The following is a 57671-nucleotide window of genomic DNA, read 5'->3' as shown; positions in this document are numbered from 1 at the left end:
GTGGGAAGTTGTTTTTCCTTCTCTTCTCCCTTTTTTCATTACCGCTGAATTTTTAATTGGCTTCGGGGTGGTGCACGGACTTGGCGCTCTCAGTGAACGCTTTATGCGTCCGCTGTTCAATGTGCCAGGTTCCGGTGGTTTCGTATGGGTTATGGGTATGGCGAGCGGATACCCTTCTGGAGCGAAATGGACGGCTGACCTTAGAAAAAAAGGACAAGTTTCCCGTGTAGAAGCAGAACGGCTCGTCGCTTTTACCAATGCTTCCAGTCCATTATTTATTTTCGGTGCCGTGGCGGTCGGTTTCTTCCACGATGCCAGTCTTGGTATTCTTATCGCTATCGCCCATTATGGTGGAAACTTTTTAGTTGGAATCGGGATGCGCTTTTATAAAAAGAAAGAAGACCATCATCGGATGGACCGGCAATCTTCAACCTGGAAGGCAGCCTTTTCAAAAATGCACCAATCCCGCCTGGAGGATGGTCGTACTTTAGGAAAATTAATGGGCGATGCAGTGACAAGATCCGTCGACACTCTTCTCATGGTCGGGGGATTCATCATGTTATTTTCTGTACTTACAGAGCTCTTGAAGCAGACGGGAGCAATTCATATATTTTCTCATTTGCTCGCCTATACAGGCCTGCCTGAAAGCTTTCATGTCCCTTTTACAGCAGGGATGCTGGAATTGACAACAGGAATTGGCGCCATTACGGAAACACATGAATCCTTACTTTATCAATTGTTAATCGTCAGTTTCATTCTTGGTTTTCACGGGTTTTCCATCCAGGCTCAAATTGCAAGCATTCTCGCAGAAACAGATATCCGTTTTAAACCTTACGCCTTAGCCCGTATCGCTCACGGCATCATCGCTTCCTTATTAACCTATGTACTTTACTACGCTTATCTTCCATTCCAACAACAAACGATGCCTATTTGGAACCCCAATGAGAGCTTTACAGCACCGATCATTGAGTTTTTCCAGCATTACGGCCCTCCCATCACCCTTATGATGATATCCTTGATGATCGCCGTCAAATGGAACAGTCATCGCCGGATAAAAAATGACCCCTACAAATACGATATGTAGGGGTCATTCATTCTTATCGACTAAAATTTTTCAGAGAGCGCTTTTTCCACGGATGGAGGAACGAGATCAGAAATGTTCGCCCGATATTTCGCTACTTCTTTGACGATACTTGAACTCAGGAAAGAATATTGATTGTTTGTCATCACAAAAAAGGTTTCAATATCCTCATTCAGTTTGCGGTTCATTGACGTGATCTGCATTTCATATTCGAAGTCACTGACCGCACGCAATCCCCGGATGATCGCCTGTGCACCTTTGTCCTCTGCATAATCCATCAGAAGCCCGCTGCAAGCATCTACTGTCACATTGTCAAGGTCTTTCGTCACTTCTTCCAAGAGGGCTTTCCGCTCCTCAACATTAAATAAAGGGGCTTTACTCTGATTATTGAAAACCGCCACAATTACATGGTCGAATACTTTCGCTCCCCTGCGGATGATATCTAAATGTCCATATGTAACCGGATCGAAACTCCCCGGGCAAATCGCTAACTTTGTCATAATCTTCCACCTCACTCAAAGATCGATACACCGATATTACTGCCATAATGATCGGTTTTTATACGCTTTAACTGGCCGACTTCTTCGGGAATCTCTTCTGAAGAGTCATGCTCACATACAATTGTCGCACCTTCTGCAACCAGTTCCTGTTCTAAAAGCGCTTCCATTAACTCCTTATAGGAAAACTTCTTATAGGGAGGATCAAGGAAGATATAATCGAACGTCAAACCGCGTTTCCCTGCAGCCTTGATTGCTCTAGTCGCATCAGTTTTAAAGACTTCTACACGGTCCTCTATATTCAAAAGCTTGATATTTTCATAAATGGTCTGAATAGCTTTATGTTGTTGATCAACAAAAACACAAGACTCCGCACCGCGGCTTAATGCTTCAATTCCTAATCCACCGCTACCTGCGAATAAATCCAAAGCTTTCCCACCCTGAAAATACGGGCCGATCCCGTGAAAAACCGCTTCCTTCACCTTATCTGTCGTCGGCCTTGTTTTATGAGTAGGGACAGATTTCAACTGCCTTCCCTTAAAATCACCAGAAATCACTCGCATTCCACACACCTCACTTGTCAGCATTCTCCATAATCCTACCACAAAACAAACACAAGAGGGAAGTTTCAAATATGGAAGTGCCTTGTTCAGCCCCGACAAGCTTAAGAACAAGTGGGAATGGAAGCGATTTTCTTCCACTCCCACTTGGACTTAAGACCTCGAGGGGCTAGGCACTGGAATTAGACGGATATGGTGTGGAAAGAGGCTGGGAGTCCTGACACGCATAAGCAGAGCACCGGAGTGAAGGGACAATTCCACCTTCCACCCTTCTCCTTCACACATGGGTGAGGTCGATTTTGTTTAATTCCTGCCATTCATAAAACTTTTTTCATTGTTGGTGAATAAACTTGAATCACACGGTACATAATAACACTTGAAGCGGATGATACTGCTTCTGAAAACGGAGAAGGCTTACATCCCCATAAGCTCTTCCTCCGGTTTCTCCTCTCCCTTTACTTTTTTGTTTCATCTCGTATGGACAAAAAAGCGGGGCTGCCCAAATGGGCGGCCCTATTTTTTTTTTTGCAGACGGAACAAGTTTTCATCCGAAATGATTCTTAAGTGGAAAAGTTCTTCTACATAATCCGCTTTTATATAAGGTATTCCATCCATTATTTTCAATAAATTGTTACCTATCCCAAAACTTTCTTCATTCATGATAAAAGTAGTTTCGTCTACAAAGAAACGATACGTCGTGTCGGGCAGTTTCACACGATAGATTTTCCCAGGTTCAATTTCGGTAATATCATATCTGGCAGAAACAGCCAGTTCATTCAACGGAAAGTACGTGGATCCTTGATAATGGAGGACTTTTTCTGTGAGTTCCGTCCCCTCTATTATTGCTTTCTTTTGATGGTGAAAATATAGCAGGAGACTTTCCCCACGATTTTGTTCTTTAAAAAAAGTGGTCTCTAATCCGTAAACTTCTGATAGTGTCTCGTCGAGAAACTTAGAGATATCCGTTACCTCTTCTTCAGCCAAAAGCAGCCGTTTCCAATCGGAGAGTTGTTCGTCACTGAGACTAGTAAGGATTTCTTTTGCTACCGATGTCCCTTTTTGATGAAATACATCTTTCATTACCTCCGCTTCCCATGAAGTTTCCACATCAGCGATTGATTTTATGTGAGAAGATATGTATTCCGCTTCTAACGCCTTTATATCATGTCCTTTTGTCGTCAGGTACGCATTTTCAATACGTACCTCGGGACGATCGAGCTCTACAATTGCTGGGCCTGTGAGCGATAGAAAATTTTTCAATTCACTTCTAGTTGAAGCAGAAAGGCTTTCTCCTTCTGCAACTGTCACCACACTGTTTCCATAGTGCCACACTTTCTCCTCCATCGGTTGAAGGAGTGGCATCGGGCCATTGCTCTGCTCGAACTCCAAATATCGAAGGTTGTCCATAACGATGTCACTACTTTTAGAAGCTGGTGCCACCCATGTGGATTCTATATTATTGTAATCTTCTAATGTTAGCGTATAGGGAGGATCCACCTTTTCTCCATTTCCTTCAAGTTCAAGCATCCAATCCATAAGCACATTGGTACTTGCCAACGGGATGGCATACTTAATAGTGACTGTTTCTATCCTTTCAAGGTTCATTTGAGCTTTATTTATGATTCTACAAGTACCATTTCCATTAAATGTGCACTGAAGATCCCTTGCCTCATCTGGAAGCTGCATCGAGTATTTCCCTGGCCGTAATGAATCATATGTAAAACCAATGTGGACCTGATCCTCTTTGATTGCCATCCCTATATCCAAACGGAGGGGTGGCTCTGAATTATCCACAGCGTTGCCCTTGGCATCACTCCATTGATAAAAAAGAAGGAGAGTCGACAAACTGACAAGTAAACTCAGCGGTATCCATAGTCTCTTCATCGAATCATCTCCTTTATATCGGAATTTACAGGGACAGGATTTCGTGCTACGTTTATTTGGAGTAATGGATAGTATAAAAGGAGCGTACATCATCTATGATACAAAAATTCATTGAACTTGGCGAAGGTTATGCGGATATTTATGAGTTAGTCGACCTGGGCAGCCGGATGCCGGAGAGGATCCAGCATGCGATTGCCTTCTATAGTGAGAAAAACGGCAAACCTGTCGCATCTCTGTCACTCGTGATGAAGCCCGCACACACGGACAAGTTCCAACCTATTTATATTTGCCGTGAAGGGATTCCCAACCCCCATGAACAACCTAATCAACGGTTCGATCTTTATAAAAAAATGGTGGAAGAGGCCGGTAAAGAGGTTAGTGAATTCACCATCAAACCATCCAATCTGTTCCCTGAAACAGAATTGTTTTATCAACACTTGATCGGCATCCTCCGTATGAATAAGTTCATCGCACCACTAAGTTGAGACATGAATAAAGGTTCAAGGAACAAGAGCGCTTGACCCTTGTACCGCTTTTTCTGATAAATAACAGTAACTTCTAATATCATGAATTTCCTTCAACTACAAAAAAAGCGCCAGTCCAAACGACGGCGCTTTTCCTATTATTATAAAAGAATAGAATAGGCACACTTACTACAAAAGCAATGAAACGTCCCACTTTTTTAATAAACGAGCAAAATAAAACATCATTCAAAATATCAAGTATCTTAGAATGGATTGGTGATCCGTATTCAACCAATGCTTTGCAAATAAATATGGAGTGAGTAATATTTAATTTAAAAAAACTATATGGCAAGAGGCGATTGGGAGCGGGAGACTCTGCGGGAATAGAGTGCATGGTGAGACCCCCACGACGCACTCACCGCCCCCGCGGAAAGCGACTCGCTCCCCATCGCCCCTTTTACTACATAAAATTAAAGAGCGCGTCTTCCACTATCATCTGCTTAGATTCCCATTTTGTAGTCGTATTGTTTAGCTTTGTCGGGTTTAGCATTTTCATAATCCGTCCGTATATCTGGTTTATAAGATGGAACGACATGGGAAACGAATGGTAAACGCTCAAGCTTTTCCATTTTATAATCAATATCTTCCTGGTTAACGTACAATAAAGCATATTTCATTCTTTTGGATGCATGGATCAAGTGCCCATGCTTCTTAATTTGTCTAATGTTTTTCATATGTTGAAAGTAAACGATAAGTCCTTGTCGCTTCGTCCTATTCATAATATCTCTCTACTCCCCATGGAACTAGTATGTTATGGACAGTTTACCAAATGTCAACGCTCGCGGCAATGAAGAAAGGTGGAGTTGACCGTGTTAACCGATCACGAACGTGCTTCCCTTGTATTTGAAGAACTATTAGGAAAGTCGGAAGTATTTGCTGAAGTAGAATGTAAAAAGATAGCTGGTATTCCGTTTGTTTACTTATGGCCAGAAAAGGACAGTAGCAGGGAACAAATAGAACAGTCTCTGAAATGGTGTGCATCAAAGGCGATGAAAGGAAAACGCCTGACCCTTGCGATGAGCTTTGTACGCAAGAATCAGACGCTCTATGTTTACCGTGTTCGTTTTCTGGTGCCACAGCGGAAAATGTTCTGCTGCGGCAATCTATGTGAGGACTGCATCCGGTTTACAGATCCGTAAGATTAAGAAGCACACCCACAACTTCCACCACTTCCGCAACCTCCGCTGCATCCTGTATCCGTAAGCGCCATTCCGTTCTTAGGCACTTTGATTTGTTCACTTACACTGAAAGCGACACTTTCGCTGATTTCATCCAAAAGTTTCTGGATGTTCCGTTCCGCTTTTTTGAAGTGGGCCACGGTCTCATGCATGTCCATCTCCCTTTTGACGGCACGGACTTTCTTCATGATGGTATTATAATCCGGGTGATACCTGCCAAACCGTTGGACGTCTTCATAGTGTTCTTTCATGTTGGCAAAGTCTTTTATAAGTCTCTGCGCCTCTTTATCATTTTCAAGAGCTTGTTTAGCCTCTTGGTATTGCTCCATAGTCTCTGAATGCATGACCATTTGGCCGATGGATTCAGAACAGTCTAGTAAATCAACAATCTCCATGGTTGCTAACATATAACATGTCCACCTCCATCTCTTATTTTACCAAATAGAAAGGCAGATGGAAATGAGAGATGTTTTCCACCTGCACAGGATTCAGTAATACGGATATTCCATTTCTTTCTTGCCTGATTCCTTTTTGACATTTGTGATCAATTGTTGGAATTGCCCTATTGCCCCGTTCAGTTCATCGATCTGGCGGGAAACCTCTTCCCAATTAATATCTTCCATCAAGGCAGCCAAATGTTTAATCCAGTCCTTCTTGGCTTTTGAAGATTCTTTTTTCACAGAAGGCAGCGAATCCCAAAAAGGGTCATCCTCCCCAAGAATCATGTATTTTTCATAATAGCTTTGGATCAGCTTATGATTTTTCCTCAACTGCCCTTTCACTTTCGGGTTCCGATCAACAAAATCTTTGAACTTTTGGACACTAGGGTGTAATTCATTTGTACTCATCCCTCTACACCTCGCAGTTAGAACTACAATATAGCCTATGCAAGGTACGTCTGGGCGTTCATGGTACTGTTAAGAAATTCTGAGTATAGTACCTCTGATGGACACCGACGCCAAGGTGTGTATAGTCTGGATCCAACAAAGCCTTTCTGTGCCCTGGGCTGTTGAGCCAACCATGGACAGCAGCTGTTGCATCGACATACTGGGAAGCGATATTTTCCCCTGCCCTTATATAGCTGAGTTCCCCTAAGCGTTCCTTTAACCCGTCGCCATTTTGGGAATAATGGGAGAAATAGTTGTGTTCATCCATGTCCCTGCTGTGTGAGAAAGCGACTTCCCTCGCCCCTTCATGAGATGTAAGGGCATCCAACCCGTTCTGAACGCGTAGGTTATTGGTGATGGAGAAAATTTGGGCTTCCATACCAGATTGCACCTCCTCCCATTGTGTGGAGGTCAAAGATTCTTGCTGCGGAAGAGAGCCACGATATATGATTTTATACGGCTGATGCTTAAGAAGGATGTCATTCCGGACCATGCGGATTGCGAATACTTTCTCTGTAACGTTATCGATGTATAATTGTGCAGACCAACGATCACTAAGGGATATTACCGGGCGCTCTTTCAAGTCTTTTTCTGTAAGTTCAAGGGTGTATGCTCCTTCACTTTCCAACCGGTAAGACTCTTGCAAAGAAAATCGCTCTTTAACATCCTTGTACTTATCGCCGATTTTCACTTTCCCCTCTTCCGGATGAAAAAGCACACCCGTGACTACTTCATCGTTCTGAATCCCCAGCTGCATTACCACTTGATTTTCCTCTTCATATACCCACCACTCGTAACCATACTCGCTAGGTTCTGTTCTTGTGGGCTTTCCGATCTCTTCTAAAATTTCCATGGATGGACGACCTCTGATGGAAAAGAAAGGCAATCGACTTTCCTCCTGCTCCAGTTTTCCGACCGTTTCCACGGAGGGTTCATCTGTTTGAACAACAATTGGTTGATCAACCGCAGGTCTTCCTAAAAGGAACCATGCCCCGCTGCATGTCATAAGAAATAAGAAAAAGAAGAAAATTTTTTTAGTCATATCTAACTCCTCATTGGACTTTGGTTATATGGTATGTATAAGCTTTTTATAGGAAGGCTATGATTAGAAATAGTGAAAAAGATGCATGGATTCTGAAAATATCACTATAAACCGGTTGTTCTTCTTCTATGAGAAAACAGCTGAATCACGACTGGATTGACCGGATTACCTATAGGAGCCGGGATTGTTTACTTTTAACTCGGATTCTTTTTATAAAAAATAGAGCCTGCAACAAAGCAGACTCTATTAACATTTAGTGAAGCTCAGGACGCTCGGAAATATCCTGTAGAGCGACACCAGCTGCATGATCGGACATCTTTTCTGTAGACAAATCGCCCAATGAAATGATTCCGGAAAGCTTACCATTTTCAACTACCGGAAGACGGCGGACTTGATGCTCAGCCATGATTTTACTTGCTTCTTCCAAGGAACTATCAGGTGTACAGCTGTACATACGGTCACTCATTACCTGTTGAATTGGGGTAGAGTCGGGTTTTTTCGCTGCATACCCGCGGATCACGAGGTCACGGTCTGTTACCATTCCCATCAAATTACCTTGATCGTCACAGATCGGAATCGCGCCAACATTTTTTTCCTTCATCATAGACGCTGCGTCACTCAATTGATCATTCGTATGGCAGACAGAAACATCACTAGTCATAATATCTTTTACCGTTTTCATGAAAGATCCTCCTTTTTAAGTCATGATCATTGTTTATTGTCCCCTTTTTGGTGAATTTATTACATGCATCCCCAAACCTTTTATAGTATAATGGAAAGGGAATCACAGATATTAAGCATATGAAAAGACAATGGTCAAACAAATTGCAACCAGCATCTTTTCATACTAAAATAAGGAAAGATACATATCATTTTGCGAGGTGGACAGTAATGAAATTAGAAGGCACTGGTATAGAAGGTCTTGTCGTTGACATTAAACCTTTGACAGAACTTATGGAAAGAAATGGCTTCATCCTCGGTGGTTCATGGGACTATGAACGCGTAACTTATGATTATAAATTGAACGCACCGGAAAAAAACATCACTTATTACATCCGAATCCAAGGATTTGCTTTGGAAGGTGACGTAGATAGTGGAGATGCGGTTGTCCGTTTGATGAAACCGCTATTAGGACGTCACTACTATCCACACGGTGTAGAATATGGCCACCAGGAAGGCTTTTCTGAAAATATCATCCATAAAGCAAAATCACTTGTTAGTAAAGTAAGTGAACCTGCAAAACAATATCATAGTCAAGTTCCTGAACATGTGGTATTAGACAAGCTCAAAAAATGGGCCGAAGAAAACGAAAATCAGGAAGTCCTGCAAAAAGTCGAGGAGCTTTCCAACAATCCTGAACGCCGTTAATAATTTGCCCGGCCTTACTTTTTAAAGGCTGCATGCACAAGTCGCACATCATTGTATGGTGAGCGACTTTTTTAAAATTGAACATAGATCATATTTATTTTCAATAGGTTTATGGGGAAAGGAGACCTATACATACATTGTTCCGTTATCTTTCAAAAAAGCAATGGATTTTAATCCTGTTAGCCATTTTATTGATCGTAGCAGGTTATTTCATCTTACCGGTATCGATTCCACTAATCTTAGCTTTTGTAACGGCACTGTTTTTAAATCCGACTGTCCGGTTAATACAGTTCAGATTTCGAATCAACCGTAAGATGTCTGTAACGATCGTCTTCCTTCTGTTTCTCGTTTTTCTCGGGTTACTAGGAACGTTCGCTGTGACGAGGGCGGTTACGCAAATCGTACAATTAGCAGACAATGCACCACAATATATCAACCAGATCAATAATGTATTGCTTGACTGGGAAAAACACATGGCAAGTTTTTCACAGACGATGCCAAAAGAATTCGTTGATAAAGTCACAAATGAAATGATGAATGCCGTAGATCGCACAACAACTGCCATTTCCGAAAAACTGCAGCTCTCGAATATTGCGGCTATCGCAGCTAAAATCCCTGAACTGCTCGTAAGTTTTCTCGTTTATTTAATTGCTTTGTTCCTATTCATGCTGGAACTTCCCCGTCTGAGAGATAAAATGCATGATCAACTTACAGAGGCATCATCAGAAAAAGTGAAATTCATGAACGCACGTCTTTCTTACGTGGTGTTCGGTTTCCTGAAAGCACAATTTCTTGTCAGTATCATCATATTCGTCGTCTCTCTGATAGGCTTGTTATGGATTGCTCCTGATGTTGCTTTGATCATGTCTCTCATCATTTGGGCGATTGATTTCATCCCAATCATTGGATCGATTGTCATTCTAGGTCCATGGTCTATTTACATGTTCATCATCGGCGACATCGCTATAGGTACTAAGCTTGGTCTGTTAGCAATCATCCTGTTGGCCATCAGGCGTACTGTCGAGCCTAAAGTCATGGGACGCCATATCGGCCTCTCTCCGTTAGCAACGTTGATCGCCATGTATCTAGGTTTACAGTTGATCGGTCTTCTCGGCTTCATCCTTGGCCCCCTTGTGGTGATAGCTTTCAATTCAGCGAAAGAAGCCGGCATTATCAAATGGAACTATAAACTCTAAGTCCAATATTTATTCAACTATATGGCAGTATTCCGGAAGACTCGATTTCGAGATGTTTGTGGGAGTTTAAGGGTCGTGGGGGAAGGACTCGCTTTCCTGCGGGGGAACTGGCAAGCCTCCTCAGGCTAAAGCCTTGCGGGGTCTCGCCTCGCTCCTTCTCCCACGGGAGTCTCCCCCTTCCCCCACGCCCCTTGCCATATAAGTTACTCGAAATCGCTTGCGTGAGAACCTGCCCTATTTGGGAGGATAATCAGGGCTTAACGCCTTAGCTATAGCATTTTCAGCCGCCAAAGCTCCTACTTTTAAAAGGTAGTTTCGAGAGCTTCTTACCGTATGGTGGCTGGAAAACAGGGAGACTCCCGCGGAATGGATTGGCTGGCGAGACCCCGCAGAGCTTTTAGCTCGAGGAGGCTTGCCGCCATCCCCGCAGGAAAGCGAGCTGTTTTCCAGCCACCATAATCACTTACTAAAGTCTCGAAACTGAGTGTTCAAGATAAGAGAGCTTATGTGGAAGGGTTACGAAAATAAAAAGCGTCTGAAGCTGTTGCTTCAGACGCTTTTTATTTACCTTCTTTAAATGAATCTTCCTTTTTATGGACAGCTTTCTCTTTTTTAAATACAAGAATATCCTGACTGCGGCCCGTATGATTAAAACCGTTGTTAATTAAAACTTTTTGTGAAGGAATATTATTCTTATCACACTGGGCTTCAATCCCTTCCACCTTTTTCTCTTTAAACGCCCACTGACAGAGTGCCGATACTGCTTCCGATGCAAAACCGAAATTGCGTTCTGATGCAACAACATGGTAACCAATTTCTACATTTCCATTGTCATCGGGCCTTCCTTTAAACCCGATATCACCAATTACGTGTTCCCCTGCTTTATCAAGCATAACCCAGGGTCCAAAGCCGATTTCATCAGGATTGTTTTCCAGACGCTCTGCATACATTGGGAGAAGCGCTTTCAATCCGTCATGCGGCCAATTTTTGTTCCATGGCAGCTGGTACTTGTAATAAAAAGCGAGTGAGTTCTTCATCAACGTTTGCGAAAGATCGAGAGTTATCGGGAACAACTGTAGTCTCTCTGTTTTCAATTCCATTCGTGGTCATCCCTTTCCTTTATGTATATGGAAGTCCCATACACTTCTTTATACCTTTTTCAAAAACTTGTTAAACAAAAAACAACGAATCCATTATGATTCGTTGTTCTCGTTCATGTCCCGAATATAGCTTTAATCATACTTGTTGTTGTGCCACCGTCATAAATGATATAAAGCAGTAAATAAACAGCAACACCCGTGATGGCAGTGCAAAACCATATGATACTTGTAATAGGACCGATTTTACGATGCTTTTTTATATTACGTTTAAAAGCTAATGTTAGGGTTACTAACCCAAAAACGGCACCTACTGTTGCTAAAAAGATATGGAAAATTAAAAAGATCGTATAATATATTTTAATATCATCCGGTCCACCAAAACTCGTATTTCCTACAAAAACGGTACGGCTCAGGTAGATGATGAAAAATGTTAATGCACTGATTGCGGCTGCTATCATTACTTTTCTGTGAGATTCGCGTTTGTTTTTGACAATCAATATCCACCCGAAGGCAACAAACACAGCACTCACGACGATGAACAACGTGCTTAATGTCGGCAATAATGGCATACCTACACCTCTTCTCCCTTTAACACTCTCTATGAATCTGTCTGTACTTGAGATGGAAGCGGATCGATTGTGTCACGCTCCCGATTAAACCAACTGAAGAATATATAAGCGATGATCGCTCCGAAGATGACCTCTTGTGTCACTTTCATTATAATACCACCCAATTGCTGATCTTCGATTAATGGCATTGGAGTGAAATAGTTCGGACCACTTAAACTTGCAGAAATTCCATTCAACACATCTGCCGGTACACAAAGGCTCATCGCTTGCATCCAGGCCCCTGCCTCCGAATACGTTTCATAAAGCGGTGACCCCGCAAAAATGATCAAACCACAAGCAGGAGTAATAAGTACACCATTAGCAAATATAAAACCGATTTTCAATATCGGACTTAACCTGTCGATGCGTTCTAAAGGTGGGAAAACGGAAATCCACATACAAAACGCAGTGAAAAGTATAACCGTTGTAATCACCGCATGGGCTATTTCACTTGATTTTGTAAAATCAAAAATGACTGGCATATGATACATGGAAAAAAGAGCATTAAACAATAATAATGCTATAAGCGGTCGTGTTAGTAAAGTTAATACTGCCTTCAACCCTTTCATTTCAAATACTTTCTCCCATATCCATGTCGGCAGCCCCTTGATGATAAGTATCGGGAACAGTAAATAATAGATTGCCATCTGGGTCATATGTGCCGTAAACATGATATGTCCCAGCAGATCAACTGGTGATCCTTTTACGATGTATAACAACAGCATCCCTGTATAAAACATGAACTGCTGCGCCCCACTTGGTCGATCTGTCCCTTTTTTACGACCTGGGCCTGTAATATAAAAATATACAGCGGATAATAACAAAACAAAAATCAAATAAAATGGACTCCACAAGGCCCGAAAACCGAATATTTGAAGTTCTAACCACATTGGTGTCTCACCCCAGATTGTTGATTACTTGTACTTCTCCATTTTACCTAATTATCGCCAAAAAAACGAGCATCCATAAGGAATAAATGGCATTGTTCATAAATTAGTCAAAAGTGGATGGCATTTTAATGACGAAAAACTTATAGAACATCTGCTTATAGCTGTGACTTATGGTAAGATTTCCGCCCCATTTCCTGATTTTATTCGTCCATTTTTGAATCCACCACCAACCAACTATCTGCCAAATATAGAAAAAGACCGGAAGCCCGGTCTTTTTCTATTTTCTATTCAATTACCACCATACGATGGAAACGAACGTAATGATGGTCAGGCCGGCAACTGCAGCCCCACCGTACATCATCATTGCCACCATATCATGCCCTTTGTTCTTCATATGCATGAAATAGTAAAGCTGGAAAGCAACCTGGACAACAGCCAGAATAATCAGAGTCGGAATGACGAAATAGGAATTGATTTCCATGATGACCATTCCGAATGCGATCAATGTGAACAGAATCATCAAAGCAAATGTGAGGACCTGTTGCTTCATTTCCTCGCGGTGTTGTTTCTTTTCAAATTCTCTTTGATGTACTGGCTTGGAATGTGTGTTATCTGCCATGGATTAACCCACCTTTCCCATAAGGTACACGACTGTAAAAATGAATACCCATACAACGTCGATGAAGTGCCAGTAAAGGCTTGCGATATAAAACTTCGGTGCGTTGTACAAGTTCAATCCACGTTTTTGGTTACGGATCATAAGAGTAACAATCCAACTTAGCCCGAAGAGAACGTGCCCTCCATGAAATCCTACAAGTGTATAGAATGCGGATCCGAACGCAGAGGAGCGGAACGTGAATTCGTAATGGTGAATGTAATGATAGAACTCATAAATCTCCATACCGAGAAATCCTAGTCCAAGGACTACTGTAATCCCTAACCAAAGCTGCATCTTTTGGAAATTATGGTTCTTCATGTGATACATCGCATAAACACTTGTTAAAGAACTTGTCAGCAGGAGCATTGTCATAATGAAAACGAGCTCCAGACCGAACAAGTGCTCTGGCGTATTTTCCCCTTGGGTGGACCCATTCAACGCAAGGTAGGTACCAAAGAGACTTGCGAAGAGTACAGTCTCACCGCCTAGGAAAAACCAGAATGCTAAAAATTTGTTTCTGCCTTCAAGGGTGGCTTTTTCAGGATCATGCGGCATCTGTTTTGGGTTGAGTACATCTTCAGAGCTCATTATTTGCCAGCCCCCTTCTTAATATCTTCTTCCAGGTCTTCTTTATGAATATGATGACCCAGATCATCTTTCACGGAACGCGTCAACATGGATCCAAGTGTTAGACCCATACCTGCAAAGACTGCGATCAACCATACTGGATCGTCCACCTGGTAGATGAAACCGAAGCCAGCAATGAATGTACCTAAAGAAATTGTAAACGGAAGAATTGAGGCATTCGGCATATGGATGTCACCCAATGGCTCTGCTGGTGTCATGCCTTCTTTTCCATCCATCTTCTCTACCCACAATGGATCCAATCCACGTACAAGTGGGGTTTGAACAAAGTTATAGTGTGGAGGTGGTGATGGTATCGACCATTCAAGTGAACGACCATCCCAAGGATCTCCGCTTACTTTCTTCTCTTTTACAGATGTGTAAATAACGTTGGTTAAGAAAATAATCGTACCAATCGCCATCAGGAATGCACCAATGGTACTAATCAAGTTTCCTGTGTCAAGTCCTTGACCTTCCATGAATACCCAGTAACGGCGAGGCATACCCATCAGCCCTAAGAAATGCTGAATAAAGAATGTAAGGTGGAAACCGATGAAAAATGGCCAGAAAGCAAGCTTCCCGAGTTTTTCGTTAAGGACCTTACCGAACATTTTCGGCCACCAGTAGTGTAAGGCCGCAAATAGACCAAATACCACACCACCGACGATTACATAGTGGAAGTGTCCAACAACGAAATAAGTATCATGATACTGATAGTCTGCTGCAGCTGCTGCAAGCATAACACCTGTCATTCCACCAATAGTAAAGGAAGGAATGAAGGCAATAGACCAAAGCATTGCTGAAGTCATCTTAATCTGTCCGCCCCACATAGTGAACAACCAGTTAAAAATCTTAATACCTGTAGGTACAGCAATCGCCATTGTTGCTACGGCGAAGATTGAGTTAGCAATAGGTCCCATACCTACCGTAAACATGTGGTGAGCCCATACCATGAAACCGAGAAAACCGATTAATACGGTTGCGAATACCATGGCTGAGTACCCGAACAAGCGTTTTTTGGAAAATGTTGAAAAGATATCACTGAAAGCTCCGAACAACGGAAGAATCAAAATGTAAACTTCCGGGTGACCGAAAATCCAGAATAAGTGCTCCCAAATGATTACGTTACCACCAAGACCTACATCAAAAAACGCTGAACCAAACATGCGGTCAAACATCATAAGGAATAGTCCTACTGTCAAAGCAGGGAATGCGAATAGAATCAAAGTACTTGTAACGAATACCGACCATGTAAACAGAGGCATTCGCATGTAAGTCATACCAGGTGCTCTCATATTGACGATGGTAACCAAGAAGTTAATTCCACCTATCAAAGTCCCCGCACCGGATATCTGTAACCCCATTACATAGTAGTCTACCCCATGACCTGGTGATGTCGTAGATAACGGAGCGTAGTTTGTCCATCCAGCATCCGGCGCACCACCGGTAAACCAGGATACGTTCAGCATTAGTCCACCAAACAAGAACAACCAAAACCCTAAGGAGTTCAAGAATGGGAATGCTACGTCCCTTGCCCCGATCTGTAAAGGAACAACGGCGTTCATAAGTGCAAAAATAAGCGGCATGGCTGCTAAGAAAATCATCGTAGTCCCATGCATTGTAATCATTTCATTGTAAAGCCCAGCGGAGATGAAATTATTGTCCGGTTTCATCAACTGGATTCGAATTATCATGGCTTCGAGCCCACCGATTAGGAAGAACAACCCACCAGAGACTAAGTAAAGATGTGCAATCTTCTTATGGTCCACTGTTGTCAAGTAATCCCAAATCATAGCGCCGAGCCCACGTTTTTGTGCTACTGCAGTACTCACGCTTTAACCTCCCTTTTCAACCTCTTTCTCATAATTGTTTACTCTTCGGCGTTTTGTACCGGAAGTTCTGTACCTACATCAGAATGTTTCAATTCCAGTAGATAATCAGCAATTTTACCCGCTTCTTCTTCCGTGACAAGTTCAGATGGCATGGAGTTACCAGGCTTGACCTCGTCAGGGTGAACGATCCAATCTACAAGGTTTTCTTTTGAAGGCTCTAAAATTCCGGCAATCTTTTCACGGTTACCGAAGTTACCCAAGTTCGGTCCAACACCAGCCGACGCGCCACCAATAGCGTGACAGCTCATACAATTATTGTTGAATAACTCCTGGCCTTCCTGAGCAGATGCCGTTTCAGGTGTCGCTTCTGGATCGATGTTTTTCATGTCTTCCACCCATTGATCATATTTATCCGGGCTGACAGCGACTACTTTGAAATACATCAAGGAGTGGGAAGGTCCGCAAAGTTCAGCACAGAATCCTTCATACACGCCTTCTTCATACGCTTCTAAGTACATTGTGTTCATGTTTTCTCCAGGATTTGTATCCATTTTCCCTGCAATAGCCGGGACCCAGAAGGAGTGGATGACATCACTGGACTTCATGTTTAAGTATACCCTTTCATTTGTCGGGATGTAGAGCTCCTGACTTGTAGAAATCTCCTCATCGGAGTAGTCGAACTGCCACCAATACTGGTTTCCGGTGACATCAATCGTTATAACGCCTTCATCTCCTTGCGTCGATTGATCAGCAAGGTCGAAAGTCGCTTGCACAGTAGGGATAGCCAATACAAGCAAAAGGATGATCGGGATTACTGTCCAAATCACTTCCAGCGCCTTGTTCCCTTCTGTCTGTTTCGGAACGATATGTTCCTGTCCCTTCTTCTCACGATAACGGAGAAGAACGAAAGCATAAATGGCCATAACGATTACGAATACGAAAATCATTATCGCAATACTGATCAACATAAGATCAAATAATAATTCCGAGCCATAACCTTTAGGCTTCAGTGCACTGATGTTTTCAATACCGCAACCGGTAAGAAGCATTGTCAAAGCACCGAAAAGGAATAACGAACGGAATTTACCCATCCAACCTCTCATGAGTGATACCTCTCTTTCTCTTGTAGTACTTTTTATTTTAGAAACTGACCTCCCGTAAGGAGGTCAGTTCTTTAAAATGGGAAAGGCAATGTGACGATGACCATCATGAAGAACATAATTGTCAGGTAGTTCAAAGAAAAAATGAACATCCATGTCGCCCATTTATAATCGTCTTTCATAAAGAATCCAGCAATCCCAAGAGCTAACCACCCAATGGAAAGCACATAGGCTGTAATGAGAAAAACTGTCCCTAATGATGCTAAATAGATCGGTAATGGTAGCAGACAGGCAACATAAACGACAATTTGCCGCTTTGTCATCTGAAACCCGTGAACGACGGGGAGCATAGGGATCCCTGCAGCCTTATATTCATCTTTCTTTTTCATAGCTAACGCCAGGAAGTGCGGCGTCTGCCAGATGAACATGATCAAAAATAAAATGATTGCTTCCAGTTGTAAGCCAGGATCAATCGCTGCCCATCCGATTAACGGTGGCACAGCCCCTGAGAAACTTCCAACAACGGTATTGATGGTGTATTTCCTCTTCGACCACATCGTATAAAGCACGACATAGACGAACCAACCAAACGCTCCCCACACAGCCGCTTGCCAAGTGGTAAAGAGCAAAGTGACAAATCCCAGGATCGAAATGCCGATCCCTAACATTTTTATAAATGATAAAGACATCGTACCTGTCACGGTCGGACGGTTACTCGTTCGTGACATGATCGGATCAATGTCACGGTCATACCAATTATTGAGCACGCAACCACCTGCTATTACGAAAGCGGTTCCGAGCATTGTCAGCAAGAAAGTGACCCACTGGTCGAAGAATGATGTACCAGTGAAATGGATCGCGAGCCAAAACCCTGCAAAAGTGGTAATCAGGTTAGAATTGATGATTCCTACTTTAATCAGGCTTTTTATATCAGCTAGCAAAGAATGATTATTGCTATTTGTGTGGATCATTTCTGTAGAAGCAGACTCGACTGTTCTCGGATTGTCCATCGTATTATCTTCCTCCTTCTACACCCCCGTAATACTACACATTTCTTCAAATTATTCTGTGTAAGCAAAGGGCTGTTTCCATCCTTGCATAAAGGTTCATGACAAGAAACATCAAAATAATTGTATCATGTAATTGTTTTTCTATCTATTTAATGTAAACAATTTTATTTATTTGTGACAACTTTGTGAAGGGCTTACTCCCTAGTATCTACCATTCTTTGACTTTTTAACAGGGAGGCTGATCACTCACTGCCAGCATACAATTTTCTACAATAAAAAGCACACCTTTATATTTCTAGCAAACACCAGGTAACATTGCAAGCTTTTTTAAGTTTTGAGTTGGATTCTTAGCTATTGAAAGGTAAAGAGGTGAGTGGTTATCGGAGAGGCTCTTCACCCATTTCTGAAAAAAATGCTTTCACTGAGTAGCACATCGCCCCGTTCGGGGAAGAAAAGAGATTGGAAACCAGCAAGGGGACCCCTTTAAGGTCCTTGATCGAACAAAAAAACAAGGGTGTAAATCTATGATGATTCCACCCTTGTTTTTTCTATGATATAGCAACTTTCATTTTACTCCCTTTTGAGCCTGTCATTCAAATTCGATCAATAAATCGCCAACATGAATAGCTTCATTATTATCCACGTAAATGTCTTTGATGACGCCATCGAAAGGTGCCTGGACGGTCGTTTCCATTTTCATCGCTTCTGTAATCATAAGATGGTCGCCTTTTTTCACTTTTTCCCCTTTAGATGAGAGGACTTTAATAACTGTACCAGGCATACTGGCACCAATATGCTTGCTATTTGCTTTATCCGCTTTCGGACGTTGCTGGACGGAAGCTTTCACGTTTTCATCCTTCACCACGACTTCCCGCGGCTGGCCATTCAATTCAAAGTAGACGGTACGTGTTCCGTCAACCTGAGGCTCGCCGACAGAAACGAGCTTCACTATTAATGTCTTTCCTTGTTCGATTTCCACTTCAATCTCTTCTCCGAGTCTCATTCCGTAGAAGAATGTCGGGGTATCAAGAACAGACATATCGCCATATTGTTCCCTGAATTTTTGGTGGTCCATGAACACCTTAGGATATAAAGCGTAGCTAATCATATCGAAACTTGTAACCTGTCTGTCCAACTTATGAAACAGTGTCTCTTTTAAATTGTTGAAATCAACAGGCTCTAACAGCTCCCCTGGTCGAACGGTGATCGGTTCGCGGCCTTTCAAAATGATCCGTTGCAGTTCTGCAGGGAAACCTCCGAACGGCTGCCCTAGATACCCCTGGAAGAATTCGACAACACTGTCCGGAAAGTCCAGCGATTCACCTTTTTCATAAATATCATCTTCATTCAAATCGTTTTGAACCATGTATAAGGCCATATCTCCAACAATTTTGGAGGATGGAGTTACTTTGACAATGTCTCCGAACATGTCATTAACCCGGCGATACATCCTCTTCACTTCATCCCAGCGCTGGCCAAGTCCCACTGCTTTTGCCTGTTGCTGGAGGTTACTGTATTGACCGCCAGGCATTTCATGTTCATATACTTCCGTGTGTGGAGACATCATTCCACTCTCAAAGTCCTGATAATATTTTCTTGTGTCTTCCCAGAAATGACCGAGCTTTTCATAAGCTTCTATATCCATCTTCGGCTTGCGTTCATTATTCTCCAGTGCATAATAAAGGCTATTGGCACTCGGCTGGGACGTGAATCCAGCCATCGATCCTGTTGCTACATCGACAACATCGACGCCCGCTTCGATCGCCTTTGCATAAGTGAATAATCCATTGCCACTCGTATCATGTGTGTGAAGGTGGATCGGAATATCGACCGTTTCTTTCAAGGTGGAAATCAACTGATAAGCAGCCTGTGGTTTCAACAGTCCAGCCATGTCCTTGATTCCAAGAATATGAGCACCAGATTCCTGCAGTTCAAGCGCTAATTTTTGATAATAGGCAAGATCGTACTTCGGTCTGCTGCTGTCCAAAATGTCACCGGTATAACACATCGCTGCTTCTGCAACTTTCCCGCTCTCCCGTACAGCTTCTATGGCAAGTTTCATTCCTTCCACCCAATTGAGGCTATCAAAAATACGGAAGACATCAATGCCGGCACTAGCACTCTTCTCTACAAACTCACGGATAAGGTTATCCGGGTAATTTTTATAACCGACAGCATTCGAAGCACGCAGCAGCATTTGAAAAAGTACATTCGGTGCTTTTTCCCTTAACTTCAACAATCGCTCCCATGGGTCTTCGTTCAGGAAACGATAAGATACGTCGAAGGTTGCTCCTCCCCACATTTCTAATGAGAAAAGATCAGGTAAGAGGCGGGCGGTTGGCTCTGCGATATTTTCCAGATCTTTTGTTCTGACTCTCGTTGCCAGCAAGGATTGGTGAGCATCTCTAAAGGTCGTATCCGTTAATAACACTTCATTTCTTTGCTTCAACCAATCTGCCAGTCCTTCAGGGCCTTGCTCATCTAAGATTTGTTTCGTACCATCCGGCACCTTTGCTGACCGTTTGATTTCTGGAATTCTAGGTTTTGAATATGTAGGCTTCTTCCGATTTCCATACCCTTCAAAACCGTTTATTGTCCGATCAGCAATGTAGGAAAGCATCTTCGTTCCCCTGTCTTTCCGCTTAGGGAAGACAAATAACTCTGGGGAGCGATCGATAAACATCGTATTATATTCGCCTGAAAGGAATTGTTTATGCTGGATGACGTTTTCCAAAAATGGAATATTCGTTTTGATTCCCCTAATCCGGAACTCTTTCAAGTTACGCACCATTTTATGGGCAGCCTGATCAAAACTCAATGCCCACGTGGACAGTTTTACGAGTAAGGAATCATAATAAGGCGAAATCACAGCTCCCTGGAAACCGTTTCCTGCATCCAATCGGACTCCAAATCCTCCGCCGGATCGATAGGCCATAATTTTTCCTGTATCCGGCATAAAATTATTCAACGGATCTTCCGTCGTTACACGGGACTGGATGGCATATCCGTGTGTCCGGATCTCCTCTTGTTCAGGGATAGCAATACGATCACTATGTAAACCATAACCTTCCGCTACAAGAATTTGAGTCTGGACGATATCCACACCTGTAATCATTTCCGTGATCGTGTGTTCTACCTGGACACGAGGATTCACTTCTATAAAAAAGAATTCATCCCCTGTGACGAGAAATTCAACCGTTCCTGCATTGATGTATTTAACATTGTCCATCAGCTTGACGGCTGATTGGCAAATGGCTTCTCTCACTTCCTCTGCCAGGCTGACACTGGGAGCGACTTCCACCACTTTCTGATGTCTACGCTGGACAGAGCAATCCCGTTCATACAAGTGAACGATATTCCCTTCCTTGTCCCCGATGATCTGCACCTCAATATGCTTCGGTTCTTCGATCAATTTCTCCACATAAACTTCATCACTTCCAAAAGCTGCCCGTGCTTCAGAACGGGCTCTATCGTAAGACTCTTCAAGAGCATCCGCACTTCTGACAACACGCATCCCTCGTCCTCCGCCGCCCATTGCTGCTTTGATCATCAATGGAAAGCCATGTTGTTTACCGAACTCACGAATTTCTTCTAACCCGCTAACAGGTCCATCGCTCCCGGGAATGACGGGTATTTCTGCTTGCACTGCTTGGTCCCGTGCCTTCACCTTATCTCCAAACATGTTTAAATGATCACTCGTCGGGCCGATGAATGTAATCCCTTCTTCTTCACAACGCCGGGCAAATTGAATATTTTCAGATAAAAATCCGTAGCCTGGATGTATTGCATCCACGCCCACACTTTTTGCTATTTCAATGATTCCTTCAATATCAAGATAAGCATCAATAGGCTTTTTACCTTCTCCGACCAAGTAAGCTTCATCTGCCTTATATCGGTGATAAGAGCCTGTATCCTCTTGAGAATAAATGGCGACAGTGCGAATGTCCAATTCTGTACACGCGCGAAACACACGGATTGCGATTTCCCCACGGTTCGCGACTAAAACTTTGTTGATCTTTTTCGTTTTTGCCATGATCCCACTCCCTGATTGTCTATATTTTAGGAATTTGAACGCTCCGTTATAGATTTTCGCCAGGGATTCTCAAAATTCCTTCTTATCTGACAATTAAAGTTATGGAATCACAGATATCATAAATTTTTAAGTAATGAGACCCAACTCCGACGCTGCTTTAGGGTAATCGGTTGTCACAACTTTCCCCGCGCTTCATAAAAAGAGGAACAGGAGTTGAAGAAACTTAGGAACTACGCGACATAAAGCAATAAGCACAGAAATGTACTTATCACGCCTTCCACATCGTAATTTTTAACTTTTAGGCAAATAAAAAAACTCAAATCACAACAGGAATCGTCGTAATTTGAGTTCTCATATTATGACTTTTGTGCAGCCTCATGCAAAACGTTCAACTGTTTTTCAAGGTTATCCAAAAGTGCTTTACCTTCTTCGTCGCTGATTAAATTCAAGCGGACCGCAAAGTGAATTTCGCGGGATAAACCGAACATCTGTGTATCTAAAACTTCTTCGTATAGTGGACATTGAGGCATCGTCAGGTTGTCCATCTGTACTTTTATCAACCTTAATATCTTATCAGCGTCAGCTTTTAGAAGGGCATAGGCTTTCTCTCGATGATCCACAGCCACATCAGACAACATCAAAATCCCCTCCGATATACAAGTCTTTCTTCTACTCATCTTACCGTTTAACGGGATAAATTGCAAGATGGAATAAACGAATCAAAAAATCGACAAATCGTAACGATTCGATAATGTCTCAAGTAATTTCAAGCCGACAACACTGTTCCCTTTTTCATCAAGGCTTGGACCGTAAACGGCTATTCCCCCGAAATCGTTCAAGGAAGCTAACACAGAGCCTGAAACCCCACTTTTAGCCGGGATTCCAACCTTTATAGCGAAGGAACCAGATGCATCATACATGCCACATGTAACCATGAATGTTTTGCAAATCCGCGCTAAATGCCTCGGAATGATTCGCCGTCCTGATTGGATATCCTTTCCACCGTTAGCTAAAAGCGCTCCGATTCTTGCCAGCTGACAAACATTTACTTCTATGGCGCATTGTTTCGTATAGGCATCGAGCGTCTCTTCAACACTTCCAGTTACAATTTGGTGCTGTTTCATATAGTAAAGCAAAGACCGATTTAAAAATGCGGATTCAAATTCGGACGTGGCTACCTCTTCATTGTAACCGATGGTAGAATCATCCGTTAATTCATGGATGAAGCTTAGTAACCTTCCTACTTTTTCGTCAGGTGTATCTCCGTGAATCATGTTGGTGACAGCCAGCGCCCCTGCATTGATCATAGGATTCAAGGGTTTTGACGGAATTTGTTCTAATCGGTAGATCGAATGAAAGGGATCTCCTGTAGGTTCCATCCCTACACGATCAAAAACATAGTTCTCTCCATTGTCCATCAGGGCTAGAGCAAGAGAGATGACTTTCGATATGCTTTGAAGGGTAAAGCGCACTTCCGTTTCCCCCGCTTCAACCGCATGACCATCAATATAATGAATAGCCACAGCCAAATCTTCTGGATTACTCCTCGACAAAGCCGGAATATAATTGGCAACTTGCCCATCATATGCAAAAGGCCGCACATTGTCCAACCAGTCCTCTAATACATTTGCGGTAATTTCTTTTATCAATGGATAGAGCCTCCTTTAATGAAATCGAATTCATTTTTTGCTATGATTTTGGATGGATGATTTTTTACTAATGGAAAGGTGGCTTCAGCCATGATTGTTCAAATAGAAGGTAATGTAAAATTCCCGATTACACTTGATCCCACTGTCTGGATCTTCGATGACAGAAAAAAGACGTTTTCAGAGATTTTTGAAGGAGAAGAAAACGAGACCGATCATTTGGAAGAAGATGAATTAAAACGTCGATCCACCCGATTCGACAGGGAGGTCTATCAACAAAAGATCAACCCGCCTGTCAATAAAAGCATCAACCGTTACGAAAAGCAGCGGATTTTGAAGGGGACCTTCCTGATGCCCTTAAAGCCTTTCCTACATACAAGTGAGCCACTAAAAGATGTAAAAAAAGCGACACTTGTCACACACGAAGGGGAAGAAATCGTTGACGCTGATGTTTTGGCCGAATCACTCCTGCATTTTTCTGAAGATGGGAAACCTCTTCAAGAACAAGGGCCGGTTCATCTTTATTTCAAAGATGGTTCCAACCGCTCCAATCCTATTAAGGGAATTAAAAAAATTGTATTACAGTAAACAATTGGGCAGCTGAGAAAGCTGTCCTTTTTGTATATTATCTACAAGCTGACACAGGCTATAAATAAAAAAAGTGGTGTTTCTTGTGAGAAAATTACTATTGTTTACATTCCTTCTTTTAATGGCTGCCTGTCAGCAAAACGGGGGCGAAGAGTCCCTGCTTGAAGAAAAGCAAACAGATTCGCATCTTAAATATGTCACCGATTCCGACCCGGTGGAAAGAAAAGATATGACAAACCAGGAGGCAGCAAGGCACTTAGCCAAACTTGCCGTCCAAGTGCCTGATGTCCATGATGCAACCGCAATCGTCCTTGGCGATAATGCTGTTGTCGGTATCGATGTCGACAAAGATCTCGATCGTTCCCGGGTAGGAGTCATTAAGTATTCCGTTGCTGAGGCACTTCAACATGACCCGTATGGAAAAAACGCTGCTGTTGTTGCCGATGCTGATGTTGTGGAACGGCTTCGCGGCCTTGGTGAAAAAATATCAGAAGGTCATCCGGTTGAAGCAGTGACAGATGAACTTAGTCAAATCATAGCCAGATACATGCCAGGCGGATCGATTGATGAAAAACCAAAAACAAACAACAACCAGGACTCCGTTCCAGAGAAGGAACAAAAAGAACTGGAAGAAATCGAAAAAGAACAGTCGAAACAACAATAATGTCTAATATCAACCAGTCCAAAAGCATAGGTGTTCTTGCTCTTCTACACAACTTAAGTAAGAACTGTCGCGTGGCCCGGATAGACAGTGGAAATGAAGGAGTACCTAAAAGACACGAAACAAATAAACAAACGGGAGTCGGTCTTTCCTTGAGGACGGATTGCTCAGGTCGCAATTGTCTGGGCCACGATGCTTGATAGTTACCCTCCGTATCACTAGCTCAAAATTAAATGTTCTTTAAGGCAACAGAAAAACAGCTAAACCCCTCAAGGGATTTAGCTGTTACTTTTTTCTAAAATTTCTCTTTCTTTTTCTGTTAACTCATTATAGTACTGGACACCGAATTGGGAACCCTCTGCTACCATTTTCGCATTATCCAAATTATCTTGATCTGGTTGTCCCGCTTCTTCAATCGGCATATCATCAGACTTACCAAGACTACCCTGGATGGACCGCGCCTTGTCCTTCACCTGCTGACGACTTTCTTCATCTTTAAGGCAATAAGCAAGTGTTCCTCCAGCAACTGCTCCAATGGCAGTGAAAATCCAACGCTTTCTCACAAAAATCATCCTTTCCTATTCTTCTGTAGTTACAATTCCCATTCCCATCCCCAGTCAAACGTGGAAACTTCATCTATTTTAAAAAAACAGAATATGTTAAACTATATGTAATCGAATGGAAAATAGAGGTGAAAAGATGCGTGTACAATGCGTGATATGCGATAAAGTTGAAAAAATAGATAGTTTTTGTCTACAAGCAAAACGGCTACGTAACCGGCAGATTCACACGTACATGTGTCAATCCTGCCACGACCGAATTGAAGAAAAGACGAACAAACGCTTAGCCACGGGTAATTTCCGTTTTAACAAAGAGCGAAAAAAAGAAAAGCATTTAAGTTGACAAAATAGTGCAAGCGCCTTGTTCACCCCCGACAAGCTCAACATCTCGAGGGGGTAGACACTGACGCTGGACATCACTTCGATTAATAACCCCCCTTCCCGGAAGCCGGAAGGGGGGTTATGTTATGATGATTCGTTTTGCTGGCGAGCTCCCCGTTCTTTATGAAGGCGAAGCCGATAAATCCCGAGAATGAGTGCAGCCACGAGTAAACTCTCTGGAATTGGTAAATTCAAACCAAGAAACAGTGTAAGCACAAATGTTCCAATGATCAACACGGCATAGACGACAATGGTCTTCATCAAAGGTAGTTTTCTTGCAAAACCTAGTTTGAAAGTAATAATTGCCAGAATGACCGTAGTTAAGTATAGTAGCATGAAAGAACGAAATAACAACCCTACTTCGCTTTCATCATTTAAGTTAACTTCGCTGCCAAAGCCCTGAAAAAAGAAATCCGCAACAGGCCATAGATCTGTCGGGACTGGCAGTGTAGACGTATCAGTCATGATGTCCCTCCTCTTCGTTCCCCATTAATCTCTTTTCTATAATACTAGAAAGGTTTCCCGGATGCTACCCATGAAACCATTTTCATTATTTAGACAAATCCTTTATAATGGTCTTGAATAGAGGTGAGCCTTATGAAAAACATCCATATGAATAACGCAACACTAGCAAGTCTTGTCATTTTATCCTTTGTAGCTGTCGGCTTTGCGATCGGGCAGGAAATTTTCTGGCTGGCAGGTGTACTTTTCTTTTTAGGGTTTGCTCTAATGAGTGTAGGTTTAAGAAGAAAACGGAAACACCAACAACAAACATCCTGACCTGCTATGGAAGAAGCATGTAGAAAGCGACCTTCATCGAAAAGGTCGCTTTCTTTTATTTTTTCAGACGTACGTATTCTGAAGATATTTCTTCGTGTATGTTCGGCCGGCTTGCGAGTACTGTCGTTTTATTAAGAAGATCCAGTTCTTCCCTATCCGCCCGGGTAACGATTCCACCCACTTCACGGACCAGAATACTACCTGCTGCATAATCCCATGGCATGAGAGTCATTGTTAAATAGCCATCCAAAATCCCTTCAGCAACAAGTGCGAATTCCAGTGCAGCAGAACCATACGATCTTGTACTTCTTAATTTCTTCACAAGATCATGGATCCCTTGATGATCGACATGGGGATTCTCTGGAATCATCCAGGATGTATTAAGAGCTAGAATCGATTCATTTAAAGGCCGTTCTTCATTAAGCGGGGAAAGTTTAACATCGTTCTTATAAGCCCCTTCCCCTCGTTTAGCGGTATATAGAGTCTCCTCCATTACATTATAAATGAGGCCGATTTCCCCTTCTCCTTCGTAATAAATACCGATAGAGATAGCAAAGTTCCTCTTTTGGTGGACAAAGTTCATCGTCCCATCAATCGGATCGACAATCCAGACGGTTCCGCCAAGGTCTTCTATTTCATCACCGAACCCTTCTTCTCCCAATAAATAATGGTCCGGATACGTTTCTTTTATTTTTTTGGCGAAAAATTGTTCTGTCTCCTGGTCCATTTCTGTCACAAGGTCGTTCGGGTTGGATTTTGTTTCAATGGATCGAGGCGAATCAATGTTCGATTTGATCCGTTCACCAGCTTCCAAGACCCAAGCTTTTGCATAATCAAAAATCTCGTTCTTTTTCTGTTGATCCATAACATCGTACCCCTTTTATCAGTCTCATTCTTTATCGTATCAAAACCAAACGAATATTGCATCAAATGCAACTTTCCCATAAACCTCCCTTACCTTGAAAACTCAGCTTAGAGACTTTCAGGGTCCATTACTCTAAGAGCACTAGGTTTGTATGGGTAACAACTCGCTTACCTGCGGGGGAACTGGCAAGCTTCCTCGACCGCAGGAGTCTCGCACATCCCCCTCCACCCAACACTATGTTTATCTCTCCTAAAAGAAAGGTGAGCGAACCTTATATACGTGTGCTTGTGCATGTATATACCTCTAGGATGCGACTGCAATAAGTTTGTAGGCTTTTTTGCGGTCTTAAATTTTATTTAGAGCTATCGACTCCGGGAAATAAATACGGCAAGGGGCAGCGGGGATGAGGAAACTCCTAATTTAAATGCGGAAGCACCTTGCTCAACGGCATATGGACTGGACGTTCAAATGTGGAGGTGTCTGGGTCAGCCTCGACAAGCTTAAGAACAATTATTACAGGGAGTGTTCTTCTCCCAGAAATGACTAGGAAAGAAGTTTGGTTAAGTTCGCAACGTCCTGTTGCAACACCGAACGACCCCACTTCCTGTGAGGCCTAAGTCCTCGAGAGGCTAGACACCGAAACTAGCCAAGAGCTGGAGGAGATAAAGGAAACACGAAGAGCTTAGCGATTCGATGTTGACTTATCGTACAGAAGCGAGGGAAGTCTCACTAGCCGTTAGGTGCTGGAGCTGGATAGCACATGGGTGGCAAACTTTCAATTCTATAGGTGACTTTAAATTTAAATAATGAACGGAAAGGATAGACTGGCGAGACACCACAGGGCTTTAGCCCGAGGAGGCTTGCCGTCTTCCCCGCGGAAAGCGACTTCTCCCCCGCTTCCCCTTTTTCTCAACTACAGTCTCGGAATCGAATCTTCTGCGCCCCTACCAATTAACAACATACTTAATAATAATACACAAAAAAAGCGAGCAACCTTATTGTTGCTCGCTACTCTATAGACCATTCAATCAATTGCTTACGAAGTTCAGAGAGTCTTCTCTTTGTCTTTTTCATCTGCTCGACATCTCCGCCGATCATTGCATCGTGCAATGTCACCAGTTCGTAATCAATCTCCATACGGATTACCGGGAGCTTCTCTTCTGCTTCTCTTTTACGCAATGCTTCCATGACATGTTTCACTGCCAACCCCTCCCTTTCAAATCCTTACTTTATATATATGTCACTTTCACGGCAGAAGTTTCAATTAGATTACTTATATGTAACCCATTTTTTCCGTATTCAAACCATGCAAACACATCTCTTAGTAACCAGGGATTGTTGTGATAAAATAAGACCGAGAAAATGTAGGAGTTGATAGAATGACGACATTTAATGGTTTTACACAAGAAGACTTTGACGTTTTTTCCATTCCTGGACTTGAAAATAGAATGGAAGCATTGAGAGAACGCATTTCTCCCAAGTTAGAAGCTATAACGACAGAACTCGCACCAGATGTTACCGCAATGACAGGGGATGAAATGTTCGTTCATGTGGCAAAACATGCACGCAGGAAAACAAACCCACCAAATGATACCTGGGCAGCCCTTGCTTCGAATAAAAGAGGTTACAAAAAGCTCCCCCATTTCCAAGTCGGTTTATGGGAATCTCATGTATTCATTTGGTTTGCAGTCATCTATGAAAGCCCGATCAAGCAGGACTTTGCTTATAAGCTAGAACAAAACAAGCGAGAGGTACTTGATCAGATCCCTGATGATTACGTATGGTCTGTGGACCACACTAAACCAGAGGCCTTCCCTCAATCAGAGGTGGATGAAGGTAAATTCCTGAATATGACTGAACGATTGAAGTCTGTGAAAAAAGCAGAAATCCTCTGTGGTCGTCACATAGAACGCGGGGATGAGCGCTTAAAAGACCCGGAAGCTTTTCTAAATCTCTGCAAAGAAACCTTCCAAACATTAGAACCTCTCTATCGTTACACGAAGCAATTATCGTAAAAAAGAGGATTATGCTTACCCATAGCTCCTAAATTTGCTAGACAGCAAAATAGGCTCATCATGTCGATGAGCCTATTTTTTACATCTTCACTTTTTCCCCTTTTTTGAGGGACTTCGCTTGTTTGATTGTGCGGTAACAAGAGTATCCTGACTCTTTTTCGAACTGTCCGCATAAGGTTTTTTCTTCACTTTTGGATGGTACGATTTGTTTGAACCTCGTGTAGGCAATCAATAAATCGTCGCGGCTTACCCCTTTTTCATAAGCTTGCTCGACCATACTGTAAAAATTGACGACATCAATGATTTCTTCTTTGGACCAGTAGGTTTCATCTATCGGATAGGTATAACTCATGGTTTCCCTCCTTATTTACTCCATCGTTCACGGATTTCTTCCGCCTCTTTCCTGATCCGTTTAAAAAGGTCTTCTACTTCCGGAATATCTTTGATACGGGAAGCAACTTGCCCCGCCCAGCCGAACCCGCTTTCTTTTTCTCCGTCATAAATGAACTTTTTATTCGCATCGCCACTTATAAAATTTTTCAAACCTTCATAACCGGCTTCTTGTTCTTCCAACTCTAAAATACGTGTTGTCCAATCATTTTTCAAGGCACGCGCAGGGGCTCTCAAACTTCTCTTGATGACAGCAGTTGATGTCTCATCCGCTTCCAGGAGAGCTTGAAGGTATGCAGGATGTGCATGGACGCATTCTTTTGTCGCAATAAAACGAGTCCCCATCTCCACTCCTTCTGCCCCAAGAGCGAGAGCTGCCATTAGCCCACGACCATCTCCAATACCGCCGGAAGCGATGACAGGTATGTCCACTGCATCGACTACTGCAGGAGTCAGAACGAATGTTCCAACATCATCACGACCTAGATGCCCGCCCCCTTCATGGCCGACAACCATCACCGCATCTGCCCCTAACTCTTCCGCTTTTACTGCCTGCCTTCTAGCAGCAACAAGCACAAGTGTTTTGATCCCGGTTCCGCTAACAAGGTCCAGGACCGGAGCAGGATTCCCTCCTGTTACAGAAATGGCTGGAACTTTTTTATCAACCGCCACCTGGACCATTTCCTTAAAAGGGCGGCCATGCTGTCCAATTGCAAAATTCACCCCGAACGGCCTGCTGGTCTTCTCTCTGACACGATCGATTTCTTCCCTTAATTGTTCCGGCCCTTCCATACTCATCGCAGTCAATTGCCCCAGCCCGCCAGCATTAGATACAGCTGCTGCCAAATCAGAGTAAGCCAAATGGGCGAGACCCCCCTGTATGATCGGGTATGTAATCCCAAATAAGTCTGTTACACGCGTTTTCCATTCCACTTGCATCCCCTCCCTTTTGCATTATTTTATCATGATTGAGTTAAGGATACACAAAAGACTAGCCAGCCATTTAGGACTCTGCTATAATTCATTTGCTTTTCTATTTTAAAGAGGTGGACCAACAGATGAACCAACATGAAACGCCCTTATTTACAGGGTTGAAAAAACATAGAGAACGAAATCCCATCCAATTCCACATTCCTGGACACAAAAAGGGAAAAGGAATGGATGAGGAGTTCAGAAATTTTATCGGAGAAAATGCTTTATCCATTGATCTGATCAATATAGAACCATTGGATGACCTGCACCACCCTCAAGGGATGATCAAACAAGCGCAAGACTTAGCAGCTGAGGCTTTCGGAGCCGATTATACCTTTTTCTCTGTCCAGGGAACATCAGGGGCGATTATGACGATGATCATGAGTGTCTGCTATCCCGGGGATAAAATTATCGTGCCGCGAAATGTCCACAAATCGATAACGACAGCGATCATATTTTCAGGAGCCAAGCCTGTATTCATCCATCCCGAGCTTGATGACCGTTTCGGAATCTCCCATGGAATAACATCGGATGCAGTGAAAAAAGCATGCGAGGCTCATCCAGATGCAAAAGGCTTACTTGTCATCAATCCAACGTATTTCGGCGTGACAGCAGATTTGAAAGAAATCGTTTCTATTGCTCGCGGTTATGATATACCTGTGCTCGTTGACGAAGCCCACGGGGTTCATATCCATTTTCATGACAGGCTCCCCCTTTCAGCTATGCAAGCAGGAGCGGATATGGCAGCAACGAGTGTTCATAAGCTTGGCGGCTCGCTTACTCAAAGTTCTGTACTGAATTTGCGCGAGGGGCTCGTTTCCCAAGAAAGAGTACAATCCATTCTATCGATGCTGCACACGACCTCTACATCTTATATTTTGCTTGCAAGTCTTGATACAGCAAGACGCCACTTAGCCATCAACGGAAAAACACTGTTGGATGAAACATTACGCCTATCTGATCTCGCACGGGTTAGACTGAATGAGATCCCTGCAATCTATTGTCCTGGCAGTGAGATATTGACCAGTGATGCAACCGTCGACTTCGACCCGACGAAATTGATCATTTCCGTAAAAAAACTCGGTTTGTCAGGTTACGATGTAGAAGTATGGCTTCGCGAAAACTATAATATTGAAGTCGAACTTTCAGACCTCTATAACATCCTCTGCATCATAACACCTGGTGATACGGAAGAGGAAATCCATATGCTTGTAGAAGCATTGCAACACTTAGCAAACCAATGCACAGCATCAGAAGAATTGAAAAACATTCCTGTTAAAGTACCGGATATTCCCGTTCTCGCCCTATCACCGAGGGAAGCTTTTTATGCAGCAACAGAAACCGTACCACTTACCGATGCGGTTGGCAGGATCAGTGCAGAGTTTGTGATGGTATACCCTCCAGGAATACCAATCTTCATACCGGGAGAAATCATTACAGCTGAAAACGTGGACTATATCCACGAAAATGTGGAAGCAGGATTACCTGTTCAAGGACCAGAAGATGACACACTTGAGACGATTCAAGTTATTCGGGAACAGAAAGCTTTCAAATAAAAAAAGAAGCCTGATGCGGGCTTCTTTTTTATTTTGTGCGCGGCTCGTCGGTTTTGCGCCCGGCTCAGCGGTTTTACGCGCGACTCAGCAGTTTTGCGCGTGAAACAGCATGCGCAAATGGAATCTTGCTTCACAAAAAAGAACCGGGCATCTGCCCGGTCCTTTAATATTTACTTCACAGAAAGTATCTGTTTATTTTTCTTCTGTTTTGTTGCATGTCGGACATGTGCCATAAAGCGTTGAAACCTTTTCATTTTCATAATGCTCGATTACCTTTTGACAGTCTTTACAAACGATTGTACCCATTAGCATCCACTCCCTTATTTGTAATCGTTTTCAATGTAATTACATTCTAATATGACACAATCTAAAAATCAAGCCCAAAAGTATAACTTTTTGTAAATTGTGACATACTAATAATTTTTCTTCCTATCATTTTATGAACTTAATTTATTTTATAGTACAAAAAAAGCCATCCCGGTGGATGACCTTTCACATTTTATGGAGTTTTGATTCGTGCTGGATCCAATAATTCATATCCTTTTTCCCGTAAACCATCGACGATGGAGCCAAGTGCTTCATTCGTCCATTCCCGGTCATGCATAAGCAAATTAGCTCCATTATTAAGAAGCGGGGTGTTAACCATAATATCTGCCAGTGCAGAAGCATCCTGATACTCGCTTTCCCAGTCATAACCATACGTCCAGTTCATGACGAGCATCCCTTCTTCCTGAGCAAGATTTCTGGAATAATCTGTGTTCGATCCGAAAGGTGCTCGGAAAAAGCTCGGGCGTTCTCCGATGATTTCTTCTATTTTATCATTCAGCCCGACAATTTCTTCTCTTTGTTCTTCTTCACTCAAATCCTTCAGGTTACTATGGGAATCTGTGTGGTTCCCTATTGGAAATCCCAATTCATAAATTTCCTTCAACCTCTCTTTTTCCTCCGGTTCATCGATGAAATGGCCGTTCACGAAAAAGATTGCTGGTGCATTCTTTTCTTTCAATGTTTTTGCCATCTCTACAGCGTGAGCGTCTGGTGCATCATCAATCGTCAGTAAAGCCACTTGCGGATTTGCATCACCGATTGGCTTGAACGTCCAGTTAGAGGTGATCTCATATTGAGGTTGTATTGTTTTCGCGACTTCTTCTGTTTTTTCTTCTTGTTCCGTTTTTGCTTCTTCTTCCTCTTCTTCCTCTGTTGTTCCTTCTTCCTCTCCTGACTTCTCTTTTTCTGCTTCCCCTGTCACTTCTTCCTCTTGTACCTCCGCTCCTTCATTTACTTTCTCATTCTCCGCTTCCGAGCAGGCAGAAAGTAAAAAAAGTAAGACGAAAAGCATTCCGGCCCATTTTTTCATTGGTGTCCCTCCACTGTTATGTATTTCCACTTTCTCCATTATATAAGATTATTCTACATTTTTTCTATCGTTTTCGGGTAATTTATTATATAATATTAAATCGTGGTCTTATGACTCCTACATATGGGTGATTAAAAATGCTACAATCTTTGAAAAAATTCAAATTTTTAGGAAGCCGGACATTAAAAACAGGGATTTCTGTCTTTTTTACTGCATTGATTTGCGGTTTTTTTAATTTGCCTATTATTTTTGCAGTCATAACGGCGATTGTCACCATTGAACACACGGCTGCAGACTCTATTAAAAAAGCTGCTGTACGTTTTCCAGCTTCCGCTATCGGTGCTTTGCTTTCAACGACTTTTTATGGATTGTTTGGCAAAGGGGCGTTGACATTCGCACTTGTTGCAATGCTCACGATCGCAGTCTGTCATAAAATGAAACTGGATGACGGGATTATCGTTGCCACTATCACCGCTACAGCGATGATTCCCGACTTTCAAGATCAGTATTTTGTTTCATTCATCACACGATTGGGTACTACATCCATTGGGATCATCATTTCTACTTTTGTGAATTTTTTCCTGCTGCCTCCGAATTATTCGCCGATGATTTACAAAAACATCAATGATTTGTATAATCATGCTGGCCTGCTTCTCAAGCGAATAATTTATGACGTTACAGCAGAATCTAAAGAGAAAACCCGAGCCATTCAAAGGTCTTACCGCCAATTGACCGCCCATTTGGAGCAAACACATCAATTATCGCAATTTCAGCGAGAAGAATGGAAGTACCATCGCCACACAGAAGAAGAGATGGTCGCTTTTCAACTGTCTCAACGAAAGTTGGCAGCTTTTCAGCAAATTGCTTATCACCTGGGTAACTTGCAGTATGTACAAACAAAAAGCTCTGACTTTCGCGAAGATGAAAAACATCTTTTACTTGATTTGACAGATGAATATTCTCGAGTGTTGAGCGATCCTACACATACCATTCGTGAGACCCAGTTTGAAATGGTCCATAAGTTAGATGATGCATTCTGGAAATGGAAAGAAGACCATGTTGTAAGACAAACAGCTTACAGACACCATCTTCCCCCGCAAACGATTTTGATTTATGAATTGCTTTGTTTTCACGACGTGTTGGAAGAATTACAAAATCTTTCCCACAAACAAAAGCAATTAATAAAACAATGTTATGGGAGTCCGGGGGGACAAAACGATACTTAATAGGAGGGATGTTAGTTATGAATCAAGTCACGAAGGTATTCTATATTTCCGTTGTGGTGGCATTGTTATTCATCGGTTGGGGAGTCATCCCTGAAGAAACATTGCCGACATGGAATTTATCTAATGTAACATCGAACATTCAAGGTTTTTTAACTGACAAATTCGGTTGGTTCTACCTGTTATCAGCTACAGGATTCTTGATTTTTGCTATCTTTTTGATCTTCTCTAAATATGGAAATATCAAACTAGGTAAACCGGATGATGAACCGGAGTATCCATATATCACATGGTTCGCTATGCTATTCAGTGCTGGTATGGGAATCGGCCTGGTTTTCTGGGGTGCTGCAGAACCACTATCCCACTTCCACACGCCGGCTAGAATCGGTGAAGCACCGACTAGTGAAGATGCCGCCCAGTCAGCTTTGAAGTACTCGTTCTTCCACTGGGGCTTACACCCATGGGCTATTTACGCTGTACTCGCTTTGGCACTTGCTTACTTCAAGTTCAGAAAGGATGCACCTGGGGTCATCAGTGCTGCCCTTACACCAGTTCTAGGTGAGAAAAGGGTCAAAGGCCCAATCGGCACACTTATTGATTTTATTGCTGTTTTTGCAACCATTTTCGGTGTGGCTACATCCCTGGGATTAGGTGCCTTGCAGATTTCCAGTGGACTAGCCTATACAATCGACGGTCTGGAAGACACTTTCGGATTGCAATTAGCCATCATTGGTGTCGTTACTGTATTATTTATGATCTCTGCCATGACTGGATTGAATAAAGGAATTAAATACCTCAGTAACACCAATATCGTACTTGCTATTTTACTGATGGTATTCTTGTTATTCGCAGGACCTACGAACTTTATCATGGATTATTTCACCACGACATTCGGTTCTTATGTTCGTGATTTACCATATATGAGTTTCCGTTTGACTCCTTTTGCGGAAGATAACTCATGGGTCCAAGGTTGGACCATCTTCTACTGGGCTTGGTGGATTTCCTGGGCTCCATTTGTAGGAACATTCATCGCCCGTGTATCCCGGGGACGTACGATTCGTGAATTCATCCTCGGTGTACTTCTTGTACCAACTATTTTTGGTGCGCTATGGTTCTCTGTATTCGGCGGGACAGCCATTTCACTTGAATTCTTCGATGGCGTAGATATCTATACTGATGTACAGGAACTAGGTACCGAGGTTGCCCTATTCTCTATGCTTCAGCATATTCCGCTTGGTGCTGTCATGTCTATCATCGCATTGCTGTTGATCAGTACATTTTTCGTAACGTCTGCTGACTCCGCTACTTTCGTATTAGGAATGCAGACAACGAATGGCAGCTTGAATCCGAAAAACCAGGTTAAATTTACTTGGGGAATCATTCAAGCTGGTGCAGCAGCTGTTCTACTTTGGCAAGGTGGTTTAGGTGCCCTGCAAACGGCAGCTATTATCGCAGCTTTTCCGTTCACTTTCATCATGATTCTCATTTGCTTCTCCTTATTGAACGCGTTCCAGGATGAAGCGAAAAAGATCGATTTGAAAAAGAAGAAAACTCGCTAAAACATACCTGTAAGAAACAGGTACGCACAGGATAAAATCACTGTCATTTTAAAACGCGTGGAATCAAGATTCTCAAATCTGATTCCACGCGTTTTTTTGTTGGATCCTGTCCCTTAGAATAAATGGTAGAGAATATGAGCCCCTTTCACGATTTATGGAGGTGTAGTGCTTAGGAATGGTAAGCGGCCCCCGTTCCTTCCATCCTTGTTTTACAAAGAGTGTCAATATAAAACACTGCCCTATCATTTAGATGACAAAATGATAACAGTCGAATAAATCACTGCCAGGCTTGTTACAATAGAAATGGATTAATCGACAAGGGAGTGTTCTATCAATGGTGAATCGACTATTATTGTCTTTATGCGCAATTCTCCTCTTAGCAGGTTGTTTACACCAATCAGAAGATATCCAGGTACTTACAGCTACGCCAAAGGATTATGAACTTCATTTATATACAGATTCAGAAAATGAAAATACAGCACAAGATTATATGAGTGCATTGCTCGACTGGAAACTTAAACAAGAAGATGCGACAGAGCTCCAATTTAAACAGTCTGAAACGAAAAAGGATCACCTGAACATCCCTGATGACGAATTACCTGTACTTGTAGTTAAGGAAAAAGGAAAGACCATCACAACTATCTCCGGAGAAAACCCACGCAAAGAAATTTTAATGGCTCTTGAAAAAAATGTTACTGTAGCCTCAAGATAATATATACTACTAACCCTTCTGTAAGAGTTACAGAGGGGTTTTATGTCTCTTCCCCCTTTTTATTAATCGTTCAGTCCTAATTCTATATTAGCTTTTTGATTAGGAAAAAAAGTCTGGTACATAAAAAACCCGGTATGCTTGCAGGAGCATACCGGGTTCTTTCTATTATTACTTCACAATGTGAATCGGTTGATCGATCGCAACTTCAGCAGCTTCCATCGTGATCTCACCAAGAGTTGGGTGAGCATGGATAGTAAGTGCCAAGTCTTCAGCTGTCATACCAGATTCAATAGCCAAGCCAAGCTCAGCAATCATATCACTGGCATTTGCACCAGCGATTTGAGCACCGATAACAAGACCATCTTCTTTACGTGTGACTAGCTTCAAGAAACCTTCATTTTCGTTAAGAGATAGAGCACGTCCGTTTGCTGCGAACGGGAACTTCGATGCTTTAACATCATATCCAGCGTCTTTCGCTTCCTGCTCCGTATAACCGACAGATGCTAGTTCAGGATCAGAGAATACGACAGCCGGGATACCTAGATAGTCGATCTCAGACTTCTCACCAGAAATCGCTTCTGCAGCGATTTTACCTTCATAAGAAGCTTTGTGAGCAAGTGGTGGTCCATCAACAATGTCACCGATCGCATAAATGTTATCAATGCTAGTACGGCACTGTTTATCGATCTCGATGATACCTTTGTCGCTCATTTTCACGCCAAGATCTTCCAGACCAATTTCTTCTGTGTTCGGACGACGACCAACGGTTACAAGAACATAATCAGCATCGATGGATTTTTCTTCCCCTTTAGCTTCATACTTCACTGTAACGCCGTTATCCGTTTCCTCAACACCTTGAGCCATTGCTTCTGTGATGACTTCTACGCCTTTTTTCTTCAGACGCTTTTTAACAATGGAAGTCATTTGCTTCTCGAAACCACCAAGAATATCTTTCGTACCTTCAAGGATGGTTACTTCTGTTCCGAAGTTCGCATAAGCAGTACCAAGCTCTGTACCGATGTAACCGCCGCCGATAACGACCATCTTGCTTGGAATCTCTTCAAGGTTCAACGCGCCTGTTGAATCCAGGACACGATCAGAGAATTTGAAAGAAGGAATCTCAATCGGACGGGAACCTGTTGCAATGATGCAATTGTTGAACGTGTACGTCTGAGAATTCTTTTCATCCATTACGCGAACCGTGTTTTTGTCTACGAAGTAAACTTCACCTTTTACGATGTCGACTTTGTTTCCTTTAAGGAGACCTTCAACACCGCCTGTCAGTTTGTTTACAACGCCGCCTTTCCACTCTTGTACTTTAGAGAAGTCAACGGTTGTATTTTCCGATTTGATGCCCATGTCTTCTGCACCTTGAGCATGTTCATAACGGTGACCAGCCTGGATCAACGCTTTAGAAGGCACACAACCAACGTTCAAACAAACGCCGCCTAGGTTGCCTTTATCAACGATCGTTACATTTTGGCCAGATTGTGCAGCGCGGATGGCGGCAACATAACCGCCAGGACCCGCACCGACAACTAATGTGTCTAGTTCAATTGGGAAATCTCCTACTACCATACTTTACGCCTCCATCATGATTAGTTGTGGATCGTTCAGTAAACGCTTGATGTTGTTCATTGCATGCTGAGCTGTCGCACCATCGATAATACGGTGGTCGAAGCTTAAGGAAATGGCAAGAACGGGAGCTACTACAACTTCGCCATCACGTACGATAGGCTTGTCTGCAATTCGTCCGATACCAAGGATCGCAACTTCCGGGTGGTTGATAACCGGTGTGAACCACTGGCCACCTGCAGATCCGATATTTGTAATTGTAGTGGAAGCACCTTTCATTTCTTCTGCTGATAGTTTACCGTCACGAGCTTTCACAGCTAGTTCGTTGATTTCGCTGGAGATGGAGAAGACTGACTTGCGATCCGCGTCTTTAACAACTGGAACCATAAGTCCTTTCTCCGTATCTGCTGCGATACCAATATTATAATAGTGTTTCTGAATAATTTCATCCGTTTTGTCGTCAATTGACGTATTAAGAACTGGGTACTTCTTCAGAGTAGACACAAGAGACTTCACGACATATGGAAGGTAAGTCAGCTTGATATCCTGCTCTGCAGCGACTGATTTGAATTTCTTACGGTGAGCAACAAGTTCGGAAACATCTACTTCATCCATCAATGTTACGTGAGGAGCTGTATGCTTGGAGTTAACCATAGCTTTAGAAATCGCTTTGCGGATTCCGCTCATCTTCTCACGAGTTTCTGGATAAGCTTCGCCTGCAGCTGGTGCTGCTTGCTGCGTGCTTGCTGCCTCTTCTTGTTTCTCTTCTGCTGGTGCTTCCGTAGCCGCTTCTGCTTGACCACCGTTCATGAAGCTTTCTACATCTTCTTTTAAAACGCGACCGTTTTTGCCGGATCCTTGGACTTTACGGATATCGACATCATTGTCACGAGCAAATTTACGAACAGAAGGCATGGCGACAACGCGCTTATCTTCATCGACATCACTGTCATCAGAAGAAGCTGCTGGTTGTTCTGTCTTCTCTTCTTTGCTTTCTTCCTTAGAAGCTTCTTGTTTTTCTCCCTTAGGCTCTTCTTTCGGCTCCTCGGAAGCTGGTGCATCTTCAGATCCGTCATCGATAGTAATGATGACAGTTCCTACAGTTGTTGTTTCTCCCTCGTCTACATGGATATCTTTGACTGTTCCATCAACCTGGGAAGGGATTTCGACAACAGCTTTATCATTTTGTACTTCACAAAGTACATCGTCTTCTTTAACTTCGTCGCCAGGTTTGACGAACCATTTTGCTATTTCACCTTCGTGGATACCTTCACCGATATCAGGCAGCTTAAATTCAAATGCCACGGTTATTACCTCCTAGTATTAGAGATGATTAAAAGTTCATTACGTCGTTGACTTTTTCAACGATCGTGTTGTGGTTTGGCAACCATACTTCTTCTGCTTGAGTAAATGCGTAAACTGTATCTGGTGCAGCTACGCGCAATACTGGTGCTTCCAGGTGAAGAATGGCTTTTTCTTGAATTTCAGAAACAACGGCCGAAGCAATACCTGCTTGTTTTTGAGCTTCTTGGACAACAACCGCACGGTTAGTTTTCTTCACTGATTCAAGGATTGTTTCATAGTCGACAGGTGCGACCGTACGCAAGTCGATGACTTCTGCACTAACCCCGTCTTTTTCAAGTTCTTCCGCAGCTTTAAGGCATGAATGTACCATTGCGCCGTAGGCAACCAAGGTAACGTCCGTTCCTTCACGCTTAACTGCAGCTTTGTCTAATTCTACTGTATATTCTTCTTCCGGCACTTCTTCACGGAATGAACGGTAAAGCTTCATGTGCTCAAGGAAGATGACTGGATCATTATTACGGATGGAAGAGATCAAAAGACCTTTCGCATCATATGGATTAGATGGGATTACGACACGTAGACCAGGCTGTTGTGCCATTAGTCCTTCAAGGCTGTCTGCGTGAAGTTCTGGTGTGTGTACACCGCCGCCGAATGGAGAACGAACAGTGATCGGCATAGGACGTGTACCACCAGAACGGTAACGATAACGAGCCATTTGACCGCTGATTGCATCCATTGTTTCATAAACGAAACCGAAGAATTGGATTTCAGGTACTGGACGGAAGCCTGTAAGAGCAAGTCCGATAGACATACCACCGATTCCGGATTCAGCTAGTGGTGTATCGAATACACGATCTTCGCCGAATTCTTGCTGAAGGCCTTCTGTGGCACGGAATACTCCGCCGTTCTGACCAACGTCTTCACCGAAAATCAGGACGTTTTCATCATTTTTAAGTTCAGTGCGCATCGCATCTGTGATGGCTTGGATCATTGTCATTTGTGCCATGATTTACTTCGACTCCTTTTCCTTATATTCTTCCAACTGCTCTTGCAAGTTTGAAGGAAGTTCATCATGCATGATACCGATCAGATCAGTAACTGTTTGTTTTGGAGTGTTGTCAGCTTCTTTGATAGCCGCTTTGATTTCTTCTTTTGTCTTCTCAATCAGTTCATTCTCTTCCTCTTCGGACCATAGCCCTTTCGCTTCAAGGAATTTACGGAAACGAACGATTGGATCTTTCTTCTCCCACTCGTTGTCCTGGTCTTCCGTACGATAACGAGTTGGATCGTCTCCGGCCATAGTGTGTGGACCATAACGATAAGTAAGTGTTTCGATCAACGTCGGACCTTCACCGTTCACCGCACGCTCACGCGCATCTTTTGTTGCAGCATAAACAGCCAGCACATCCATACCATCAACTTGGATGCCTTCGATTCCAGCAGCAACAGCTTTTTGAGCAATTGTCTGTGCTGCTGACTGTTTTTCAACAGGTACAGAGATTGCGAAACGGTTGTTTTGTACTACGAAAATCGCCTGCGCTCCGAAAGCACCAGCAAAGTTGATACCTTCATAAAAGTCACCCTGGGAAGCACCGCCGTCACCAGTGTAAGTGATCGCTACAGCATTTTCACCACGCTTTTTATATCCAAGACCAACACCGGCAGTTTGTGTGATTTGCGCTCCGATGATGATTTGTGGGCTCACTGCGTTGACACCCTCAGGCATTTGGTTCCCTTTGAAGTGTCCACGGGAGAATAGGAATGCTTGATAAAGTGGAAGGCCGTGCCAGATCAATTGTGGTACATCACGGTAACCTGGAAGGATAAAGTCCGCTTTCTCAAGTGCAAACTGGCTTCCGAGCTGAGATGCTTCCTGTCCAGCTGTCGGAGCATAGAAACCAAGACGTCCCTGGCGGTTAAGCGCAATAGAACGCTGGTCCAAAATACGCGTATAAACCATACGGCGCATCATTTCTTTCAGATCTTCATCAGATAGGTCAGGCATAAAATCTTCATTTACGATTTCGCCTTCTTCGTTAAGGATTTGAAACGTTTCGAACTGATTTTCAATGTTCTCAAGAGTTCGTTTCAAAGTCATTCACCCTTTCCTTTCGTATTTTAAAAAATGGATGCTGTGAGTTAGCTTTCCCAATTATGAAAAAAAACTGTACCTATTTTCTCTTTACGTTTTACCCTGCACACAACTTTATTAATCATGCCTAAGAGTCTGTATAAACTGTTACATTTATGAAGCAAGATTCAATGGTACAATGTCAATCCACTATGTAGTTTAGCTCAATTCGTCACCATTCGTCAATCACTTCACTACATAATATCCACACATAGTCGCAGAGCTTCTTACAGCAGTAAGAAAATGACTATTCTTGTCGCACAATAAAACAACACTGTATCACCACAAAAATAAGCCTGTATTAATCTTACTTCTTTTAAACAAAACAATCAAATGAATTGACTTAAGTGCAGAAGAGGCCTGGGAGCTGCGACAAGCTTAAGAACCTTCGTGCAGAGAAGCGCTTTTCTTCTTCTAAAATAAATGAGGAAAGAAGTTCGGTTAAGTTCGCAACGTCCTGTTGCAACACCGAACGACCCCACTTCCTGTGGGGCCACGGAGATGATTGACTTATGTCTCGAGAGGCTGGACGGCGGATAGCTTAAGTGCAGAAGAGGCCCGGGAGTTGTGATACACTTAAAAATTCTTGAAAATACGCAAAAGAAAAACCGCTGACTTTTTTATCAGCGGTTCCTTATCACTCTTCAGATGAGTCATCCTCTTCCCTATCAGTATCCGTTTCTTCATACGTCACATCAAGCTCCATGGCCTCATATAGCTCTTTTTTCAATGTATTGTACTCTTCTGTATGTTGATTGAAGCTCTCATTCTGTTCAATTACTTCATTATACTTCTGATTAATTTTATCGACCTGTTCCTGTAGCTGTTCTTCTGTCAGATCTTCTTGCTGCATCATTTCGTATAATTCTTTATCAAGTGTAAGGGCTTCTTCATAAGCAGTATATAGACTTTGATAAGTATCATAGCGACCGTTCATTGTTTCAATCAAATCTTCAGCCTTCGCTTTAGCGTCTGTGTTCTCTTCATCTAAATCTTCCACTAAAGGTTCGATTTTATCGAATTCTTCTTTAGCAGCATCAATGCTTTCTTTTTCAAGTTCGAGTTTTTCCCGCCGCTCTTCAACAATGGATGCAGCTTCTTGAGATTTTTCTTTTATCTCTTCGAATTGATCCATGTTAAGGTCTATAATCTCTTCATATAATTGTTGCTCTTCAGATTCTAAATCAACCATCGGCTGTTGCTGTTCACGGAAAGTATCTTCTAATGTGACCGCTTTTTCTAGATGTTCATAAATCTCCTCTTCTGCTGACGGTCCTGTACACGCAGATAATAGAGACGCTGCAACCAGAAGCGCCAAAAGCATATGTACTCGCACAACATTTCCCCCTCGTAATCCTTGAAACATTATTGTAATCTGGACGTATCTACAATAGTATAATAAATGAAATTAAATTGAAAGTGCCTTTTTTCACATATGTTACCATTGACAAAGACGTGTGAGGTTCAATTTTTTAAAATGTTTCAGTCGGAAAGGATGTTGTTGATGATCAAGATGGACGATATCGTTCGTGAAGGTCACCCTGCTTTACGAAAAGTGACAGAAGAAGTTTCCCTCCCCCCATCGGAGGAAGATAAAAAGACCTTAGAAGAAATGGTGCAGTATTTAAAGAATAGCCAGGATGAACAAATCTGCGATCGATACGGTTTACGCCCAGGTGTTGGATTGGCAGCGCCACAAATCAATGTAAACAAGCGGATGCTCGCTGTTCATTTTACTGATATGAAAGATAAATTGTACAGTTATGGTTTGTTTAATCCACGGATCGTGAGCCATTCCGTGGAGCGGACCTACTTATCAACAGGTGAGGGTTGCCTGTCTGTCGATCGTGAAGTCCCAGGTTATGTGCCACGTTATAGAAGGATTACGGTGAAAGCAACGGATTTGGAAGGAAATGAAGTAAAACTGCGCTTGAGAGATTATGCAGCAATAGTCTTCCAACACGAAATCGATCACCTGCACGGCATCATGTTCTATGACCATATCGACCAGGATAACCCGTTCAAAGAACCGGAAAATGCCACACCTGCAGACCGGTAATATAAAAGGATCACCCTGCTCCCCCTGCATAGGTAAGACAAAGCCCAAAAGATTACTTCAAGTTCTCAAGGGGACTGGGTAGAGCGAGTTAGATTATTATTAAAAAATCTCCAACGCAAAAGGCGCTGGAGATTTTTTAATCCAATTATTTCAATAACCCTAATTCATAAATGGCATGGGAAATGCCATCCTCTCCCACGTCGGATGTAACAAAATCACTGACAGCTTTTGTTTCTGGCACTGCATTACCCATGGCAACTCCTGTGCCTACTTCCCGAATCATTTCGATATCATTCAGACCATCACCGAAAGCGTACGTATCTTCCATGGACAAACCGGCTGCTTCCACCATCTTCATAATCCCCAGTGCTTTGGAGCCACCTCTTGGCAGCACATCACAAGAAACTGGATGCCAACGAATATAGTCAAAGGCATCATAGGTCTCCCGATACTCTTCAATTTCATCCCCTACACAAAATATTAAAGATTGATAAATATTCCTTCCTTTAAAAAAGGAGGCATCCTCTTTCGGATGATCGATGTATAAGGTGCCAAGACTCTCTTCTATATGATGATGATCAGGAACCGATGCTTTCATTTCTTCATGACTCATGAAGACCATTGGATGATCATTACTTTCTGCATGTTTATGAAGTTGCTCTAAGTCAGGTTCAGATAAAGGGTTCGTATAAATTTCTTCCCCTTCAAATACGACATATTGACCGTTGAAACTGATAAAGGAATCGATTCCAAGTTCTTCGCGCAACTCTTTGTACATGAAAGGAGCACGACCTGTGGCAATCGCACAGAAAACGCCCTGGTCTTTCAAATCCAGGATCGCCTGTTTCGTATTCTCCGGTAATTTTTTATCGTGATCGAGCAACGTGCCATCGATATCAAAAAAAGCAATTTTTTTATTCACTATTCTGTTCCCCCTAATCAATTTGTGCACAACACTTCCCATGGAAATAGTATGCCCAACTCTTTGGCTATACTGTAGCATGAGTGGATAGGTTTGAGAAGAAAAACACACGATATATACAAAATATAAAATGTAAATGTTTCATTCTTCCACAAACCGTATTATACTAGAGGTAACAGGGATTGGGCGGTTGAACGTTTTTGTTGCTTTTCTTCATTTGATGAAAGGGGATAGATGCAAATGATGAAGCGTCTACGAAGGAAGCTTAGAAAACGTTGGAAAAAGTTAATGGAACGAAAGAAATACGCGTAAACCATTGTTTAAGGTGTACCGAGCACCTGCCATACTATAATCATTACCATACATGAAATAATCGTGCTATGATGATGACAGGACAAAAATGTGGAAATTATATCTAGATAGGAGCGATAGCGTAATGTTATTCAAAGTATTATATCAGGAACATGCGAGCGAAGTTCCTGTACGCGAGCGTACGGACAGTATGTACGTGGAAGCGGAAACAGAAAGAAATGTACGTGAAAAATTAAAAAATGAAGGATTCAATATCGAATATATCCAGGTGCTTGATGAGGATCACTTGGCTTATGAGAAGCAATCCGAAGATTTCAAAGTGGAGAATTTTTAATAGATGAAATTCGTTAAAAATGACCAGACAGCCGTATTCGCTCTGGGCGGACTCGGCGAAATCGGAAAAAACACTTATGGTGTGCAATTCCAAGACGAAATCATCCTCATTGACGCAGGTATCAAATTCCCGGAAGACGAGCTGCTCGGTATTGACTATGTCATCCCGGATTATACCTACCTGGTACAAAACCAAGACAAAATCAAGGGTTTATTTATCACACACGGTCACGAAGACCACATTGGTGGAATCCCTTACTTGCTGCGGGAAATCAATATTCCAATCTATGCTGGTAAATTAGCGATCGGACTTCTTCGCAACAAATTGGACGAACACGGTCTTTTACGGAACGCTAAACTGAACACCATTCAGGAAGATGATGTGATTAAATTCCGTAAAACGTCTGTATCCTTCTTCCGTGTGACCCACAGTATTCCTGATTCTTATGGAGTCGTTGTTAAAACACCACCTGGGAATGTTGTACACACAGGGGATTACAAGTTCGATTTCACCCCTGTCGGTGAGCCGGCAAATTTATCTAAAATGGCAGAAATCGGAAAAGAAGGTGTTCTCGCCCTGTTATCTGACAGTACCAACGCAGAAGTCCCTGGTTTTACTAAATCAGAACGAATTGTTGGTCAAAGTATCGATGACATCTTCAGCCGTAATGACGACGGACGTTTGATCTTTGCAACTTTCGCATCGAACATCTACCGTTTACAACAAGTGGTGGAATCTGCCGTCAAGAAAGGTCGTAAGGTCGCTGTATTCGGTCGTAGTATGGAATCATCGATTCGAATCGGACAAGAACTTGGATATATCCGTGCCCCTAAGGATACATTCATTGAGGCCCAGCAGATCAATCGGCTTCCTGCAAATGAAGTCGTCATTCTATGTACAGGATCTCAAGGTGAACCAATGGCAGCCCTGTCTCGCATTGCCAACGGTACCCACCGACAAATACAAATTCAACCTGGCGATACCGTCGTGTTCTCTTCTTCCCCAATCCCTGGAAACACGATCAGTGTAAGCCGTACCATTAATAAGCTTTATCGTGCCGGTGCAGAAGTCATCCACGGCCCATTGAATGACATCCACACCTCTGGACACGGAAGCCAAGAAGAAATGAAACTGATGCTTCGTCTGATTCAACCGAAATTCTTCATGCCGATCCACGGTGAATACCGCATGTTGAAAGAGCATACGAAGTTGAGTCATGATTGTGGCGTTGAACCTGAAAATTGCTTCGTTATGGACAACGGAGATGTGCTTGCTTTAGGCAAAGAAGAAGCGAGCGTTGCTGGTAAGATCCCTTCCGGCTCTGTCTATGTAGACGGCAGCGGAATCGGTGATATCGGTAATATCGTCTTACGTGACCGCCGGATTCTATCTGAAGAAGGCCTTGTCATTGTAGTTGTCAGCATTAACATGAAGGAATTCAAGATTGCTTCAGGCCCTGATATCATTTCACGTGGATTCGTCTATATGAGAGAGTCCGAAGATTTGATCAAGGAAGCACAAAACCTTGTCAGTTCCCATGTCGAAAAGGTCATGGAGCGCCGCACGACACAATGGTCTGAAATTAAGAATGAGATTACCGATACAATCGCACCATTCTTATTCGAAAAGACCAAGCGTCGCCCAATGATTTTACCAATCATCATGGAAGTATAAGTATAAAGCTCCAGCCCCGATCAGAAGGGGCTGGAGCTTTTTTAGTCTCTTATTCATGTAGATGAAAAGCCCGCCGGGAAGACCAGCGGGCTTTTCATTATTATCTTAAGCGTTTCAGTGCTTTTTTCATGTCAGGTAAATCTAGATTTCCTGTATCGAAAAACTCCGCCACAATATATTTAGAAAAATTAACAGCGGATCGATAATCGATTTTTCCTGGCAGGGGCGCTTGATCTTCAATAACGACATCTATGATCACCGGTTTATTGGATAGGAAAGCTTGCTTCATCTTCGGGCCGAGCTCTTCGTAAGATTGAATTCGGTAGCCTTCTCCACCACACGCTTCCGCAAACTTCGCAAAATTCATCTCTCCAAGGTTCGTCGCATAGTTTAAATGTCCCATCTGCTCCTGTTCATATTTGATCATTCCAATTTTGCTATTATTCAAAATGACCATCTTAATTGGCAGATCGTATTTGACTGCTGTTACAAAATCATGCATCCCCATGGAAAAACCGCCATCACCAGCAACACCTATGACTTGCTTATCGGGATATGCTTTTTGAGCAGCAATCGCACCTGGTAATCCACTCCCCATCGTTGCAAGCCATCCAGATATTATGAATTTTTGATTGACGAGGTGTAAGAACCGGGCGAGCCAGACGGTAACATTTCCGACGTCTCCGGAAATTACGGCACCTGGTTGCATGTTTTTCTCTATTTCATACATGACTTGCGGAGCATGAAGCGGATTATCCTCCTGGCGTTTTTCTTCTTGCAAAGCTATTCGCCAATCATTCATTTTCTCCTGATAATACTCCAAATAATTTCTTTTCTCTACAGGTGGAATAAGTTCAGATAAGGCGGCAAGGGTCTCTTTACTATCTCCTGCAAGGCCTAATTCAATCGGGTAGTACTTGCCTAGATTCCCTGGATTGTTGTCTATTTGAATAGCTTTCACATCTTCTGGAAGAAAATCACGGTATGGGAATTGTGTACCGACAAGGATCAATAAATCTGTCTCTTTCATGGCATTGTACGATGGTTTCGTACCGATTTGTCCATGTTGCCCTAAGCAATAAGGGTGGTTATCCGGAATGACTCCTTTTGCCAATAGACTGAGAATGATCGGAGCTTTAATGGTTTCTGCAAAATGAATCAATTCATTGGAAGCATGCTTTGTTCCTTTACCTGCAAGAATAATAGGTCGTTCGGCATTCTCCAGCAGCTGCCGTGCTTCATTCAGGTGTTCCTGGCGAGGAAAAATTTCCGGCTTATAATATTCCCCGCTCGTGAGTCTGACGTCACTTGTTTGTTTTTTTGCAAATAAATCATCCGGTACAATAAGGACGGAGACACCTTTATTCGTATATGCTTCTTTAATTGCCTGGTCCAACAGGTCTGGCAGTTGTGCTTCTGTTTCTGCACGACGATTGAACACAGCCACATCATCGAACATCCGCTCAAGATTGATTTCCTGAAATGCATCTGTTCCCACTTCTTCACTCTGCACTTGACCAACAATGGCCAGTACGGGCGCACGATCCGCTTTGGCATCATATAAACCATTCATCAAGTGTACAGCACCAGGACCTGCAATGGATAAAGTGACACCGAGCTTCCCTGTCAATTTCGCATAAGCTGCAGCTGCGAGAGCTCCGGTTTCTTCGTGGCGAATCTGTAGGAACTCGATTTCTTCTTTTCTTTTTCTCAAGTCATCAATCAATTCATTGATCGAGTCTCCCGGCATTCCATATATATGATCGACACCCCAATTGATCAATTGTTGTGCCATAACTTCTCCTGTTCTTTTATTGAACATTGAACTCATCCTTTCCGCAACTTAAATCACCTTCTATAACTCTTCTTATTTCCTATAACCATCCTCTTTAAACTAACATCGGGTAACTTTACATCACATTAGTAACAAAGTAACCTCTTACATCAAACTCCAAAAGAAAAAGCCTTGGAACTTCTATGGAAGTTCCAGGGCCCTGTTCAAATGTTTTTATCAGTCTTCTAATACTAAATTCTTTTCAAACCTGCTGATGTCTTTATCTGCACCAATAACGATCAGTACATCACTTTCGCGGATTTCCTCTGTAGCCATAGGAGAGACGATCACATCTTTATCACGTTTGATTGCGACAACGTTACAACCGTATTCTGCACGGATGTCAAGATCCACGAGGGTCTGTCCTCCCATTTTACTCCCGGCTTTCACTTCGACAACACTATGGTCATCAGAGAGTTCGATATAATCGAGGATATTGTTGGAAATGATATTGTGTGCAATCCGTTTCCCCATATCCCGTTCAGGGTGGACGACCTGGTCTGCCCCGATTTTATTCAAGATCTTCTCATGATAGTCGTTTTGTGCTTTCACTGTAATCATCTTGATCCCCATTTCTTTCAGGATCAAGGTGGTCAGCATGCTGGCCTGGATGTTATCGCCGATGGCTACTATTACGTGATCGATATTACGGAAACCAAGTTCCTTCAATACATTTTCATCCGTAGAATCAGCTATAACCGCATGTGAGGCAATATCACGGTATTCATTAACTTTATCTTCTTCCAGGTCCAGGGCTAATACTTCCATTCCTTCACGGCTCAATTCGCGGCATATACTGCCACCGAAACGTCCTAGACCAATGACGGCAAATTCTTTTTTCATAACGAACCTCCAACTATGTCCATAAATCTAAGCTTATTCTATCATATAACAAATCGCTGGACACCTGTCTTTTATGTATTGGATTACTCCCATTGAAATATTTCAGGGAGAATGGTCTTTAATTCTCTCAAGTCATGGATGATGAGGTCCGCTTCAGAAAGCTCCTCCTCTTTCGCAAAATCAAAATGACAACCGACTGAAATCAACCCATTATTTTTAGCTGCCTGAATATCAGACAAACGATCGCCGACTACCACTGCTTTGTCCATCCGATACTTCTCTAAAATCGAACCCACTAAATCCGCTTTATCCAATGATTGTATTTGCTCAATACTAAACGTTTCTGTCACCCAATGATTCAATTGATAATGGTCGATAATAGCTTTTAAATATTCCGTTAAACCATTACTGGCTATGTAAATCGAGCAACCCTTTTCTTTCAAATCGCAAAAAACTTCTTTCACATGAGGGTATAAAGCACCTTTTCCTTCTCGTATGTTTGCAATTAGACGTTTGAGAAAATAGCTATTTGCGTGTTCTCTTATGTCTTCAGAATGATGGGGCAATAAAGTATCCCAGACTGTAGGTAAAGGAACACCCATGATCTCTCTGTATTTTTCAATAGGCGTTTCTTTGTCCCATTGACCTCGTGATCTTAAATCATTGAACGTATCTTCTAATGAAAACTCCAGGATTTTATCGGTCTGAAATAGTGTTCCATCCATATCGAATATGAGTGCGTGTGCCATTTCCCTCTCCCCTTTTCCAGAAATTCAGAACAACTCCAAATTGTACCATATCTCCAAACAAAAGTGGCATTCTTTCATGAAACGACTTGAAATGTTTACAGAAATTCAGATCCATCCCCTCCCCCTATCCATAAAAAATGCACGGGTTGTTTTTTGACCCGTGCACTTTTCTTTATTTTTTCCCTTTTACATAATCCGCATCGAACAGGAACAAACGCATTAATAGGATCAGTGATGGTACCAGCAATAAGAAGCCGGCGATAAACACGATGATCAGCGCGATCGCCATCGTTTCATGTGTCACGCCACTTGTGATGGTTACAAATGGGTGGAGCAAATATGGCAAATGGGAAGCCCCGTATCCGAAAAATGCGACGAAAAATTGGAACATGACTGCGAGGAATGCCCAACCGTAATATTTACCCTGATAAACAAGAAATACAGCAATCATGAAAAAGCCGACAGATATTCCGAACACCCACCAAAGATCAATCGCCCTCTGGAAGTGATCCGTATTTTGCTGACTCAAGGCGATGAATGTCGTTAAACTTGCTATGATTGTCGGAGAACTCCAGAACAGAGCATATTTCCTGACAATCTGAAGGGCGGGCTCATCACCAGCTCTGTTGGCATAGTACGTAAGAAACATCGCACTGATGTAGAGCACACTGACTATCGCAAGAAAAATGACACTCCATGAATACGGACTTGTCAACAATTCGCCATACAGTAGTTGCACACCATTCGCTGTCTCTTCGATATATCCGCCTTCGGAAATCGTCAGTGCCGTCGAGAGAGAGGCAGGAATAAGCAATCCTGTAGCCCCATAAAGGAACATATATAGGTGATTATCCTTGGAACCATAGTTTTCGAAGGCGTAAAACGAACCCCGAATCGCCAGAAGTACGATGGCAATACTACCAGGGATCAGTAGGCTTTGGCCGAAGTAATAAGCCATATCCGGGAAGAACCCTACAAGTCCTACAAAGAAAAAGACGAAGAAAACGTTGGTCACTTCCCATACTGGTGAGAGATATCGGGAAATCAATTGGTTGATCAAATGATCCTTTTTCGTTACTTTTGCATAATAAGCAAAGAATCCTGCTCCGAAATCGACGGAAGCGATAATCAAATAGCCATAAAGAAAAAGCCATAATACGGAAATTCCGATCAATTCATAACTCATTCGTCCCCCTCCTTACTTGCAGCAGCTGTTTGAGGATAACGATGTTCCAGTTCCAGTTCTGCCGGTTTACCTTTGAATATTTTCCTCAAAGTAGCTAAACACCCGATGGCAAGCACTAGATAAACAAGGGCAAATAGGACGAACATCGAGAATACGTAAGGAGACGTTGTTGCTCCTTCTGCAACTGTCATGAACCCTCTGAGAATCCAAGGCTGACGGCCGACTTCAGCAAAAATCCAGCCGAATTCAATGGCAAGCATCGATAAGGGACCTGTAGCGACTATTCCCCATAATAGAAGCGGATGGAACTCATTCCACTTTTTCATCTTCCAGAACAGAAGGAAAAGTAAGGAAATGCCCAATGTGTAAAAGCCGATACTGACCATAAGATCGAACATATAGTGAATCCAAAGTGGCGGCCGTTCATCCTCTGGCGTTTCATTCAATCCCTCTACCTCAGCTTGGAAGTCTCCATGGGCAAGAAAGCTTAACGCATTCGGGATTCGTATGGCATTTTCCACTACATTGTTTTCATTCAATGAACCGAAAACGACAAGGTCAGCTCCCTCTTCCGTTTCAAAGTGCCATTCTCCTGCTGCGAGTTTTTCCGGTTGATGTTCCGCTAAGAATTTAGCAGATAGATCCCCTGCTACAGCAGTCAATATCGCAAAGAGGAATGTCATCATCACCGTAAGTTTTAAAGCTTTTTTATGGTAGAGTGACCCCTTTTTCATCAAAATGATGAAGGCGGCAATCCCAGCCAGGACCGCTGCTGCCGTCAAATAAGAGGACGAAATGACGTGGAAGACTTTTGTCGGTGTAGCCGGGTTGAACATCGCAGCCAATGGATCAACCGCTGTAAAGCGTCCCTCTTCCATTTCGAACCCTTGCGGTGTATTCATGAAAGAGTTTACCGTCGTAATAAAGAAGGCGGATAATGTACCACCAATAACCACTGGGATAGACAAAAGCCAGTGATACATCGGATTTTTAAACCGGTCCCACGTATAAAGGTAGATTCCCAGGAATATCGCTTCAAAAAAGAAGGCGAATGTTTCCATAAACAATGGGAGGGCAATCACGTTTCCGGCAAGTTGCATAAAACTCGGCCAAATCAATGATAACTGTAATCCGATGGCCGTCCCGGTAACGACCCCGATAGCCACCGTGATGGTGTACCCGCGGGTCCAGCGCCGGGCTAAAAGCGTATAATGTGGATCTTTCTTCTTGATCCCGATGAATTCTGCTGTAGATACAAGTACAGGTACACCGACACCAAGAGTGGCGAAGATCGCATGAAAAATCAGTGTCATGGCCGTGAGCGCGCGGCTCAGCTCGACCGTTTCAAATCCAAACATCTTGTTTCCCCCTAACCACGGATGGTCATAATAAATCAATTACTCCTAGTATAAAACGTGGAAACGTTTCACCGACACAAGGTTGTTGACGATTTTGTGACAAACTTCACAATCTCTGATTGCATGTCTATCATATCGAACCCCTATAAAACTGTCGACCTTTATGCCTATAGCCCTTGTTCCCTAACAGAAGCGTTTTTTAACTAGAAGATGATCATTAATCGAGGGGATTTTCCTCATCTGTCAAAGTATCTATTGGATTGTAAGACGGCTCGGTGCCAAAGGGATATATAAAAACACATAAATAAAACAACTGGAGGAAAGCGACCTCCCTTCCTGATGGCAGCTTGATTAGGATGCGAATGGCTGGATACTGGAGCGGATACTTTTCTCTATCCATTTATCCAATAAGGTTTGTATTTTCCAGGACAGAAAAAAAGCACCGGTTAACCGGCGCTTTTCCCTTTCCTATTTAAATAGCATCAAGCATTTGGAACTGTGCTTTCACAAGTTCATAGTATTCGCCTTCCTGGTCCATCAGCTCATTGTGTGATCCTTGTTCGAGGATACGGCCATTTTCCAATACGAAAATGTTGTCCGCTTCCCGGATCGTTGATAAACGGTGAGCGATCATAATCGCTGTCCTTCCTTTCAACAGCTTTCTTAACGCCTGTTGAATCTTCAACTCCGTTTCCGTATCGATGCTTGCCGTAGCCTCATCTAAAATCAGAATTCGTGGATTAGCAAGAAGGGCCCTTGCGAACGATAGCAATTGTCGTTCCCCTGCAGACAAAATGTTCCCGCGTTCTTCCACTTCGGTTTCATAACCGTTATTAAGGCGCTGGATGAAGTCATCTGCACCGACAACTTTGGCGGCCTCGATGACATCTTCATCGGATGCATCTGGTCGTCCGAAGCGAATGTTTTCCATGATCGTGCCAGAGAAAATAAAAGTATCCTGAAGGACAACACTGATTTGCTGACGCACACTATCAATCGTCGCATCTTTCAAGTCGACACCATCAATTTTGACCGATCCCTTAGTCGGATCATAAAAACGACTGACCAAGTTGGCTATCGTCGATTTACCAGATCCCGTATGACCGACGAGTGCGACTGTTTCCCCCTGCTTCATTTCCAAGTTGATATCATGTAGTGCTTTCCGCTTGGAATCATAAGCGAACTCCACATGGTCGAATTCGATATGTCCTTTCATGTCTTTCAAATCCACAGCGTCCCGTTTCTCTTCCACGTTCGGCTTTTCATCCAGAAATTCGAAGATTCTCTCAGAAGCTGCCATCGCCATAAGAAGTTGATTATACATCATTCCGAGACGGGAAATCGGCTCCCAGAACATGCCAAGGAAAAATGCAAACGAAACGAATGTACCGATCTCTACATTTTGCTGCAAAATCAGATAAGCACCAAAAGCGATCAGGATGACTGTTCCCACTGCGTTGCTCATTTCCACGAAAGGACGGAACATGGCACTTTTACGTGAAGCTCTGTTCCAGGATTGGAAATTATCTGTATTCACGCCATCAAAGTACTCGGTGTTTTCTTTTTCCTGAGAGAATGATTGAGTGATACGCACCCCTTGTAAGCTTTCATTCAAGTGGGAGTTCAATTTGGATTGTTGGATGCGCACATCCTGCCAGGAACGACGGATGTTCCGGCGCAATTTCGTGGAAATGTAGAACATGATCGGCATGATCACAAGAATGGCAAGTGCCAGTTTAGGACTTAGAACAAAAAGAATGACAACAATCCCTGATAACATGACAACGTCCATCAGTAAATTGATGATCCCATTCGTAAAAAGTTCCTGCAATGAGTTGATATCATTCATGATCCGGACAAGGATCGAACCTGCCGATCTTGAGTCAAAGAATTTATGAGAGAGACGCTGAACATGGGAAAATAAATGCTGCCTCAAATCATAAATGACATTCTGCCCAAGGATATTCACGTATTTTATCCGGAGAGCATTGCCGATGTAACTGAGCAAGTACATGATCGCAATTCCTACAACTAGTTGAATCAACAGATTGGTGTTCCCATCCGCGATGGCGATATCGATGGCTACTTTACCAATCAATATCGGTACGACCAGGCGGACGATGGTAGATACAAGCATCGCTATGATCGCGACCGGCAATAATGTTTTAGCATATGGTTTAATATATTGCAGCAAGCGCCACATTTGCGACCAGTTGAACGGTTTTTCAATGGCCTGGTCCTGCGTGTATTTAAAGCGGTTCAAATGTGTACTCGTTTCTGGCTGGTGTTTCGGTTTCCTTGCCATGCCCCATCCCCCCTTATAAAATATTAGATGTTTTTAAAATCTTCTCTTTGTCCTGATATTGGATATCGTAGATCCGCTGATATGGTCCACCATTAATAAGAAGCTCATCATGGACACCGCGTTCTTTTATTGCACCATCTTCAAGCACTAATATTTCATCCGCATGCTTTAAAGAAGAAATACGATGGGCGATTATGAACGTCGTACGCCCTTTCATGACCTCTTGAAGTGCTTTTTGAATCTTGAATTCTGTTTCCATATCAACAGCTGAAGTCGCATCATCAAGGACGAGGATTGCCGGGTCGATCAAAATGGCACGCGCAATGGCAATCCGTTGCTTCTGTCCTCCAGAAAGTCCCATCCCCCGTTCACCGAGAAGTGTGTCATATCCTTCAGGCATTTCCATAATAAAATCATGGGCCTGTGCACGTTTCGCCGCATCTATGACGTCTTCCATCGTGGCATCAGGGTTTCCGTAAGAGATATTTTCTCTAATTGTCGTCGAGAACAGGAAAGACTCCTGTAATACGAATCCGATGTTTTTGCGAAGACTTTTCAAGCCATAATCCGCGACAGGACGCCCATCAACTAGAACTTCCCCTTTTTCAGGTTCATAGAAACGCGTGATAAGCTGGGTAATACTTGTCTTTCCAGATCCTGTTGCACCGATCAAGCCGATCGTTTTTCCAGGTGGTGCATCAAAGGTGATGTTTTTCAGTGCAGAATCATCATCTTCTACATAGGTTAAGGTGACATCGTTGAAGGTGACATGTCCTAGTAGACGGTCCTGGATAACGGCATCCTCTTTTTCGGTAATTTCCTCAGGGGCTTCTAATATTTCCAGCAAGCGCTCTCCAGAAGCCTTCGATTGGGAGAAGAGGTTAATGACGAAACCGAAATTCATCAAAGGTCCAAGAATGTACCAGACCAGGCTGAAAAAGGCGACAAGTTCTCCGAGCTGCATCGAATTATTGATGACAAGGTATCCGCCGTAAGCAAGTAATGCGACGACCGAGACGTTGCCGATGAACTCCATTAATGGGAAATACTTAGACCAAATATTCGATGTAGTAATGAACTTTGTACGATAATCATCACTTCTGTCTGAAAAACGGCCAATTTCGAAGTTCTCTCTTGATAGGGACTTGACCGTATTCATTCCACTGATATTTTCTTGCACACGAGTGTTCAGTTTTCCGAATGATTTTCGGATTTTGCGGAAAGCCGGGTGGACTTTCCGATCAAAACGATAAACGACAATTCCAAGAAACGGCATAGCGGCCATCGTAACGAGAGCAAGTGGGATGGAAAAGTAAAACATGACGCTCAAACTTAATACGATTAAAAGAACGATGCGGACCAGTTCCGAAAAGCCCATCGACAGGAAAAAGCGGAACCCCTCCACATCAGCGGTCAGGCGGGACATCAAGTCACCTGTTTTTGCGTTATCATAATATCGGAACGGCAGCCGCTGAAGTTTCTTATACAAGCCATCACGTAATGTATAAACAGAACGGATTCCGAAATAATCCCCCAAGTATTGGTGGAAATATGTAGCGATTCCTTTAATGATCATAAGTACGATAAATGCGATACAGATATAAGGAATTAGATCGTATTGTTCTCCAAGGACGACTTCATCAATGGTGATTTGTAAAACGACTGGATATACGAGAGTTATGATGGTAACGAATAATAACGAAAAAAGTGACCAGAAGAAGAATTTCTTATACGGCCAATAAAATTC

57 protein-coding genes (2 of these 57 only partly in view) are annotated in these 57671 nt (G+C 42.8%); 17 read left to right on the top strand and 40 right to left on the bottom strand.

Features of this window, described 5'->3' with window-relative positions; translation table 11 throughout:
* Window positions 1–1084: the 3' portion of a sporulation integral membrane protein YlbJ gene (gene ylbJ / locus BMZ58_RS10615; RefSeq protein ID WP_341864782.1), read on the top strand. 56 nt of this gene lie to the left of the window's left edge; the window shows 1084 of its 1140 coding nt (coding positions 57–1140); its start codon lies beyond the left edge, outside the window; its stop codon occupies window positions 1082–1084.
* Between the two features lie 20 nt (window positions 1085–1104).
* Here ylbJ and coaD read toward each other — a convergent pair whose 3' ends face one another.
* From coaD to BMZ58_RS10600, 3 genes are all read right to left on the bottom strand, one after another.
* On the bottom strand, window positions 1105–1581 hold the full coding sequence (gene coaD / locus BMZ58_RS10610) for a pantetheine-phosphate adenylyltransferase (RefSeq protein ID WP_075036533.1): 477 nt from the start codon (window positions 1579–1581) through the stop codon (window positions 1105–1107).
* An 11-nt stretch (window positions 1582–1592) separates the two neighbouring features.
* A complete protein-coding gene (rsmD, locus tag BMZ58_RS10605; protein WP_075036532.1) occupies window positions 1593–2165 on the bottom strand; it encodes a 16S rRNA (guanine(966)-N(2))-methyltransferase RsmD in 573 nt (190 codons plus the stop codon).
* 486 nt (window positions 2166–2651) lie between these two features.
* Window positions 2652–4022 (bottom strand): hypothetical protein, encoded by a 1371-nt coding sequence (locus tag BMZ58_RS10600; RefSeq protein WP_075036531.1) that lies wholly within the window; start codon window positions 4020–4022, stop codon window positions 2652–2654.
* Between the two features lie 95 nt (window positions 4023–4117).
* Between BMZ58_RS10600 and BMZ58_RS10595 the strand changes: the two genes are divergently transcribed.
* Window positions 4118–4507 (top strand): DUF7147 family protein, encoded by a 390-nt coding sequence (locus BMZ58_RS10595; protein WP_075036530.1) that lies wholly within the window; start codon window positions 4118–4120, stop codon window positions 4505–4507.
* 479 nt (window positions 4508–4986) lie between these two features.
* Here the strand turns inward: BMZ58_RS10595 and BMZ58_RS10585 are convergent, their stop codons facing one another.
* Window positions 4987–5265: a YlbG family protein gene (locus BMZ58_RS10585; RefSeq protein ID WP_075036528.1), complete on the bottom strand. Its 279-nt coding sequence runs from the start codon at window positions 5263–5265 to the stop codon at window positions 4987–4989.
* 90 nt (window positions 5266–5355) lie between these two features.
* On the opposite strand from BMZ58_RS10585, the gene BMZ58_RS10580 reads away from it, so the two are divergent.
* A complete protein-coding gene (locus BMZ58_RS10580) occupies window positions 5356–5685 on the top strand; it encodes a hypothetical protein (protein WP_075036527.1) in 330 nt (109 codons plus the stop codon).
* Between the two features lie 2 nt (window positions 5686–5687).
* Here BMZ58_RS10580 and BMZ58_RS10575 read toward each other — a convergent pair whose 3' ends face one another.
* From BMZ58_RS10575 to BMZ58_RS10560, 4 genes are all read right to left on the bottom strand, one after another.
* Window positions 5688–6131, bottom strand: coding sequence for a YlbF/YmcA family competence regulator (locus BMZ58_RS10575; protein WP_075036526.1), 444 nt, complete (start codon window positions 6129–6131; stop codon window positions 5688–5690).
* An 81-nt stretch (window positions 6132–6212) separates the two neighbouring features.
* Window positions 6213–6572: a spore coat protein YlbD gene (gene ylbD / locus BMZ58_RS10570; RefSeq protein WP_075036525.1), complete on the bottom strand. Its 360-nt coding sequence runs from the start codon at window positions 6570–6572 to the stop codon at window positions 6213–6215.
* Window positions 6573–6630: 58 nt separating this feature from the next.
* On the bottom strand, window positions 6631–7653 hold the full coding sequence (locus BMZ58_RS10565; protein WP_083412683.1) for a CAP domain-containing protein: 1023 nt from the start codon (window positions 7651–7653) through the stop codon (window positions 6631–6633).
* A 253-nt stretch (window positions 7654–7906) separates the two neighbouring features.
* Entirely contained in the window at window positions 7907–8335 is a 429-nt protein-coding gene (locus BMZ58_RS10560; protein WP_075036524.1) for a CBS domain-containing protein, read from the bottom strand.
* Window positions 8336–8544: 209 nt separating this feature from the next.
* On the opposite strand from BMZ58_RS10560, the gene BMZ58_RS10555 reads away from it, so the two are divergent.
* Both BMZ58_RS10555 and ytvI read left to right on the top strand, forming a co-directional pair.
* Window positions 8545–9021 (top strand): YugN family protein, encoded by a 477-nt coding sequence (locus BMZ58_RS10555; protein ID WP_075036523.1) that lies wholly within the window; start codon window positions 8545–8547, stop codon window positions 9019–9021.
* 137 nt (window positions 9022–9158) lie between these two features.
* The gene (ytvI, locus tag BMZ58_RS10550) at window positions 9159–10217 is read left to right on the top strand and encodes a sporulation integral membrane protein YtvI (RefSeq protein WP_075036522.1); all 1059 of its coding nucleotides are present in this window, start codon (window positions 9159–9161) and stop codon (window positions 10215–10217) included.
* A gap of 560 nt (window positions 10218–10777) precedes the next feature.
* On the opposite strand, the gene BMZ58_RS10545 is transcribed toward ytvI, so the two are convergent.
* From BMZ58_RS10545 to glsA, 11 genes are all read right to left on the bottom strand, one after another.
* Window positions 10778–11317, bottom strand: coding sequence for a GNAT family N-acetyltransferase (locus BMZ58_RS10545; RefSeq protein WP_075036521.1), 540 nt, complete (start codon window positions 11315–11317; stop codon window positions 10778–10780).
* 113 nt (window positions 11318–11430) lie between these two features.
* The gene (locus BMZ58_RS10540; RefSeq protein ID WP_075036520.1) at window positions 11431–11886 is read right to left on the bottom strand and encodes a DUF420 domain-containing protein; all 456 of its coding nucleotides are present in this window, start codon (window positions 11884–11886) and stop codon (window positions 11431–11433) included.
* 29 nt (window positions 11887–11915) lie between these two features.
* A complete protein-coding gene (gene ctaG / locus BMZ58_RS10535) occupies window positions 11916–12815 on the bottom strand; it encodes a cytochrome c oxidase assembly factor CtaG (RefSeq protein ID WP_075036519.1) in 900 nt (299 codons plus the stop codon).
* A gap of 292 nt (window positions 12816–13107) precedes the next feature.
* Window positions 13108–13434 carry a cytochrome c oxidase subunit IVB gene (gene ctaF, locus BMZ58_RS10530; RefSeq protein ID WP_075036518.1) on the bottom strand — a complete coding sequence of 109 codons (327 nt, stop codon included), beginning with the start codon at window positions 13432–13434 and terminating at the stop codon, window positions 13108–13110.
* A 3-nt stretch (window positions 13435–13437) separates the two neighbouring features.
* The gene (locus BMZ58_RS10525) at window positions 13438–14061 is read right to left on the bottom strand and encodes a cytochrome (ubi)quinol oxidase subunit III (protein ID WP_075036517.1); all 624 of its coding nucleotides are present in this window, start codon (window positions 14059–14061) and stop codon (window positions 13438–13440) included.
* Window positions 14061–15929, bottom strand: coding sequence for a cytochrome c oxidase subunit I (gene ctaD, locus BMZ58_RS10520; RefSeq protein ID WP_075036516.1), 1869 nt, complete (start codon window positions 15927–15929; stop codon window positions 14061–14063). Before ctaD ends, BMZ58_RS10525 begins: the two co-directional genes overlap by 1 nt.
* Window positions 15930–15967: 38 nt before the next feature.
* Window positions 15968–17032 carry a cytochrome c oxidase subunit II gene (gene coxB, locus BMZ58_RS10515; RefSeq protein WP_075036515.1) on the bottom strand — a complete coding sequence of 355 codons (1065 nt, stop codon included), beginning with the start codon at window positions 17030–17032 and terminating at the stop codon, window positions 15968–15970.
* Between the two features lie 71 nt (window positions 17033–17103).
* Complete coding sequence (gene cyoE / locus BMZ58_RS10510) at window positions 17104–18039, bottom strand: heme o synthase (protein WP_075036514.1); 936 nt, start codon at window positions 18037–18039, stop codon at window positions 17104–17106.
* Window positions 18040–18628: 589 nt separating this feature from the next.
* Window positions 18629–22072 carry a pyruvate carboxylase gene (pyc, locus tag BMZ58_RS10505; protein WP_075036513.1) on the bottom strand — a complete coding sequence of 1148 codons (3444 nt, stop codon included), beginning with the start codon at window positions 22070–22072 and terminating at the stop codon, window positions 18629–18631.
* Between the two features lie 356 nt (window positions 22073–22428).
* A complete protein-coding gene (locus tag BMZ58_RS10500; RefSeq protein ID WP_075036512.1) occupies window positions 22429–22710 on the bottom strand; it encodes an Fpa/YlaN family protein in 282 nt (93 codons plus the stop codon).
* 81 nt (window positions 22711–22791) lie between these two features.
* Window positions 22792–23721, bottom strand: a complete 930-nt coding sequence (gene glsA, locus BMZ58_RS10495; protein WP_075036511.1) for a glutaminase A — start codon at window positions 23719–23721, stop codon at window positions 22792–22794.
* Window positions 23722–23811: 90 nt separating this feature from the next.
* Between glsA and BMZ58_RS10490 the strand changes: the two genes are divergently transcribed.
* Both BMZ58_RS10490 and BMZ58_RS10485 read left to right on the top strand, forming a co-directional pair.
* Window positions 23812–24306, top strand: a complete 495-nt coding sequence (locus BMZ58_RS10490) for a hypothetical protein (RefSeq protein WP_075036510.1) — start codon at window positions 23812–23814, stop codon at window positions 24304–24306.
* Between the two features lie 85 nt (window positions 24307–24391).
* Window positions 24392–24970: a YhcN/YlaJ family sporulation lipoprotein gene (locus BMZ58_RS10485; RefSeq protein WP_075036509.1), complete on the top strand. Its 579-nt coding sequence runs from the start codon at window positions 24392–24394 to the stop codon at window positions 24968–24970.
* Between the two features lie 275 nt (window positions 24971–25245).
* Here the strand turns inward: BMZ58_RS10485 and BMZ58_RS10480 are convergent, their stop codons facing one another.
* A complete protein-coding gene (locus BMZ58_RS10480) occupies window positions 25246–25539 on the bottom strand; it encodes a hypothetical protein (protein WP_341864781.1) in 294 nt (97 codons plus the stop codon).
* A gap of 127 nt (window positions 25540–25666) precedes the next feature.
* On the opposite strand from BMZ58_RS10480, the gene BMZ58_RS10475 reads away from it, so the two are divergent.
* On the top strand, window positions 25667–25870 hold the full coding sequence (locus tag BMZ58_RS10475) for a YlaI family protein (protein WP_075036508.1): 204 nt from the start codon (window positions 25667–25669) through the stop codon (window positions 25868–25870).
* Between the two features lie 122 nt (window positions 25871–25992).
* On the opposite strand, the gene BMZ58_RS10470 is transcribed toward BMZ58_RS10475, so the two are convergent.
* On the bottom strand, window positions 25993–26373 hold the full coding sequence (locus BMZ58_RS10470) for a YlaH-like family protein (protein ID WP_075036507.1): 381 nt from the start codon (window positions 26371–26373) through the stop codon (window positions 25993–25995).
* A 147-nt stretch (window positions 26374–26520) separates the two neighbouring features.
* Here BMZ58_RS10470 and BMZ58_RS10465 point away from each other — a divergent pair, with 147 nt between their 5' ends.
* Entirely contained in the window at window positions 26521–26688 is a 168-nt protein-coding gene (locus tag BMZ58_RS10465; protein WP_244151533.1) for a hypothetical protein, read from the top strand.
* 55 nt (window positions 26689–26743) lie between these two features.
* Here BMZ58_RS10465 and BMZ58_RS10460 read toward each other — a convergent pair whose 3' ends face one another.
* Together BMZ58_RS10460 and BMZ58_RS10450 are read right to left on the bottom strand one after the other, a co-directional pair.
* Window positions 26744–27553 (bottom strand): inositol monophosphatase family protein, encoded by an 810-nt coding sequence (locus BMZ58_RS10460; protein WP_075036505.1) that lies wholly within the window; start codon window positions 27551–27553, stop codon window positions 26744–26746.
* A gap of 1008 nt (window positions 27554–28561) precedes the next feature.
* Window positions 28562–28753, bottom strand: a complete 192-nt coding sequence (locus BMZ58_RS10450) for a hypothetical protein (RefSeq protein ID WP_075036503.1) — start codon at window positions 28751–28753, stop codon at window positions 28562–28564.
* 179 nt (window positions 28754–28932) lie between these two features.
* On the opposite strand from BMZ58_RS10450, the gene BMZ58_RS10445 reads away from it, so the two are divergent.
* Entirely contained in the window at window positions 28933–29568 is a 636-nt protein-coding gene (locus tag BMZ58_RS10445; RefSeq protein ID WP_075036502.1) for a YktB family protein, read from the top strand.
* A 79-nt stretch (window positions 29569–29647) separates the two neighbouring features.
* Here the strand turns inward: BMZ58_RS10445 and BMZ58_RS10440 are convergent, their stop codons facing one another.
* Both BMZ58_RS10440 and BMZ58_RS10435 read right to left on the bottom strand, forming a co-directional pair.
* On the bottom strand, window positions 29648–29920 hold the full coding sequence (locus BMZ58_RS10440; protein WP_075036501.1) for a UPF0223 family protein: 273 nt from the start codon (window positions 29918–29920) through the stop codon (window positions 29648–29650).
* An 11-nt stretch (window positions 29921–29931) separates the two neighbouring features.
* The gene (locus BMZ58_RS10435) at window positions 29932–30891 is read right to left on the bottom strand and encodes an NAD(P)H-dependent flavin oxidoreductase (RefSeq protein WP_075036500.1); all 960 of its coding nucleotides are present in this window, start codon (window positions 30889–30891) and stop codon (window positions 29932–29934) included.
* Window positions 30892–31016: 125 nt separating this feature from the next.
* On the opposite strand from BMZ58_RS10435, the gene BMZ58_RS10430 reads away from it, so the two are divergent.
* Window positions 31017–32486 carry an aminotransferase class I/II-fold pyridoxal phosphate-dependent enzyme gene (locus BMZ58_RS10430; RefSeq protein WP_075036499.1) on the top strand — a complete coding sequence of 490 codons (1470 nt, stop codon included), beginning with the start codon at window positions 31017–31019 and terminating at the stop codon, window positions 32484–32486.
* A 192-nt stretch (window positions 32487–32678) separates the two neighbouring features.
* Here the strand turns inward: BMZ58_RS10430 and BMZ58_RS10425 are convergent, their stop codons facing one another.
* Window positions 32679–32792 carry a GapA-binding peptide SR1P gene (locus BMZ58_RS10425; RefSeq protein ID WP_075036498.1) on the bottom strand — a complete coding sequence of 38 codons (114 nt, stop codon included), beginning with the start codon at window positions 32790–32792 and terminating at the stop codon, window positions 32679–32681.
* 193 nt (window positions 32793–32985) lie between these two features.
* A complete protein-coding gene (locus BMZ58_RS10420; RefSeq protein WP_075036497.1) occupies window positions 32986–33843 on the bottom strand; it encodes a polysaccharide deacetylase family protein in 858 nt (285 codons plus the stop codon).
* A 137-nt stretch (window positions 33844–33980) separates the two neighbouring features.
* Here BMZ58_RS10420 and BMZ58_RS10415 point away from each other — a divergent pair, with 137 nt between their 5' ends.
* From BMZ58_RS10415 to BMZ58_RS10405, 3 genes are all read left to right on the top strand, one after another.
* Window positions 33981–35069 carry an FUSC family protein gene (locus BMZ58_RS10415; protein ID WP_075036496.1) on the top strand — a complete coding sequence of 363 codons (1089 nt, stop codon included), beginning with the start codon at window positions 33981–33983 and terminating at the stop codon, window positions 35067–35069.
* A 17-nt stretch (window positions 35070–35086) separates the two neighbouring features.
* On the top strand, window positions 35087–36625 hold the full coding sequence (locus BMZ58_RS10410; protein ID WP_075036495.1) for a glycine betaine uptake BCCT transporter: 1539 nt from the start codon (window positions 35087–35089) through the stop codon (window positions 36623–36625).
* A gap of 334 nt (window positions 36626–36959) precedes the next feature.
* Window positions 36960–37337, top strand: a complete 378-nt coding sequence (locus BMZ58_RS10405; RefSeq protein ID WP_075036494.1) for a hypothetical protein — start codon at window positions 36960–36962, stop codon at window positions 37335–37337.
* A 168-nt stretch (window positions 37338–37505) separates the two neighbouring features.
* Here BMZ58_RS10405 and lpdA read toward each other — a convergent pair whose 3' ends face one another.
* The 5 genes from lpdA to BMZ58_RS10380 all read right to left on the bottom strand — a co-directional run bounded on the left by lpdA (window position 37506) and on the right by BMZ58_RS10380 (window position 43684).
* Complete coding sequence (gene lpdA, locus BMZ58_RS10400) at window positions 37506–38915, bottom strand: dihydrolipoyl dehydrogenase (RefSeq protein WP_075036493.1); 1410 nt, start codon at window positions 38913–38915, stop codon at window positions 37506–37508.
* A 3-nt stretch (window positions 38916–38918) separates the two neighbouring features.
* Window positions 38919–40217: a dihydrolipoamide acetyltransferase family protein gene (locus BMZ58_RS10395; protein ID WP_075036492.1), complete on the bottom strand. Its 1299-nt coding sequence runs from the start codon at window positions 40215–40217 to the stop codon at window positions 38919–38921.
* A 28-nt stretch (window positions 40218–40245) separates the two neighbouring features.
* Window positions 40246–41223: an alpha-ketoacid dehydrogenase subunit beta gene (locus tag BMZ58_RS10390; RefSeq protein WP_075036491.1), complete on the bottom strand. Its 978-nt coding sequence runs from the start codon at window positions 41221–41223 to the stop codon at window positions 40246–40248.
* A gap of 3 nt (window positions 41224–41226) precedes the next feature.
* On the bottom strand, window positions 41227–42309 hold the full coding sequence (pdhA, locus tag BMZ58_RS10385) for a pyruvate dehydrogenase (acetyl-transferring) E1 component subunit alpha (RefSeq protein ID WP_075036619.1): 1083 nt from the start codon (window positions 42307–42309) through the stop codon (window positions 41227–41229).
* A 676-nt stretch (window positions 42310–42985) separates the two neighbouring features.
* A complete protein-coding gene (locus tag BMZ58_RS10380; RefSeq protein WP_244151532.1) occupies window positions 42986–43684 on the bottom strand; it encodes a YkyA family protein in 699 nt (232 codons plus the stop codon).
* Window positions 43685–43852: 168 nt separating this feature from the next.
* On the opposite strand from BMZ58_RS10380, the gene def reads away from it, so the two are divergent.
* A complete protein-coding gene (def, locus tag BMZ58_RS10375) occupies window positions 43853–44407 on the top strand; it encodes a peptide deformylase (protein ID WP_075036489.1) in 555 nt (184 codons plus the stop codon).
* 145 nt (window positions 44408–44552) lie between these two features.
* On the opposite strand, the gene BMZ58_RS10370 is transcribed toward def, so the two are convergent.
* On the bottom strand, window positions 44553–45329 hold the full coding sequence (locus tag BMZ58_RS10370) for a Cof-type HAD-IIB family hydrolase (RefSeq protein ID WP_075036488.1): 777 nt from the start codon (window positions 45327–45329) through the stop codon (window positions 44553–44555).
* Window positions 45330–45765: 436 nt separating this feature from the next.
* On the opposite strand from BMZ58_RS10370, the gene BMZ58_RS10365 reads away from it, so the two are divergent.
* The gene (locus BMZ58_RS10365) at window positions 45766–45975 is read left to right on the top strand and encodes a DNA-dependent RNA polymerase subunit epsilon (protein ID WP_075036487.1); all 210 of its coding nucleotides are present in this window, start codon (window positions 45766–45768) and stop codon (window positions 45973–45975) included.
* 3 nt (window positions 45976–45978) lie between these two features.
* Complete coding sequence (rnjA, locus tag BMZ58_RS10360; protein ID WP_075036486.1) at window positions 45979–47649, top strand: ribonuclease J1; 1671 nt, start codon at window positions 45979–45981, stop codon at window positions 47647–47649.
* Between the two features lie 100 nt (window positions 47650–47749).
* Here rnjA and BMZ58_RS10355 read toward each other — a convergent pair whose 3' ends face one another.
* The 7 genes from BMZ58_RS10355 to BMZ58_RS10325 all read right to left on the bottom strand — a co-directional run.
* Window positions 47750–49471, bottom strand: a complete 1722-nt coding sequence (locus tag BMZ58_RS10355; protein ID WP_075036485.1) for a pyruvate oxidase — start codon at window positions 49469–49471, stop codon at window positions 47750–47752.
* A 189-nt stretch (window positions 49472–49660) separates the two neighbouring features.
* Entirely contained in the window at window positions 49661–50326 is a 666-nt protein-coding gene (locus BMZ58_RS10350; protein WP_075036484.1) for a potassium channel family protein, read from the bottom strand.
* Between the two features lie 83 nt (window positions 50327–50409).
* A complete protein-coding gene (locus tag BMZ58_RS10345) occupies window positions 50410–51075 on the bottom strand; it encodes an HAD family hydrolase (RefSeq protein WP_075036483.1) in 666 nt (221 codons plus the stop codon).
* Between the two features lie 172 nt (window positions 51076–51247).
* Complete coding sequence (locus BMZ58_RS10340; protein WP_075036482.1) at window positions 51248–52261, bottom strand: cytochrome d ubiquinol oxidase subunit II; 1014 nt, start codon at window positions 52259–52261, stop codon at window positions 51248–51250.
* The gene (locus BMZ58_RS10335; protein ID WP_075036481.1) at window positions 52258–53619 is read right to left on the bottom strand and encodes a cytochrome ubiquinol oxidase subunit I; all 1362 of its coding nucleotides are present in this window, start codon (window positions 53617–53619) and stop codon (window positions 52258–52260) included. The genes BMZ58_RS10340 and BMZ58_RS10335 overlap by 4 nt, the downstream gene beginning before the upstream one ends.
* Window positions 53620–54091: 472 nt before the next feature.
* A complete protein-coding gene (locus BMZ58_RS10330; protein ID WP_075036480.1) occupies window positions 54092–55924 on the bottom strand; it encodes an ABC transporter ATP-binding protein in 1833 nt (610 codons plus the stop codon).
* Between the two features lie 13 nt (window positions 55925–55937).
* Window positions 55938–57671 carry the 3' portion of an ABC transporter ATP-binding protein gene (locus BMZ58_RS10325; RefSeq protein ID WP_075036479.1) on the bottom strand. The gene runs 24 nt beyond the window's last position, so 1734 of the gene's 1758 nt are visible here — the last part of the coding sequence; its start codon lies beyond the right edge, outside the window; the stop codon is at window positions 55938–55940.

This window comes from Halobacillus dabanensis (assembly GCF_900114165.1).
GTDB classification, from domain to species: Bacteria; Bacillota; Bacilli; order Bacillales; family Halobacillaceae; genus Halobacillus; species Halobacillus dabanensis.
Note: the sequence above shows the minus strand (reverse complement) of the source record. Positions and strands in the feature narration are given on the sequence as shown.

Bases quoted from the DNA above. Each gene is read 5' to 3' on its own strand.
- BMZ58_RS10470 (WP_075036507.1), bottom strand. From the start codon at position 26,373: ATGACTGATACGTCTACACTGCCAGTCCCGACAGATCTATGGCCTGTT.
- lpdA (WP_075036493.1), bottom strand. From the start codon at position 38,915: ATGGTAGTAGGAGATTTCCCAATTGAACTAGACACATTAGTTGTCGGT.
- BMZ58_RS10335 (WP_075036481.1), bottom strand. From the start codon at position 53,619: ATGTTTGGATTTGAAACGGTCGAGCTGAGCCGCGCGCTCACGGCCATG.
- BMZ58_RS10545 (WP_075036521.1), bottom strand. From the start codon at position 11,317: ATGGAATTGAAAACAGAGAGACTACAGTTGTTCCCGATAACTCTCGAT.
- BMZ58_RS10420 (WP_075036497.1), bottom strand. From the start codon at position 33,843: ATGAAAAAATGGGCCGGAATGCTTTTCGTCTTACTTTTTTTACTTTCT.
- BMZ58_RS10425 (WP_075036498.1), bottom strand. From the start codon at position 32,792: ATGGGTACAATCGTTTGTAAAGACTGTCAAAAGGTAATCGAGCATTAT.
- BMZ58_RS10430 (WP_075036499.1), top strand. From the start codon at position 31,017: ATGAACCAACATGAAACGCCCTTATTTACAGGGTTGAAAAAACATAGA.
- BMZ58_RS10350 (WP_075036484.1), bottom strand. From the start codon at position 50,326: ATGAAAAAAGAATTTGCCGTCATTGGTCTAGGACGTTTCGGTGGCAGT.
- BMZ58_RS10460 (WP_075036505.1), bottom strand. From the start codon at position 27,553: ATGGATCAACAGAAAAAGAACGAGATTTTTGATTATGCAAAAGCTTGG.
- BMZ58_RS10595 (WP_075036530.1), top strand. From the start codon at position 4,118: ATGATACAAAAATTCATTGAACTTGGCGAAGGTTATGCGGATATTTAT.
- def (WP_075036489.1), top strand. From the start codon at position 43,853: ATGATCAAGATGGACGATATCGTTCGTGAAGGTCACCCTGCTTTACGA.
- BMZ58_RS10525 (WP_075036517.1), bottom strand. From the start codon at position 14,061: ATGAGCTCTGAAGATGTACTCAACCCAAAACAGATGCCGCATGATCCT.
- BMZ58_RS10415 (WP_075036496.1), top strand. From the start codon at position 33,981: ATGCTACAATCTTTGAAAAAATTCAAATTTTTAGGAAGCCGGACATTA.
- BMZ58_RS10330 (WP_075036480.1), bottom strand. From the start codon at position 55,924: ATGGCAAGGAAACCGAAACACCAGCCAGAAACGAGTACACATTTGAAC.
- BMZ58_RS10585 (WP_075036528.1), bottom strand. From the start codon at position 5,265: ATGAATAGGACGAAGCGACAAGGACTTATCGTTTACTTTCAACATATG.
- BMZ58_RS10540 (WP_075036520.1), bottom strand. From the start codon at position 11,886: ATGCCATTATTGCCGACATTAAGCACGTTGTTCATCGTCGTGAGTGCT.
- rsmD (WP_075036532.1), bottom strand. From the start codon at position 2,165: ATGCTGACAAGTGAGGTGTGTGGAATGCGAGTGATTTCTGGTGATTTT.
- BMZ58_RS10355 (WP_075036485.1), bottom strand. From the start codon at position 49,471: ATGTTCAATAAAAGAACAGGAGAAGTTATGGCACAACAATTGATCAAT.
- BMZ58_RS10405 (WP_075036494.1), top strand. From the start codon at position 36,960: ATGGTGAATCGACTATTATTGTCTTTATGCGCAATTCTCCTCTTAGCA.
- cyoE (WP_075036514.1), bottom strand. From the start codon at position 18,039: ATGGACAATCCGAGAACAGTCGAGTCTGCTTCTACAGAAATGATCCAC.
- BMZ58_RS10390 (WP_075036491.1), bottom strand. From the start codon at position 41,223: ATGGCACAAATGACAATGATCCAAGCCATCACAGATGCGATGCGCACT.
- ylbD (WP_075036525.1), bottom strand. From the start codon at position 6,572: ATGAGTACAAATGAATTACACCCTAGTGTCCAAAAGTTCAAAGATTTT.
- rnjA (WP_075036486.1), top strand. From the start codon at position 45,979: ATGAAATTCGTTAAAAATGACCAGACAGCCGTATTCGCTCTGGGCGGA.
- pyc (WP_075036513.1), bottom strand. From the start codon at position 22,072: ATGGCAAAAACGAAAAAGATCAACAAAGTTTTAGTCGCGAACCGTGGG.
- BMZ58_RS10600 (WP_075036531.1), bottom strand. From the start codon at position 4,022: ATGAAGAGACTATGGATACCGCTGAGTTTACTTGTCAGTTTGTCGACT.
- BMZ58_RS10560 (WP_075036524.1), bottom strand. From the start codon at position 8,335: ATGAAAACGGTAAAAGATATTATGACTAGTGATGTTTCTGTCTGCCAT.
- BMZ58_RS10340 (WP_075036482.1), bottom strand. From the start codon at position 52,261: ATGAGTTATGAATTGATCGGAATTTCCGTATTATGGCTTTTTCTTTAT.
- BMZ58_RS10555 (WP_075036523.1), top strand. From the start codon at position 8,545: ATGAAATTAGAAGGCACTGGTATAGAAGGTCTTGTCGTTGACATTAAA.
- BMZ58_RS10500 (WP_075036512.1), bottom strand. From the start codon at position 22,710: ATGTTGTCTGATGTGGCTGTGGATCATCGAGAGAAAGCCTATGCCCTT.
- BMZ58_RS10475 (WP_075036508.1), top strand. From the start codon at position 25,667: ATGCGTGTACAATGCGTGATATGCGATAAAGTTGAAAAAATAGATAGT.
- ctaG (WP_075036519.1), bottom strand. From the start codon at position 12,815: ATGTGGTTAGAACTTCAAATATTCGGTTTTCGGGCCTTGTGGAGTCCA.
- BMZ58_RS10365 (WP_075036487.1), top strand. From the start codon at position 45,766: ATGTTATTCAAAGTATTATATCAGGAACATGCGAGCGAAGTTCCTGTA.
- ctaF (WP_075036518.1), bottom strand. From the start codon at position 13,434: ATGGCAGATAACACACATTCCAAGCCAGTACATCAAAGAGAATTTGAA.
- BMZ58_RS10465 (WP_244151533.1), top strand. From the start codon at position 26,521: ATGAATAACGCAACACTAGCAAGTCTTGTCATTTTATCCTTTGTAGCT.
- coaD (WP_075036533.1), bottom strand. From the start codon at position 1,581: ATGACAAAGTTAGCGATTTGCCCGGGGAGTTTCGATCCGGTTACATAT.
- BMZ58_RS10410 (WP_075036495.1), top strand. From the start codon at position 35,087: ATGAATCAAGTCACGAAGGTATTCTATATTTCCGTTGTGGTGGCATTG.
- BMZ58_RS10445 (WP_075036502.1), top strand. From the start codon at position 28,933: ATGACGACATTTAATGGTTTTACACAAGAAGACTTTGACGTTTTTTCC.
- BMZ58_RS10345 (WP_075036483.1), bottom strand. From the start codon at position 51,075: ATGGCACACGCACTCATATTCGATATGGATGGAACACTATTTCAGACC.
- BMZ58_RS10575 (WP_075036526.1), bottom strand. From the start codon at position 6,131: ATGTTAGCAACCATGGAGATTGTTGATTTACTAGACTGTTCTGAATCC.
- BMZ58_RS10565 (WP_083412683.1), bottom strand. From the start codon at position 7,653: ATGACTAAAAAAATTTTCTTCTTTTTCTTATTTCTTATGACATGCAGC.
- BMZ58_RS10490 (WP_075036510.1), top strand. From the start codon at position 23,812: ATGATTGTTCAAATAGAAGGTAATGTAAAATTCCCGATTACACTTGAT.
- BMZ58_RS10480 (WP_341864781.1), bottom strand. From the start codon at position 25,539: ATGATTTTTGTGAGAAAGCGTTGGATTTTCACTGCCATTGGAGCAGTT.
- coxB (WP_075036515.1), bottom strand. From the start codon at position 17,032: ATGAGAGGTTGGATGGGTAAATTCCGTTCGTTATTCCTTTTCGGTGCT.
- BMZ58_RS10440 (WP_075036501.1), bottom strand. From the start codon at position 29,920: ATGAGTTATACCTATCCGATAGATGAAACCTACTGGTCCAAAGAAGAA.